51 protein-coding genes and 3 tRNA genes (2 of these 54 running past the window's edge) are annotated in these 56523 nt (G+C 68.8%); 29 read left to right on the top strand and 25 right to left on the bottom strand.

The genetic code is table 11. The annotated features are described in order from the left end of the window. The 5 genes from ACKUB9_RS17080 to ACKUB9_RS17100 all read left to right on the top strand — a co-directional run. Positions 1-348 carry the 3' end of a CoA transferase subunit A gene (locus ACKUB9_RS17080; RefSeq protein ID WP_407524556.1) on the top strand. Its footprint begins 390 nt before the window's first position, so 348 of the gene's 738 nt are visible here — the last part of the coding sequence; its start codon lies off the left edge, out of view; the stop codon is at positions 346-348. 14 nt (positions 349-362) lie between these two features. Next, positions 363-1028, top strand: coding sequence for a 3-oxoacid CoA-transferase subunit B (locus ACKUB9_RS17085; protein ID WP_407524554.1), 666 nt, complete (start codon positions 363-365; stop codon positions 1026-1028). 203 nt (positions 1029-1231) lie between these two features. Then, positions 1232-2491, top strand: a complete 1260-nt coding sequence (locus ACKUB9_RS17090) for an MFS transporter (RefSeq protein WP_407524653.1) — start codon at positions 1232-1234, stop codon at positions 2489-2491. Between the two features lie 504 nt (positions 2492-2995). Beyond that, on the top strand, positions 2996-3982 hold the full coding sequence (locus tag ACKUB9_RS17095) for a TRAP transporter substrate-binding protein (RefSeq protein ID WP_407524552.1): 987 nt from the start codon (positions 2996-2998) through the stop codon (positions 3980-3982). Between the two features lie 82 nt (positions 3983-4064). Beyond that, positions 4065-6032: a methyl-accepting chemotaxis protein gene (locus tag ACKUB9_RS17100; protein ID WP_410825845.1), complete on the top strand. Its 1968-nt coding sequence runs from the start codon at positions 4065-4067 to the stop codon at positions 6030-6032. A 4-nt stretch (positions 6033-6036) separates the two neighbouring features. On the opposite strand, the gene ACKUB9_RS17105 is transcribed toward ACKUB9_RS17100, so the two are convergent. From ACKUB9_RS17105 to ACKUB9_RS17115, 3 genes are all read right to left on the bottom strand, one after another. Then, the gene (locus ACKUB9_RS17105) at positions 6037-7752 is read right to left on the bottom strand and encodes an ABC transporter permease (protein WP_407524548.1); all 1716 of its coding nucleotides are present in this window, start codon (positions 7750-7752) and stop codon (positions 6037-6039) included. A 37-nt stretch (positions 7753-7789) separates the two neighbouring features. Further along, a complete protein-coding gene (locus tag ACKUB9_RS17110; protein ID WP_407524546.1) occupies positions 7790-8830 on the bottom strand; it encodes a Fe(3+) ABC transporter substrate-binding protein in 1041 nt (346 codons plus the stop codon). Between the two features lie 78 nt (positions 8831-8908). Beyond that, positions 8909-10054 carry an ABC transporter ATP-binding protein gene (locus ACKUB9_RS17115; protein WP_407524544.1) on the bottom strand — a complete coding sequence of 382 codons (1146 nt, stop codon included), beginning with the start codon at positions 10052-10054 and terminating at the stop codon, positions 8909-8911. 169 nt (positions 10055-10223) lie between these two features. Here ACKUB9_RS17115 and ACKUB9_RS17120 point away from each other — a divergent pair, with 169 nt between their 5' ends. Beyond that, a complete protein-coding gene (locus tag ACKUB9_RS17120) occupies positions 10224-10646 on the top strand; it encodes a hypothetical protein (protein WP_407524542.1) in 423 nt (140 codons plus the stop codon). A 119-nt stretch (positions 10647-10765) separates the two neighbouring features. On the opposite strand, the gene ACKUB9_RS17125 is transcribed toward ACKUB9_RS17120, so the two are convergent. Next, on the bottom strand, positions 10766-11341 hold the full coding sequence (locus tag ACKUB9_RS17125; RefSeq protein WP_407524540.1) for a PilZ domain-containing protein: 576 nt from the start codon (positions 11339-11341) through the stop codon (positions 10766-10768). A gap of 276 nt (positions 11342-11617) precedes the next feature. On the opposite strand from ACKUB9_RS17125, the gene ACKUB9_RS17130 reads away from it, so the two are divergent. The 4 genes from ACKUB9_RS17130 to ACKUB9_RS17145 all read left to right on the top strand — a co-directional run bounded on the left by ACKUB9_RS17130 (position 11618) and on the right by ACKUB9_RS17145 (position 15084). Next, positions 11618-13336: an ArnT family glycosyltransferase gene (locus ACKUB9_RS17130; RefSeq protein ID WP_407524538.1), complete on the top strand. Its 1719-nt coding sequence runs from the start codon at positions 11618-11620 to the stop codon at positions 13334-13336. Further along, positions 13333-14085 (top strand): glycosyltransferase family 2 protein, encoded by a 753-nt coding sequence (locus ACKUB9_RS17135; protein WP_407524536.1) that lies wholly within the window; start codon positions 13333-13335, stop codon positions 14083-14085. Before ACKUB9_RS17130 ends, ACKUB9_RS17135 begins: the two co-directional genes overlap by 4 nt. A gap of 6 nt (positions 14086-14091) precedes the next feature. Beyond that, the gene (locus ACKUB9_RS17140) at positions 14092-14424 is read left to right on the top strand and encodes a lipid-A-disaccharide synthase N-terminal domain-containing protein (protein ID WP_407524534.1); all 333 of its coding nucleotides are present in this window, start codon (positions 14092-14094) and stop codon (positions 14422-14424) included. A 63-nt stretch (positions 14425-14487) separates the two neighbouring features. After that, on the top strand, positions 14488-15084 hold the full coding sequence (locus ACKUB9_RS17145) for a pyridoxamine 5'-phosphate oxidase family protein (RefSeq protein ID WP_407524532.1): 597 nt from the start codon (positions 14488-14490) through the stop codon (positions 15082-15084). A 24-nt stretch (positions 15085-15108) separates the two neighbouring features. Here the strand turns inward: ACKUB9_RS17145 and metC are convergent, their stop codons facing one another. Beyond that, positions 15109-16296 carry a cystathionine beta-lyase gene (gene metC, locus ACKUB9_RS17150; protein ID WP_407524530.1) on the bottom strand — a complete coding sequence of 396 codons (1188 nt, stop codon included), beginning with the start codon at positions 16294-16296 and terminating at the stop codon, positions 15109-15111. A 214-nt stretch (positions 16297-16510) separates the two neighbouring features. Between metC and ACKUB9_RS17155 the strand changes: the two genes are divergently transcribed. From ACKUB9_RS17155 to ACKUB9_RS17170, 4 genes are all read left to right on the top strand, one after another. Beyond that, positions 16511-17530 carry an amino acid ABC transporter substrate-binding protein gene (locus tag ACKUB9_RS17155; protein ID WP_407524528.1) on the top strand — a complete coding sequence of 340 codons (1020 nt, stop codon included), beginning with the start codon at positions 16511-16513 and terminating at the stop codon, positions 17528-17530. 304 nt (positions 17531-17834) lie between these two features. Beyond that, a complete protein-coding gene (locus ACKUB9_RS17160; protein ID WP_407524526.1) occupies positions 17835-19046 on the top strand; it encodes an amino acid ABC transporter permease in 1212 nt (403 codons plus the stop codon). A 7-nt stretch (positions 19047-19053) separates the two neighbouring features. Further along, on the top strand, positions 19054-20211 hold the full coding sequence (locus tag ACKUB9_RS17165; protein ID WP_407524524.1) for an amino acid ABC transporter permease: 1158 nt from the start codon (positions 19054-19056) through the stop codon (positions 20209-20211). Between the two features lie 7 nt (positions 20212-20218). Next, on the top strand, positions 20219-21028 hold the full coding sequence (locus ACKUB9_RS17170) for an amino acid ABC transporter ATP-binding protein (protein WP_407524522.1): 810 nt from the start codon (positions 20219-20221) through the stop codon (positions 21026-21028). A gap of 31 nt (positions 21029-21059) precedes the next feature. Here the strand turns inward: ACKUB9_RS17170 and sseA are convergent, their stop codons facing one another. Then, positions 21060-21908, bottom strand: a complete 849-nt coding sequence (sseA, locus tag ACKUB9_RS17175) for a 3-mercaptopyruvate sulfurtransferase (RefSeq protein ID WP_407524520.1) — start codon at positions 21906-21908, stop codon at positions 21060-21062. A gap of 430 nt (positions 21909-22338) precedes the next feature. Between sseA and ACKUB9_RS17180 the strand changes: the two genes are divergently transcribed. Next, a complete protein-coding gene (locus tag ACKUB9_RS17180) occupies positions 22339-22554 on the top strand; it encodes a hypothetical protein (RefSeq protein ID WP_407524518.1) in 216 nt (71 codons plus the stop codon). Positions 22555-22700: 146 nt separating this feature from the next. Here ACKUB9_RS17180 and ACKUB9_RS17185 read toward each other — a convergent pair whose 3' ends face one another. From ACKUB9_RS17185 to ACKUB9_RS17195, 3 genes are all read right to left on the bottom strand, one after another. Continuing rightward, positions 22701-22913 (bottom strand): hypothetical protein, encoded by a 213-nt coding sequence (locus ACKUB9_RS17185; protein ID WP_407524516.1) that lies wholly within the window; start codon positions 22911-22913, stop codon positions 22701-22703. 138 nt (positions 22914-23051) lie between these two features. Next, complete coding sequence (locus ACKUB9_RS17190; protein WP_238241361.1) at positions 23052-23228, bottom strand: DUF1328 domain-containing protein; 177 nt, start codon at positions 23226-23228, stop codon at positions 23052-23054. A gap of 179 nt (positions 23229-23407) precedes the next feature. Beyond that, positions 23408-23483: transfer RNA gene (locus ACKUB9_RS17195), tRNA-Asn, on the bottom strand. A gap of 243 nt (positions 23484-23726) precedes the next feature. On the opposite strand from ACKUB9_RS17195, the gene ACKUB9_RS17200 reads away from it, so the two are divergent. The 5 genes from ACKUB9_RS17200 (at position 23727) to ACKUB9_RS17220 (ending at position 30018) form a co-directional block, all read left to right on the top strand. Beyond that, a tRNA-Cys gene (locus ACKUB9_RS17200) sits at positions 23727-23800 on the top strand. Between the two features lie 165 nt (positions 23801-23965). Next, entirely contained in the window at positions 23966-24622 is a 657-nt protein-coding gene (locus ACKUB9_RS17205; RefSeq protein ID WP_407524514.1) for a protein-L-isoaspartate O-methyltransferase family protein, read from the top strand. 376 nt (positions 24623-24998) lie between these two features. Next, entirely contained in the window at positions 24999-26390 is a 1392-nt protein-coding gene (locus ACKUB9_RS17210; RefSeq protein ID WP_407524512.1) for a TolC family outer membrane protein, read from the top strand. A gap of 170 nt (positions 26391-26560) precedes the next feature. Then, entirely contained in the window at positions 26561-27151 is a 591-nt protein-coding gene (locus ACKUB9_RS34465; RefSeq protein ID WP_490390951.1) for a PopZ family protein, read from the top strand. A 155-nt stretch (positions 27152-27306) separates the two neighbouring features. Then, positions 27307-30018 (top strand): valine--tRNA ligase, encoded by a 2712-nt coding sequence (locus ACKUB9_RS17220; RefSeq protein ID WP_407524508.1) that lies wholly within the window; start codon positions 27307-27309, stop codon positions 30016-30018. 21 nt (positions 30019-30039) lie between these two features. On the opposite strand, the gene ACKUB9_RS17225 is transcribed toward ACKUB9_RS17220, so the two are convergent. After that, a complete protein-coding gene (locus ACKUB9_RS17225; RefSeq protein ID WP_407524506.1) occupies positions 30040-31146 on the bottom strand; it encodes a hypothetical protein in 1107 nt (368 codons plus the stop codon). Between the two features lie 101 nt (positions 31147-31247). On the opposite strand from ACKUB9_RS17225, the gene ACKUB9_RS17230 reads away from it, so the two are divergent. Then, positions 31248-31323, top strand: a tRNA-Lys gene (locus ACKUB9_RS17230). Between the two features lie 235 nt (positions 31324-31558). On the opposite strand, the gene ACKUB9_RS34470 is transcribed toward ACKUB9_RS17230, so the two are convergent. Further along, positions 31559-31834 carry a hypothetical protein gene (locus tag ACKUB9_RS34470; RefSeq protein WP_490390952.1) on the bottom strand — a complete coding sequence of 92 codons (276 nt, stop codon included), beginning with the start codon at positions 31832-31834 and terminating at the stop codon, positions 31559-31561. Between the two features lie 567 nt (positions 31835-32401). Between ACKUB9_RS34470 and ACKUB9_RS17235 the strand changes: the two genes are divergently transcribed. Together ACKUB9_RS17235 and ACKUB9_RS17240 are read left to right on the top strand one after the other, a co-directional pair. Further along, a complete protein-coding gene (locus ACKUB9_RS17235) occupies positions 32402-33757 on the top strand; it encodes an HD domain-containing protein (RefSeq protein ID WP_407524504.1) in 1356 nt (451 codons plus the stop codon). A 78-nt stretch (positions 33758-33835) separates the two neighbouring features. Next, positions 33836-35491, top strand: coding sequence for a hypothetical protein (locus ACKUB9_RS17240; RefSeq protein ID WP_407524502.1), 1656 nt, complete (start codon positions 33836-33838; stop codon positions 35489-35491). 146 nt (positions 35492-35637) lie between these two features. Here ACKUB9_RS17240 and ACKUB9_RS17245 read toward each other — a convergent pair whose 3' ends face one another. The 7 genes from ACKUB9_RS17245 to ACKUB9_RS17275 are packed head-to-tail and all read right to left on the bottom strand — an operon-like array spanning position 35638 to position 41833. Next, positions 35638-36441, bottom strand: coding sequence for an alpha/beta fold hydrolase (locus tag ACKUB9_RS17245; protein WP_407524500.1), 804 nt, complete (start codon positions 36439-36441; stop codon positions 35638-35640). A 21-nt stretch (positions 36442-36462) separates the two neighbouring features. Then, positions 36463-37251, bottom strand: a complete 789-nt coding sequence (locus ACKUB9_RS17250) for an alpha/beta fold hydrolase (RefSeq protein ID WP_407524498.1) — start codon at positions 37249-37251, stop codon at positions 36463-36465. A 37-nt stretch (positions 37252-37288) separates the two neighbouring features. Beyond that, the gene (locus ACKUB9_RS17255) at positions 37289-38005 is read right to left on the bottom strand and encodes an ABC transporter ATP-binding protein (protein WP_407524495.1); all 717 of its coding nucleotides are present in this window, start codon (positions 38003-38005) and stop codon (positions 37289-37291) included. Next, a complete protein-coding gene (locus ACKUB9_RS17260) occupies positions 37995-38735 on the bottom strand; it encodes an ABC transporter ATP-binding protein (RefSeq protein WP_407524493.1) in 741 nt (246 codons plus the stop codon). The genes ACKUB9_RS17255 and ACKUB9_RS17260 overlap by 11 nt, the downstream gene beginning before the upstream one ends. Beyond that, a complete protein-coding gene (locus ACKUB9_RS17265) occupies positions 38732-39712 on the bottom strand; it encodes a branched-chain amino acid ABC transporter permease (protein ID WP_407524491.1) in 981 nt (326 codons plus the stop codon). The genes ACKUB9_RS17260 and ACKUB9_RS17265 overlap by 4 nt, the downstream gene beginning before the upstream one ends. Then, positions 39709-40569, bottom strand: coding sequence for a branched-chain amino acid ABC transporter permease (locus ACKUB9_RS17270; RefSeq protein ID WP_407524489.1), 861 nt, complete (start codon positions 40567-40569; stop codon positions 39709-39711). Before ACKUB9_RS17270 ends, ACKUB9_RS17265 begins: the two co-directional genes overlap by 4 nt. A 22-nt stretch (positions 40570-40591) precedes the next feature. After that, a complete protein-coding gene (locus ACKUB9_RS17275) occupies positions 40592-41833 on the bottom strand; it encodes an ABC transporter substrate-binding protein (protein WP_407524487.1) in 1242 nt (413 codons plus the stop codon). A 277-nt stretch (positions 41834-42110) separates the two neighbouring features. On the opposite strand from ACKUB9_RS17275, the gene ACKUB9_RS17280 reads away from it, so the two are divergent. Both ACKUB9_RS17280 and ACKUB9_RS17285 read left to right on the top strand, forming a co-directional pair. After that, entirely contained in the window at positions 42111-42746 is a 636-nt protein-coding gene (locus ACKUB9_RS17280) for a GntR family transcriptional regulator (RefSeq protein WP_407524485.1), read from the top strand. A 25-nt stretch (positions 42747-42771) separates the two neighbouring features. Beyond that, complete coding sequence (locus tag ACKUB9_RS17285; protein ID WP_407524483.1) at positions 42772-44298, top strand: aldehyde dehydrogenase; 1527 nt, start codon at positions 42772-42774, stop codon at positions 44296-44298. 190 nt (positions 44299-44488) lie between these two features. On the opposite strand, the gene rnk is transcribed toward ACKUB9_RS17285, so the two are convergent. Next, on the bottom strand, positions 44489-44911 hold the full coding sequence (gene rnk, locus ACKUB9_RS17290; RefSeq protein ID WP_407524481.1) for a nucleoside diphosphate kinase regulator: 423 nt from the start codon (positions 44909-44911) through the stop codon (positions 44489-44491). Between the two features lie 817 nt (positions 44912-45728). Between rnk and ACKUB9_RS17295 the strand changes: the two genes are divergently transcribed. Beyond that, on the top strand, positions 45729-46619 hold the full coding sequence (locus ACKUB9_RS17295; protein WP_407524479.1) for a VOC family protein: 891 nt from the start codon (positions 45729-45731) through the stop codon (positions 46617-46619). 277 nt (positions 46620-46896) lie between these two features. Here the strand turns inward: ACKUB9_RS17295 and ACKUB9_RS17300 are convergent, their stop codons facing one another. From ACKUB9_RS17300 to ACKUB9_RS17315, 4 genes are all read right to left on the bottom strand, one after another. Beyond that, complete coding sequence (locus tag ACKUB9_RS17300) at positions 46897-47817, bottom strand: LysR substrate-binding domain-containing protein (protein ID WP_407524651.1); 921 nt, start codon at positions 47815-47817, stop codon at positions 46897-46899. A 220-nt stretch (positions 47818-48037) separates the two neighbouring features. Continuing rightward, on the bottom strand, positions 48038-49360 hold the full coding sequence (locus ACKUB9_RS17305; protein WP_407524477.1) for an MFS transporter: 1323 nt from the start codon (positions 49358-49360) through the stop codon (positions 48038-48040). Positions 49361-49489: 129 nt separating this feature from the next. Next, entirely contained in the window at positions 49490-50398 is a 909-nt protein-coding gene (locus ACKUB9_RS17310; protein ID WP_407524649.1) for a hydroxymethylglutaryl-CoA lyase, read from the bottom strand. 11 nt (positions 50399-50409) lie between these two features. Next, entirely contained in the window at positions 50410-51600 is a 1191-nt protein-coding gene (locus ACKUB9_RS17315; RefSeq protein ID WP_407524475.1) for a CaiB/BaiF CoA transferase family protein, read from the bottom strand. 517 nt (positions 51601-52117) lie between these two features. Between ACKUB9_RS17315 and ACKUB9_RS17320 the strand changes: the two genes are divergently transcribed. Genes ACKUB9_RS17320 through ACKUB9_RS17330 form a run of 3 tightly spaced genes read left to right on the top strand, consistent with a single transcriptional unit; the run spans position 52118 to position 54749 of the window. Continuing rightward, a complete protein-coding gene (locus tag ACKUB9_RS17320; RefSeq protein ID WP_407524473.1) occupies positions 52118-52843 on the top strand; it encodes an NUDIX hydrolase in 726 nt (241 codons plus the stop codon). A 16-nt stretch (positions 52844-52859) separates the two neighbouring features. Beyond that, on the top strand, positions 52860-53843 hold the full coding sequence (locus ACKUB9_RS17325; protein WP_407524471.1) for an SPFH domain-containing protein: 984 nt from the start codon (positions 52860-52862) through the stop codon (positions 53841-53843). Between the two features lie 12 nt (positions 53844-53855). Next, entirely contained in the window at positions 53856-54749 is an 894-nt protein-coding gene (locus ACKUB9_RS17330; RefSeq protein WP_407524469.1) for an NAD(+)/NADH kinase, read from the top strand. Between the two features lie 387 nt (positions 54750-55136). On the opposite strand, the gene ACKUB9_RS17335 is transcribed toward ACKUB9_RS17330, so the two are convergent. Together ACKUB9_RS17335 and ACKUB9_RS17340 are read right to left on the bottom strand one after the other, a co-directional pair. After that, positions 55137-55832, bottom strand: a complete 696-nt coding sequence (locus ACKUB9_RS17335) for a hypothetical protein (RefSeq protein WP_407524467.1) — start codon at positions 55830-55832, stop codon at positions 55137-55139. Between the two features lie 7 nt (positions 55833-55839). After that, positions 55840-56523, bottom strand: partial view of a TRAP transporter substrate-binding protein gene (locus tag ACKUB9_RS17340; RefSeq protein WP_407524465.1) — the 3' portion only. 330 nt of this gene lie beyond the right edge of the window; the window shows 684 of its 1014 coding nt (coding positions 331-1014); the start codon falls outside the window, past its right edge — the gene reads right to left on this strand; its stop codon occupies positions 55840-55842.

Here is a 56523-nt window from a genome sequence, read left to right on the forward strand (position 1 = left end):
GGTAAGGAGGTGCGGGAGTTCGACGGCGAGCAGTACGTCATGGAGCGCGGCCTGTTCGCCGACATCTCGCTCGTGCACGCCTGGAAGGGGGATACCGAGGGCAACCTCGTCTACCGGAAGACCGCGCGCAACTTCAACCCGATGATGGCCTCGGCCTCGCGCATGACCGTGGCGCAGGTGGAGCACCTCGTGCAGCCGGGCGAGATCGACCCCGACCACATCATCACGCCGGGCATCTTCGTGAAGCGGATGATCCACGTCCAGAACCCGAACAAGCGCATCGAGCAGCGCACCACCCGCACGCGCGCCGGCGCGGAAGCCGCCGGGGCCGGCGGCGGCGCGATCTAGAGGGAGACGACCACATGGCCTGGACCCGCGACCAGATGGCGGCGCGCGCCGCGCGCGAATTGCAGGACGGCTTCTACGTCAACCTCGGCATCGGCATTCCGACGCTGGTGTCGAACTTCATCCCCGACGGCATGTCGGTGCAGCTCCAGTCGGAGAACGGCATGCTCGGCATGGGGCCGTTCCCGTACGAGGGCGAGGAGGATCCCGACCTCATCAACGCCGGCAAGCAGACCATCACGGAACTGCCGACCACGAGCTACTTCTCGTCGGCGGATTCGTTCGGGATGATCCGCGGCGGGCACATCGACCTGTCGATCCTCGGCGCCATGCAGGTGGCCCAGAACGGCGACCTCGCCAACTGGATGATCCCCGGCAAGATGGTGAAGGGGATGGGCGGCGCCATGGACCTCGTGGCGGGCGTCAAGAAGGTCGTGGTGGTGATGGAGCACGTGGCCAAGGCCAAGGACGGCACCGAGAGCCCCAAGCTCCTCAAGGCCTGCGACCTGCCGCTCACCGGCACCCAGGTGGTCGACATGGTGATCACCGATCTGGGCGTGTTCACCATCGACAAGAAGGGCGACGGCGGCATGAGCCTGATCGAGCTCGCCGACGGCGTCACCGAGGAGGAGGTCCGCGCCAAGACCGAGGCCCCGTACCGGGTGGCGCTCAGGAACACCTGACCGTCGCCGCGACGATCCCCTCTCCGACCCCGCCGGAGAGGGGACCCCGAGGGCTTCCCGGGAAGCCGGTCCGGGTTGCAGCCCGCCCGCTACCGGGACCTCCACCCCGCTGCTAGACGCGATCCTCCCGCGTGCCCGCATCCGGCGTCGAAGACCGGCACGGGCCGCCCTTCGAGGATGCGCCACCCGTGAACGCCCACAGCTTGCCGGCCGAACGTCCGGGAACGCCGGCCGAGCAGCCGGGAACGCCGGCCGACGGCCTGGATTCTCCCGCCGCGTGGCGGCGCCTCGTCGTCGCCGTGCTGCTCACCACCATCGGCGGCGTCGGCATGTGGTCGGTGGTGGTGGTGCTGCCCGCCGTGCAGGCGGAGTTCGGCCTCGACCGCGCGGCGGCCTCGCTGCCCTACACCCTGACGATGGTCGGCTTCGCCCTGGGCGGCGTGGTGCTGGGGCGCCTCGCGGACCGGTTCGGTATCGTGGCGCCGCTCGTCGTCGGGGCCTTTTGCCTCGCGGCCGGCTACGGGGCGACCGCGCTCGCCGGGGGCCTGTGGAGCTTCACCCTGGCGCACGGGCTGCTGATCGGCGCGCTGGGGAGCGCCGCGGCCTTCGGGCCGCTCATGGCCGACATCTCGCTGTGGTTCGAGCGCCGCCGCGGCATCGCGGTGTCGCTGTGCGCCTCGGGCAACTACGTCGCCGGCACGATCTGGCCGCCTTTGGTCCAGTACGCCATCGAGGCCTACGGCTGGCGCGCCACGCAGGCCGGGCTCGGTCTCTTCTGCCTCGTCACCATGCTGCCGCTGGCGCTGCTGATGCGCCGCCGGCCGCCGCGGGCGGGCAGCACCGCGGCGGCGGCGGGGCCGCGCGGCGTCACCGCGGTCGGTCTGTCGCCCGGGGCGCTGCAGGGGCTGCTCGCCCTCTCGGGGCTGGCCTGCTGCGTCGCCATGGCGATGCCCCAGGTGCACATCGTCGCCTATTGCGGCGACCTCGGCTACGGCGTCGCCCGCGGGGCCGAGATGCTGTCCCTGATGCTCGGCTTCGGCATCATCAGCCGCGTCGCCTCGGGCTTCCTCGCCGACCGCATCGGCGGCGTCGCGACGCTGCTGCTCGGCGCCGTGCTGCAGGGCGTGGCGCTCGCCCTCTACCTCGTCTTCGACGGGCTCACCTCGCTCTACGTGATCTCGGCCCTGTTCGGCCTGTTCCAGGGCGGCATCGTGCCGGCCTACGCGATCATCGTGCGCGAATTGTTTCCGCCCGGCGAGGCGGGGGCGCGGGTCGGCATCGTCATCATGTCGACCCTGTTCGGCATGGCGCTGGGCGGCTGGCTCTCGGGCGTGATCTTCGACGCCACCGGCACCTACGCGGCGGCCTTCGCGCACGGGCTGCTGTGGAACCTGTGCACCGTCTCGATCGCGCTCTGGCTGCTGCAGCGGCAGATGGCGCGGGGGCGGCTCGCCACGGCATGACGGAGACGCTTCGCCGAGGGATCGGGCGGCGACCATCGTTGCCGGCCGCGGCGGATGCGCATCGGGGGTGCAGCGCCTCAGCGTGATGCGAGCGACGTTCCGGTGACGTGCGATGCGTCCTTCTCCCGTGCGGGAATAGAGCCCGGGATCCGCCCAGACGGCGCCTTCGATCCCTCTCCTGCCGTAAGGAACAACGAAGCCCGTGCCGCGGCGACGAGGACCGGAGCCTGCGCCATCGAGCAGAAGGGGTGTCGCGTGAGCATCTCGTCGCGGCACCCCTCCCGGAGCACTGCGTCGGGGCCGGATGTCGTTGAGATGGCCCGGAAAACTGCCTTCCAGCTTTCCACAATAATTTGCATCACCTAGCGTTAAGCAACGCTAGAAGCACTTTATCAACAATACGAATGACTATCAGAGAAGCCTCTCACCCACGTGGGAGAAAATTAATAGCCAATCACTCATCGTGGCGCTGCCATCCCTCATCCGATTTCTTGAGGCACGCCAATGATCTCGCGCCGATCCGTTCTCGCCACGCTGGCCGCCTCTACGGCAGCATTCTCCCTCCCCAGCGTCGCCCGCGCGGCGACCCGCAAGTTGCGGCTCGGGCACAACAACTCCACGGCCTCGATCACCCACGCCCACGCCGCCGCCTTCGCGACGGCGGCGGCGAGCCTCTCGGACGGGCGGCTCGCCATCGAGATCTATCCGAGTTCGCAGCTCGGCAACGAGCAGCAGATGCTCAAGGCCGTCGCCGACGGCTCCCTCGACCTCACGCTCGCGCCCGCCGGCGTCACCAGTGACTACAGCAACGAGACGATCCTGCTCGAACTGCCGTTCCTGTTCCCGAATGCCGCCGCCGCCCGCGCCGCACTCGCCGGATCGCTCGGGCAGCACTGCTCCGACCTCCTGAAGCCGAAGGGCATCGTCAACCTGGCCTGGGGCGAGATCGGCCTGCGCAACTTCACCGCCAACAAGCCCATCCGCACCGTCGCCGACATCCAGCGCCTCAAGCTGCGGGTGCCGTTGTCCCCGCCGATCCTGAAGACCTTCCAGGCCCTCGGCGCCGCCGCCGAGACCCTGCCCTGGCCGCAATTGCGGGAAGCCCTGCGCACCGGGCGCTTCGAGGCGCAGGAGAACCCGATCGGGCAGATCATCGCCGGCGAGATGTACACCGTGCAGTCGCACGTTTCGCTCACCGGGCACGTCTACACCTCCTCGCTGCTCGCGCTCTCGGGCGACGTGGCGGAGGAACTGAGCCCCGCCGACCTCGACGTGCTGCGCAAGGCCGCCGCCATCGGCACGAAGGCGTCCCAGGACTATTCGGACACCACCGACCTCAAGGGTCTGGCGAAGTTGCGCGAGAGCGGGATGACGGTGGTCGAGGATGTCGACCGGGCCGGCTTCCAGGCCGCGGTGGCCTCCGTCCAGGGGACGCTTTCCGGGATCTTCGGCGGCGACGCCATGCGCCAGATCCGCAGCCTCGTCGGCTGACGCACCGGTTCCGCGCGGCCCCGGCCCGCACGGCCGGGGCGTCCTGCACCTGTCTCGCGAGATCGCCTGCTCGGCGACGGAGATGATGATGGTCCGATTCCGGTCCCTGCGCTCGCGCATCATGGCGGGCTTCCTCGCGGTTCTCGGCCTCGCCCTCGGGGGCTTCGCCGCCACGCTCCTCATCGCGAACGGCTTCCGGACCGCGCAGGCCGACCTCACCGAGGCGGTCGCGCGCAGCCACCGGGCCGAGGCCGCCGACGCGCTGACCCGCGACGGGCAACTCGCCCTCAACACCTACCTGCGCACCGGCCTCGCCAAGGACAGGGACGGTATGGTCGAGAGCCTGCGCCGCCTCGCGGACGAGATCCGCGGTGCAGGCTCCGCGGAGACGGCCGACGCGCTGACCAAGCACGCCACCGCGGCCGTCGAGGCGATCTCCCGGACCTTCGACCTCGGCAATGCCCTCGAACAATCCGTGGCGATGCTGGCCAACCCGGCGAACGCGATCGGCGAGAGCGCCTCGCGGGCGACGGATCCGGGCCTGATCGCGACCGCGCTGCAGGTCCAGGGCTCGATCGGGCAGGTCATTGGGTTCACGGCGCGCGGCGTCGGCACCGGCAGCGCGCGGCCGCTCGCGGGCTTCGCCGACGAGGCGCGCCGCCTGCGCGAGGCGGGTGCTGCCATCGAGGCCAACCCGGCCGCCACCAACCGCCTGCGCAAGCTCTCCGGCGCGCTCGCCGAGAGCCTCAAGGCGACGTCCGATGCCGTGAGCCAGTACCAGGCGGCGCTCGACGCCCGCGCGGGCGCCATCAAGGCCCTCGATGCCATGATGGGGCAGATCTCGCAGGCCGCCAGGCAGGCGGCGAAGACCGCCGACGCGCATTTCGTGACCGCACTCGCCAGCACCGAGGCGGCCTCGACCCGCCTGCTCTACGCGCTGCTCGCCAGCGCGGCCGGCACGACGCTCGTCGGCCTCGTTCTGGCCTGGCTGCTCGGCGGCTCGATCGTGCGGCCGATCCTCGGCCTCAAGGACACGATCGACGACCTCGCGCGCGGCAACCTCGCGGTGGAGGTCCACGGAACCGAGGGACGCGACGAACTCGGGCTGATCGCCCGCGCGGTGGCGGTGCTCAAGGAGGGTGCGATCGAGCGGGTGCGCCTGGAGGAGGCACAGCGGGCCGAGCAGTCGGTCCGCCAGCGCCGGGCCGACCTCGTGGACCAGCTCGTGCGCGACTTCGAACACAGGATGTCCCGTTCGCTCTCCGTCGTCACGGCGGCCGCGGAGGAACTCGACGTCACGGCCCGCGCCATGACCGGCGTCGCGGCGGGCACCAACCAGCAGGCGGTCGCGTCGAGCGCGGCGGCCGAGCAGACCTCCGCCAACGTCCAGACGGTGGCGGCGGCGGCCGAGGAGATGGTCGTGTCCCTGCGGGAGATCGAGCGCCAGGTGATCCGGTCGAACGAGGTGGCGGGTGCCGCGGCCCGCGAGGCGGAGGCCACCGATGCGGCGATGGCGAGCCTCACCCAGGCCGCCGCGAAGATCGACGATGCGGTGACGCTGATCAACGCGATCGCGGCGCAGACCAACCTTCTGGCGCTGAACGCCACCATCGAGGCGGCGCGCGCCGGCGAGGCGGGACGGGGCTTCGCGGTCGTCGCCGCCGAGGTCAAGAACCTCGCCGGTCAGACCGCCAAGGCCACGGACGAGATCGGCGGCCACATCGCGGCGATCCAGACGGCCTCCGCCAAGGCCTGCGGGGCGATCGCGCAGATCGGACGGACGATCGTCGCCGTCAACGAGATCACCGGCACCATTGCCGCCACGGTCACGGAGCAGACCGCGGCCACCAACGAGATCGCCCGCAACGCCTCGGAGGCCGCGCGCGGCACGCAGGACGTCTCGGCCAACATCGCCTACGTGCTCTCCTCCTCGCGCGACACCGGCAACGCGGCCGAGCAGGTCCTGGCGGCAGCCGGCGAGCTGTCCGCGCAGTCCTTCACGGTCAAGCAGGACGTCGACGGCTTCCTCGATGCGATCCGCGCCGCATGACCCCTCACGCCTTCGGGGTGGACATCCGCAGCAGCACCGCGACGGGCGCGAGACCCACCGCCACGATCAGCAGGGCCGCCACCGCCCCGTCCTCGTAGGTGCCCCGCGCCGCCTCGCCGTAGAGGTGGGTCGCCAGCGTCTCGACGTTGAGCGGGCGCAACAGGAGCGTGGCGGGGAGTTCCTTGACGCAGTCGACGAAGACCAGGAGGGCGCCGCCCAGCACCGCCGGCCACGTCAGCGGCAGGTGGATCTGCGCCAGGGTCGCGGCCGCGCCGCGGCCGAGCACCCGCCCGGCATCGCCGAGCGAGCGCGGCACCCGGGCGAGCCCCGCCTCGCTGCTGCCCACCGTGACGGCGAGGAAGCGCACCACGTAGGCGTAGACCAGGGCGACGCCGGTGCCGAGGCCGACGAGGCCGAGCCCGGCGCCGGTGAGCGCGCGGCTCACCCCGTCGAGAGCGGCGTCGAACCCGGCCAGCGGCGGCATCAGGCCGATCGCCAGGATCGCTCCCGGCATGGCGTAGCCGAGGGTGGCGCAGCGCACGAGCGCGATCCGCCACGTGCCGGGTCCGGCAAAAAGCCGCGGCCCCGCCGCCACGACGAGGCCGAGCGCGGTGGCGAGCAGCGTGGCGATCCCCGAATACAGGAGGGTGTGGAACGCCTCCCTGAGGATGGTCGGCGAGACCCCGGCGAAGCGCACCCGCTGCAGCGCCTCGACGGCGAGGTAGGCGGCGGGCGCCAGGAACCCGACCGCCACCGGCAGGATGCCGAGCCCGAGCGCCAGCAGGGCAGGGGCTCCGGTCAGCGGCTCGCGGCTCATGCGCCGCGGGCGCTGGGCCGCGCCCGCATAGCCCCGGCGCCGCCGCGCCGCCCGCTCGACCGCCATCAGGGCGAGCACGAAGACCAGCATGACGAGCGCGATGGCGGCCGCGCCGGGCAGGTCCGAGCGGTTGACCCAGGTGGCGTAGATCGAGACCGTGAGGGTGCGCACGCCGAGGAATTCGGCCGCCCCGATGTCGTTGAGCGCCTCCAGCAGCGCGAGGCTCGCACCGAGCGCGATGGCCGGCCGCGCGAGCGGCAGGGCCACCCGGCGGAAGACCGCGGCCGGCGCGAGGCCGAGGCTGCGGCCCGCCTCGACGAGGTTGGCCGACTGCATCAGGAACAGCGCGCGCGTCGGCAGGTAGACGTAGGGGTAGAGCACGAAGCCGAGCAGCAGGATGCAGCCCGGAAGCGAGCGCACGTCCGGCAGCAGCAGGTCGCGCGGATGCGCGACGCCGAAGAGCGCCCGGATCGCGCTCTGGACCGGCCCCACCGGGTGGAGCAGGTCGAGATAGGCGTAGGCCACGATGTAGGTCGGCACCGCCAGCGGCAGCAGCAGCGCCCAGTCGAGCAGGCGCCGGCCCGGGAACTCGTAGGCCGCCACCAGCCACGCGGCGCCCGTGCCGATGGCCACCACCAGCACGCCGACGCCCGCGAGCAGCAGCCCCGTGTCGAGGATGGCCTGGGGCAGGACGTAGGCGAGGAGGTGCGGCCACAGCCCGCTCGATCCCTGCAGCGCCTCGAGCCCGAGGGCGGCCAGCGGCGCGAGCACGAGGAGCGCCACCGCGCCGGCCGCGAGCGCCCAGGGCAACGGCCCGCGCCAGAGCCCCGGCGTCCGAGACAGGAGCGGCAGGGCCGGCGCCGCGTAGGAGAGAGGCCGGGGCGGGGCGTGGTCGGTGAGCATGCCGCGTGAGACGAGGGGACGGGGCGGGGGCGCCGGCCTACTTGTCGAAGCCGACGCGGTCGACGAGCAGGCTCGCGGCCTTGCGGTTGCGGGCGATCTCGACGAGCGAGAGGTCGTCCACCTTGAGGGTGCCGAGCTGCGCGAGCAGCGGATCGACCGGGACCCCGGCCTTCACCGGGTACTCGTAATCCGCCTTGGCGTAGAGCGCCTGCGCGTCGTCCGAGACGAGGTACTCGAGCAGCTTGACCGCGTTGTCGCGGTTGGGGGCGTTCTTGGCCACCACGGCGCCCGAGATGTTGACGTGCGTGCCCCCGCCCTTGAAGGTCGGCAGCACCACCTTGATCCCGTCGCCCCACTTCTTCTGGTCGGGGCCGCCGCGCCCGCTGCGCATCAGGCCGACGTAGTAGGAGTTGGCGATGCCGATCTCGCAGAGATCCGCCACGATGTCGCGCGCGACGTCGCGGTCGCCGCCCCCGGGCTTGCGGGCGAGGTTCGCCTTGATGCCGCGCAGCCACGCCTCGGTCTTCTCCTCGCCGTTCTTGGCCAGGAAGGCCGCGATGAGCGCGGTGTTGTAGGGGTGCTGGCCGGCGCGGATGCAGACCTGGCCCTTGTACTTCGGATCGGCCAGATCCTCGTAGGTGAAGCCCTCCAGCCCCTTGGTCTCGGGATCGGCGTAGAGCACCCGGGCGCGGGTCGAGAGCGAGAACCAGCGGCCGTCCTTGTCGCGCAACGCGGCCGGGACCGCCGCCTCCAGGACGGGCGAGCGCACCGGCTGGGCCAGGTCCTTGTCGACGAGTTCGATCAGATTGCCGATGTCGACCGTCATCATCACGTCGGCGGCGGAGCGGGCGCCCTCGGCGGCCACGCGCTCGGCGAGCCCCTTGTCGACGAAGACGGTGTTGACGGCGACGCCGGTCTTGGCCGTGAAGGCATCGAGGAGCGGGCGGATCAGGCCGGGCTCGCGGGTGGTGTAGAGGTTCACCTCCCCGGCCTGCTGCGCGAGGGCCGGGCCGGCAAGGGCGGCCCCGATGAGCGACGCGAGGCCGAGGAGCGGCCGGAAACGGACTGTGCGGGACAAGGTTCGCATCTCCGAGGATGACACACCCGTAGAGATACAGATCCGAGGCGAAATCAAGCGGTATAGATTGGAGTTGTTTTAATGTGCGGAGTGCCGCGCCGCGAGGTGCGGTTCAGTTTGTAATTCTTCCAGAGAATTGCCGTCGTCTTCCTCCGGCAGCACCAGCACCGCCTGCTCCAGCAGCGTCAGGCCGACGGCGTCGCCCGGACCGTAGGGCTCGGTGCCGGCGATCCGCGCCCGCAGGGGCTCATCGAGGCCCGGCACCCGCAGGAGCAGCAGGGTGGCCGAGCCCACGAACACGCGCCGCATCACCTGCGCAGAGCGGCCCCGGCCCGAACCGAGGGCAGGGGGGCCGACGCCCACCGCCTCGGGCCGCAGGCAGACTCGGACGGCCGCACCCTCGGCGAAGCCGGCGGCCGAAACCGGGCCGAGCGGCGTCTCGGCCCGCCCTCGGGCGACCCGGGCCGGGATCTCCACCGCATCCGCCAGGAAGCGGGCCGCGAACAGGCTCGCGGGCTGGCGGTAGAGCGCCTCGCCGGTCCCGACCTGCACGAGGCGGCCCCGGCGCATGAGGGCGATGCGGTTGGCCACCGCGAGCGCCTCCTCGGGATCGTGGGTGACGAGGAGCGCGGTGGTGCCGGTGCGACGCAGCAGCGCCACCGTGTCCTCGCGCACGCGGTCGCGCATGCGCCGGTCGAGGTTGGAGAAGGGCTCGTCGAGCAGGAGGAGGCGCGGCCCCGGCGCCAGCGCCCGCACCAGCGCCACCCGCTGCTGCTCGCCCCCCGAGAGGGTCTGCGGGTAGCTGTCGGCGCGCGCGCTCAGGCCGACCTGATCGAGGAGGGACCCGGCCGCCTCGCGCGCGGCGGGGGGCCGGCCGGCGAGGCCGAAGCGGATGTTCTCGGCCACCGTGAGGTGGGGGAAGAGGGCGTAGTCCTGGAACATCAGGCCGACCCCGCGGGCCTCGGGCGGCACCGCAACCCCGGGGCCCGCCACGAGGTGCCCGTCGAGGAGGACGCGCCCTCGTGTCGGCCGTTCGAGCCCCGCGACGATGCGCAGGAGGGTGCTCTTGCCGCAGCCGGAATCGCCGAGCAGCGCCATCACCTCGCCGGGCCGCACCTCCAGCGACACGCCGTCGAGGGCCGTCACCCGGCCGAACCGGCAGGCCACCTCCTCCACCGCCAGGGCCGGGTCGGTGGGCCGCACCCGCGAAGCCTGCTCCGTCATCGCTCACTCCAGCGGCCGTGACGCGGCCGCGCTCCGTTCTGGCACAGACCGGCATTCCGCGCCGCCCACATGCTCAAGGGCGCGTTAAGCGGATTCGTCGAAAGCTCCGCATCGCCGCGGCGGGCTGTAAGCGCCGGCCGGGTCCCGAGCAACGTCAAGGGTGTCGCGTATGCGTAGCGTGTCGAGCGAGACGAGCAACGTCGTGCCGTTCCGGCGGCCCAGGGTCCCGCAGGGCTCGTCCGGCGCCGGTGCGGCCCACCCGGAGGATCTCGCCGCCCCGAGCCCGGCGCTGGCCCGCTCCCGCCGCGACCAGCGCAGCCTGATGGACCTCGTCTACGAGACCGGCCACCTGCCCGTGGCGGCGGGCGACCGCGAGACCAAGCTCGTCGCCGCGCGCCTGCAGGTCTACGGCTTCCTCGTCATCGAGGAGGTGGGGGCGGACGGCCGCCTGCGCCGCCTGCGCTCCTCGGAGGCGGTGCGCGCCTCCTGCGAGCGGGCCTGGCGCCTCTCGCGCTCCACCTACGGCGTGAGCCTCGCGGTCTCGATCCCGCGCGCCGACGAGTTCCTGTTCGAGCCGGCCTCCTCGGCCTGACGCCCGCACGCCGCGGCGATGCGGCGGAGATTTCCCATCGTGCGTCCGGACCGGGCGCCCGCTCGCGACCGCGCGCTCCCTATCGGATCGGCGCGCCCGAGCCCTGCCCGTGCCAACCCTCAGAGCACGATCGCCTCGGTCACCTCGTGCGGATCGAGCGGGACATGGAAGGCCGCCCCGACACCGCCGGCGAAGCAGCGCATGACCCGTGCCGGCCGGCTGCCGAGGATGATCGTGGCCCCGACCCGAAGCGGCACACCGAGCAGGAGGCCGGCGCCCGAGGCCGAGACGTTGAGGAGCCGCCCCACGATGAGGTGGCCGTCCTCCAGCGTGACCGGAACCTCCGTCCGCAGCGGGGCCACCCTGGGATGCACCCGCACCGCCTCGAGGCCGGGCCGCTGCTGCTCGGCGAGGAAGAGAAGCTTCTTCGCCACGGTCCGCGGAGCCAGCCGGCGGTTCAGAACACGGACCGCGAAGTCCTGATCCTCGGTGCGCGTGACCTTCGTTTCGATCGTGCCGATGTGGCGGATGCTGCAGATGAGATCCTCGTCGACGAACGGCACGATCGCGGAGCGCAGGCGAATGCCCTCCGTCGAGAGATCGATCGTGACGGCGTAGAAATCCGGACGCGACCGGCTCCAGCACAGGGCCGGAAGGATCACTTGGTGCCGCTGCGTTGCGCGCCGTTCGCTCATCGGAGACCTGTTCCACCGTAGGATTCTATGCAGCGCCAGATCCTGCGGCCCTCCTTAACGGAAGGCGCGAATTGCACGCATCGTGGTCCTCCTCCCGACTTGTGGTCGGGCGCCCATCGGTGCGGCGTGCCGTGAGGGGCCGGCTCGCCCGCGCGGACGATCCCGGCCGGCCGCGCCGCCGGCAAAATTGACAATCCGGACCGGATCACCGACAGGAGCGCGCGTCGCGGCGGCCGGGCAGGGTGGCGCCGCGGGGCCGCCGGTTCGGAGCAACGCATGACGAGCCTTGCCGCCGGGGAGCGCCCCGGCCGCGCCGCCCCTGCGGGCGCCTTCGCCGACCGGCTGCTGTCGCTCGGCGCGCGCAGCCACGCCGCCGCCTGCGGCCTCCTGCTGCTGCTCTGCCTGATCGGATTCCTGCCGGGCTTCGTCTCGCTGCAGCCGATGGACCGGGACGAGCCGCGCTTCGCGCAGGCCTCCAAGCAGATGCTGGAGACGGGCGACCTCGTCGACATCCGCTTCCAGGGGGAGGCCCGGCACAAGAAGCCGGTGGGGATCTACTGGGCGCAGAGCGCCGTGGTGGGTGCCGCCGAGCGGCTGGGCGTGCCGCAGGCCCGCACCACCATCGCGCTCTACCGCCTCCCCTCGCTCGCCGGCGCCGTCGCGACCGTGCTCCTGAGCTACTGGGCGGCGCTCGCCTTCCTGCCGCGCCGCGGTGCCGTGCTGGCCGCCGCCCTGGTCGGCGCCTGCGTCATGCTCTCGGCCGAGGCGCGTCTCGCCAAGACCGACGCGCTCCTCACCGCCACCGCCGTTGCCGCGATGGGCGCGCTCGCCCGGGCGTGGCTCGGCGACCGGACCGCCCGGCTGCCGCTCTCCACCGTGCTGGTCTTCTGGTTCGCCGTGGCGCTCGGCATCCTGATCAAGGGGCCGATGGTGCCGCTGTTCGCCGGCCTCGCCGCGCTGGCGCTCGCGCTCGCGGCCCGGTCGGGCGCGTGGCTGGTCCGCCTGCGCCCGGGCTTGGGCCTCGTGATCGTGCTGGCGCTCGCCGGCCCCTGGTTCGCCGCCATCACCTGGAAGGCGGGCTCGGCCTTCTACGGCGAGGCCGTGGGCCACGACATGCTGGGCAAGGTCGGCACCGCCCAGACGCAGCACTGGGCGCCGCCCGGCACCTACTTCCTCGTGACCTTCGCCACCTTCTGGCCGGCCGCCGCCTTCGCGGCGATGGCGGCTCCCTTCGCCTGGAGCCATCGCCGGGAGGAGGCGGTCGCCTTCCTGATCGCCTGGGTGGTGCCGTGCTGGCTCGTCTTCGAGGCGGTGCCCACGAAGCTGCCGCACTACGTGCTGCCCTTGTGCCCGGCGCTGGCGATCCTCGCCGTGCTGGCGGTCGGGCGCGGGGCGGTGCACCGCGACAGGCCGGGCGCGCGCCTCGTCGCGCTCCTGCTGCCGCTGGTGCCGCTCGGGCTGACGATCGGGCTCGGCGTCGCCGCGTGGCGCCTCGACGGCGCGCTGCCGCTCGCGGGCCTGTCGCTGCTCGTGGCCGCGACCCTGGTGGCGGCCGTGGGCTGGCGCCTGTTCGCGGACGGGTTTTCGGAGCAGGCGCTCGCGGTCGCGGTGCTGGCGGGGGCGCTGCTCGGGCCGGCGGTGTTCGGGCTCACCCAGCCGGCGCTCGCCTCGCTCAAGGTCTCGCCGCGGCTCGCGGCCCTGCGGGGTGCCATGCCCTGCGCGCCCTCCGCCGTCGCCACCCTCGGCTACCGGGAGCCGAGCCTCGTCTTCCTCACCGGGACGGACCTCGCGATGCTCGATTCCGGTGCCGAGGCGGCCGCGTTCCTGGCGGCGGGCGGCTGCCGCCTCGCCTACGTGGAGGACCGTTTCGCCGGGCCCTTCGCGGAGGCCGCCGCCGCAAGCGGCCTGCAGCCGCGGAGTCTCGGGCGGGTGACGGGCTTCAACATCAATGGCGGCAAGCCGGTCGGCCTCACCGCCTACGCGGTGGCACCGTGAGCGGAGCGGACGGGCAGGAGGAGCTGCGGCTCAGCGTCGTGGTGCCGGTGCGCAACGAGGCGGGCAACATCGGGCCGCTCGTGGCCGAGATCGCGGCGGCCTGCGCCGCCCTCGCGCCCTTCGAGATCCTCTACGTGGACGACGGCTCCACGGACGCCACTCCGGCGGCGCTCGCGGCCGCGCGCCGCGATCATCCGAACCTGCGCGTCCTGCGCCACCGCGCGAGCTGCGGCCAGAGCGCGGCGGTGCGCTCCGGCGTGCGCGCCGCCCGTGCGCCCCTCGTCGCCACCCTGGACGGCGACGGGCAGAACGACCCGGCCTTCATCCCCCGCCTCGTCGCGGCCCTCGACGCGGCCGGTCCGGGCGCGGGCCTCGCGCAGGGCCAGCGGGTCGGGCGCAAGGACGGGCGGCTGAAGACCCTGCAGTCGCGCATCGCCAACGGGGTGCGCCGCCGCGTCCTGCGCGACGCGACGCGCGACACGGGCTGCGGCCTGAAGGTGTTTCGCCGCGCGGCCTATCTCGGCCTGCCGTACTTCGACGCCCTGCACCGCTTCATGCCGGCGCTCGTGGCCCGCGAGGGCTTCGCGGTGGTCCATGTCGACGTGGTCGACCGGCCGCGCCTGAGCGGGCACTCGAATTACGGCCTGTTCGACCGGCTCTGGGTCGGGCTCCTCGATCTGGGGGGCGTCTGGTGGCTGATCCGCCGCCGCAGGCGGATCCCCGAACTCGTGCCGGCCGACGGAGGCTAGAATCCGATGGTCGCCGACATCATGCACGGGCTCGGCCTCTACCTGTGGTCGTTGTTTTCCGGACCTGTCGACCTCGTGGTGCTGGTGGGTCTCCTGGGACAGGCGCTGTTCACCGCCCGCTTCCTCGTGCAGTGGATCGCCAGCGAGCGGGCCGGGCGCAGCGTGATCCCGCTCTCGTTCTGGTTCTTCTCGCTCGGCGGCTCGGCGGTGCTGCTGGCCTACGCGCTCTACCGGCGCGACCCGGTCTTCATCCTCGGCCAGAGCCTCGGCACGGTGATCTACCTGCGCAACCTCGCGCTGATCTTCCGCGAGAAGCGCCGGGCGCGGGCGAAGCCGTGAGCGCGGGGCTTGTGCGGTCGGCCCGATCGCGCTTGGCTTGGCAGGTTCCATCGAGTGCGCCGCATGACCGAGCAGCCCCCGTTCTACGACGACCTCGCCGCCTGCCTCGATGAGGCGTGGCGGCGGCTGTGCGAGGGAGCGACGCGCCGGCGCGGGGCTTTCCACACGCCGGTGCTGGCGACGGTCGGGCTCGACGGCGCGCCGCGCCTGCGCACCGTGGTGCTGCGGGGCGCCGATCCCGCCACCCGGTCCTTGCGCTTCCACACCGACCACCGCAGCGACAAGGCCGCCGAGATCGTCCGGACCCCGCGCGTGGCGCTCCACGCCTACGAGGCCGACGCCAAGATCCAGGTGCGGATCGAGGGGCGGGCGGTCCTTCACGCGCAGGACGCGGTGACGGCGGCCGCCTGGGAGGCGGCGCTGCCGATGAGCCGGATCTGCTACGGTGTTCTGCCCGGCCCCGGCACGCCGATCCCGGCGGGCGACGCCTACGCGCTCCCGGCCGACGAGGAGAAGGCGGCCCGCGACCGCGAGAACTTCCGCGTCGTTCTCGTGACGGTCGAGCGGCTGGACTTCCTCTACCTCGCCTTCGAGGGCCACCGGCGGGCGCGCTTCGCCTGGGAGGGCGGGACGGTGACCGGCACGTGGCTGGTGCCGTGAGGTGCGATCGGCCGCGAGGCGGGACTACATCGCCGCGCGCAGCCGCGCGAACCCCGCGTCGAGGTCGCGCTTGAGGTCGTCGAGATCCTCGAGCCCGATATGGAAGCGCAGGCCCGGGCCGCCGGGCGCCCAGGCGGTGGCGGAGCGGTAGGCGCGGCAGTCGAACGGGATGACGAGGCTCTCGAAGCCGCCCCAGGAAAAGCCCATCCCGAAGAGGTCGAGCCCGTCGAGCATCGCGGCCACCGCCGCCTCCGGGCAGGGCTTCAGGATGACCGAAAACAGGCCCGAGGCGCCGGTGAAGTCGCGCGCCCAGATGGCGTGGCCCGGATCCTCCGGCAGGGCCGGGTGCAGCACGCGCAGCACCTCCGGCCGCTGCTGCAGCCACTGCGCCATCGCCAGCGCCTGCCGCCCGTGCTCGGCGAGGCGCAGCGGCAGCGTGCGCAGGCCCCGCAGCGCCAGGAAGACGTCCTCCGGCCCCGCGCACATGGCGAAGAGCGCGAAGGTCCGCTGGAGGGCCGGCCAGTAGCGCGCATTGGCCGAGGTGAGGCCGAGCAGCAGGTCCGAGCCGCCCGAGAGGTACTTGGTGCCCGCCTCGATCGCGATGTCGACGCCGCGCTCATGGGGCGGGAAGAGCAGGGGAGTGGCCCAGGTATTGTCCATCAGCACGCAGGCCCCGCGTGCATGCGCCACCTCGGCGATGGCCGGGATGTCCTGCATCTCGAAGCTCTGCGAGCCCGGCGCCTCGGTGAGCACCGCGGCGGTGTTGGGGCGCATCAGCTCCGCAATGCCCGCCCCGATCGTCGGATCGTAGTAGGTGGTCTCGACGCCGAACCGGGCGAGGAAGCCGTCGCAGAAGGCCCGGGTCGGCCGGTAGGCGGAATCCGTGACCAGCAGGTGGTCGCCGGCCTTGAGGCAGGCCAGCAGTCCCACCGTGACGGCCGCGAGGCCCGAGGGGGTCAGCACCGTGCCGGACGCCCCGGCGAGATCCGTCCAGGCCTGTTCCAGCGCCCGCGTGGTCGGCGTCCCGGCCGTGCCGTAGGTGTATTCGGAGCGCCGGTGCTGGAGCGCGTCGTAGCTCTCGTAAAGCACCGTCGAGCCGCGGTAGATCGGGGTGTTGACGAAGCCGTGCTGGCGCGAGGGGTCGCGGCCGGCATGGACGAGGCGGGTGCGCTCGCCGAGACGGCGCGGGTCGCGGGGGGGCGTGATGCTCATCGGACCTCGGGATCGACGGGAGGCCGGACCACACCCCGCCGGAGCCCTGCGCGTCAAGCCGCCTCACGTCCCCGCGCCGCCGGGCCAACCCCTTGACCGGACAGCGGTCATCGCCTGGAATGCCGCTTGCTTAGGCAGGAGCATCCCGCAGGCACGGAGCGAACCGGCCGCGGGTCGACAACCGGCCATGGGTCGACAGGAGCTTGGGACTCGGATGAAGACGATCGTTGCGGCGCTCACGCTCGCCCTGGGCGCCAGTGTTCTGCCGGGGAGCGCCCAGGCGCAGGCCACGCTGGCAGGGATCAAGCAGAAGGGTTTTCTCACCTGCGGCTCCAACCCGGGCCTCGCGGGCTTCGGCGTGCCGGACGCGCAGGGGCGCTGGACCGGGCTCGACGTCGATTTCTGCCGGGCGCTGGCGGCGGCCATCTTCAACGACACCACGAAGATCCGATTCATCCCGCTCTCGGCGAAGGATCGCTTCACGGCCCTCCAGTCGGGCGAGGTCGACCTGCTGTCGCGCAACACCACGTGGTCGATGTCGCGCGACACCACGCTCGGTCTCGACTTCCCGGCGGTCAATTTCTACGACGGCCAGGGCTTCATGGTGAAGAAGAAGCTCGGCGTGACCTCGGCCAAGCAGCTCGACGGCGCCTCGATCTGCACCCAGCAGGGCACCACCACGGAACTCAACCTCGCGGATTACTTCCGCGCCAACAAGTTGAAGTACGAGGTGGTGGCCTTCGCCACCGCCGACGAGACCTTCAAGGCCTACGATTCCGGCCGCTGCGACGCCTTCACCACCGACGCCTCCGGCCTCTATTCGGAGCGCCTGCGCGCGTCCAATCCCGACGACAACATCGTGCTCCCGGAGATCATCTCCAAGGAGCCGCTCGCGCCGGCGGTGCGCCACGGCGATTCGCAATGGGCCGACATCGTGCGCTGGACCCACTACGCCATGCTCAACGCCGAGGAGGCGGGGATCACCCAGGCCAACGTCGACCAGATGAAGGGCTCCGACAATCCGGACGTGCGCCGCATCCTGGGCACCGAGGGCAAGTTCGGCGAGGGGATCGGCCTCACCAACGACTGGGCCTACCGGATCGTCAAGCTCGTCGGCAATTACGGCGAGAGCTTCGAGCGCAACGTCGGCCAGGGCTCGCCGCTCAAGATCCAGCGCGGCGTCAACGCCCTTTGGTCGAAGGGCGGCCTGCAATACGGCCCGCCGATCCGCTGAGGCGGCGGAGGGTTTCGGGTCGAGCGCGGGATCCCTTCTCCCGTGCGGGAGAAGGGCAGGGATGAGGGTCCCGGGAGGGAGCCGCAGTGAAGCTAAAACGACGGTGAGGGGAGCGGAACAGGTCAGCTTCGAACACTGATCGGCGTGCTGGCAGCGGCAGCCTCGTGTCCGCTTGCGGCTCCCTCCCGGGACCCTCACCCCTGCCCCTCTCCCGCACGGGAGAGGGGATGCTACCCGCGCTCGACTTCCATCATCCGTCCCACGTCCGCGCCCATCGAGCGCTCCCGTCAGGACCCGAACCGCCTTGTCGAACAGCCCATCGGTCGCCCCGCCCTCCCGGCCGCCCCGGGTCTCGCCGCTCTACGACCCGCGGGTGCGTGGCTGGGCCGCCCAGGCCCTGCTCGTGCTGGCGGTCGGGCTGCTGGTCTGGACCGCCGTCGACAACGCCGCCGAGAACCTGCGCAACGCCCGCATCGCCTCGGGCTTCGGCTTCCTGTCGAACACCGCCGGCTTCGACGTCAGCCAGGCGCTCGTGCCCTTCGCGGCGGCGAGTTCGACCTACGGGCAGGCCTTCGTGGTGGGCCTCCTCAACACGCTGGTCGTCGCCGCCATCGGCATCGTGCTGGCGACCCTGCTCGGCTTCCTGATCGGCGTGGCGCGGCTGTCGCCCAACTGGATGCTGGCCAGGCTGGCGGGCGTCTACGTCGAGGTGATCCGCAACATCCCGCTGCTGCTCCAGCTCCTGTTCTGGTACGTGGCGGTGCTCTCGGCGCTGCCCGGCGCGCGCGAGTCCCTGAGCCTCCCGGGATCGGTCTTCCTCAACCAGCGCGGCCTCTACGTGCCCAAGCCGATCCTGGCCCCGGATGCCTGGGCGCTGCCGCTCGCGCTCGGCCTCGGGATCGCCGCGGCGCTCGCCTACCGGGTGCGCGCCCGCCGCCGTCAGGCCCGCACCGGCCGACAGGCGCCGGTGTGGCTCGCCGGCCTCGCCCTGGCGCTCGGCCTGCCGCTCGCCACCTGGGGCGGGCTGGCGCTCGTCGGCGCCGCTCCGGTCACGGTCGAAGTGCCGGTGAAGGGCACCTTCAACCTGCGCGGCGGGCTGCAGCTCTATCCCGAGTTCGTCGCGCTGGTGCTGGGTCTCTCCCTCTACACCGCGGCCTTCATCGCCGAGGTGGTGCGGGCGGGCATCCAGGCGGTGTCCCGCGGCCAGACCGAGGCCGCCCGCGCGCTCGGCCTCCAGCCGGGACCGACCCTGCGCCTCGTGGTGATCCCGCAGGCCATGCGGGTGATCGTGCCGCCGCTCACCAGCCAGTACCTCAACCTCACCAAGAACTCGTCGCTGGCGGTGGCGATCGGCTACCCGGACCTCGTGCAGGTCTTCATGGGCACCGTGCTGAACCAGACGGGGCAGGCGGTGGAGGTGGTGGCGATCACGATGGCGGTCTACCTCTCCATCAGCCTCGTCACCGCCCTCGTGATGAACATCTACAACCGGCGCGTCGCGCTGGTGGAGCTGTGAGGGCGCGATGACCGCCGGACCCCGGACCCTGCCGCTCAGCTTCATCCGCCGCGAGCCCGTGCCGCCGGCCCCGGCACCCGTGCTGGTGAGCGGTCCGCTCGCCTGGGCGCGGGCCAACCTCTTCTCGGGTCCCGGCAACACCCTGCTGACGCTGCTCGCGCTCGCCATCGTGGTGCTGGTGGTGCCGCCGCTCGCCCGCTTCCTCGTCCTCGACGCGGTGTTCACGGGGACGAACCGCGACGCCTGCCGGCCCGAGGTGGTGGGCCGCCCGGTCGGGGCCTGCTGGGCCTTCGTGGCCCAGAAGATCAACTACTTCGTGTACGGCTCCTACCCGATCGAGGAGCGCTGGCGGGCCAACCTCTTCTTCGGCCTCGCGGCGGTCGGGATCGGCTGGCTCCTGTGGCTCGACGCGCCGCGGCGGGGCCTCGCCGCCCTGTACGTCTTCGTGATCTTCCCCCTCGCGGGCTACGCGCTGCTCGCGGGCGTGCCGATGCTCGGCCTGTCGAAGGTGCCGACCTCGCTGTGGGGCGGGATGCTGGTCACGCTCGTGGTCTCGCTCGTCGGCATCGTGGCCTCGCTGCCGCTCGGGATCCTGCTGGCGCTGGGGCGGCGCTCGGAGCTGCCGCTGGTCCGGCTCGTCTGCGTGATCTTCATCGAGTTCTGGCGCGGCGTGCCGCTGATCACCGTCCTGTTCATGGCCAACGTGATGCTGCCGCTCTTCCTGCCCGGCGACGTCACGGTGGATCGCCTGATGCGCCCGCTCGTCGGCATCGCGCTGTTCTCGGCCGCCTACATGGCCGAGATCGTCCGCGGCGGGCTCCAGGCGATCCCGCGCGGCCAGACCGAGGGCGCGGCCTCGCTGGGCCTCGGCTACTGGCAGAGCATGCGCCTGATCGTGCTGCCCCAGGCCCTGCGCATCGTCATCCCGGGCATCGTCAACAGCTTCATCGCCCTATTCAAGGACACCACGCTGGTGTCGATCGTCGGGATCTTCGACTTCATCCGCACGATCGAATCGGCCCGCGTCGACCCGAACTGGGCCGCGCCCACCGTGGTCACGACGGGTTACGCCTTCGCGGCCCTGTTCTATTTCGTTTTCTGCTTCGGCATGTCGCGCTACGCGCTCTACGTGGAGCGCCGGCTGGCTGCCGGCCAACGACGGTGATCCCCGCATGACCGCGTCACACCTGCCCGAGACCGACCCGGACCTCGCGCCCGCCGACACCTCCGCGGCCCGCCTCGCCGAGGCCCCCACGGCGGTGACGCTGGAGCGCGTCAACAAGTGGTACGGCGCCTTCCACGTCCTGCGCGACGTCGACCTCACCGTGCGCCGCGGCGAGCGCATCGTCATCTGCGGCCCCTCGGGCTCCGGCAAGTCGACGCTGATCCGCTGCATCAACCGCCTGGAGGAGCACCAGGCCGGGCGCATCGTGGTGGACGGGATCGAACTCACCAACGACTTGAAGCGGATCGACGAGATCCGGCGCGAGGTCGGCATGGTCTTCCAGCACTTCAACCTCTTCCCGCACCTCACGGTGCTGGAGAACTGCACGCTGGCGCCGATCTGGGTGAAGAAGACGCCGAAGGCCGAGGCCGAGGCCCTGGCGATGCGCTACCTCACCCGGGTCAAGATCCCCGACCAAGCCCACAAGTATCCGGGCCAGCTCTCGGGCGGGCAGCAGCAGCGCGTCGCCATCGCCCGCTCGCTGTGCATGAGCCCCAAGATCATGCTGTTCGACGAGCCGACCTCGGCCCTCGACCCCGAGATGGTCAAGGAGGTGCTCGACACGATGGTGGGCCTCGCCGACGAGGGCATGACCATGCTGGTGGTCACCCACGAGATGGGCTTCGCCCGTCAGGTCGCCGACCGGGTGATCTTCATGGACGAGGGGCAGATCGTAGAGATGAACACGCCGGACGCCTTCTTCCGCGCCCCCCGGCACGAGCGCACCAAGCTGTTCCTGAGCCAGATCCTGCACTGACGGCCGGCGGCCACGTGAGCGCCGCCGCGCCTCAGCGCCCGCGTCCGGTCTCCACCGGCAGATCCTCGCGCGCGCCCCATTCCGACCAGGACCCGTCGTAGAGCGCCCGCGGCTCGCGCCCCATTGTCTCGAGCGCGAGCGACACGATGGCGGCGGTGACGCCCGAGCCGCAGGTGGTGACGACCGGGCGGTCGAGGTCGAGTCCGGCCTCCCGGAAGATCGCCGTGAGGGCGGCCGGGTCCTTGAGCTGCCCGCGCTCCTGCAGGGCGCCGTAATGCACGTTGAGCGAACCCGGGATGTGGCCGGGGCGCACGCCCGGGCGGGGCTCCGGCTCCTCGCCGGCGAAGCGCGCCGCCGAGCGGGCATCGACCACCTGGGCGGCGCCCGCCAGCGCCCGCTTGATATCCCCGACATCCGCCACGGCCGAATGATCGAGCCGGGCGGTGAAGTGGCGCCGGTCGCGGGGCCGCGGGTCGCCCTCCTCGACCGGGTGCCCGCCCGCCACCCAGGCCGGGAAGCCGCCCGCGAGGATCGCCACGTCGCGCGCGCCGAAGACCCGGAGCATCCAGCGCACGCGCGGCGCGGAAAACAGGCCCATGCCGTCGTAGACCACCACCGTCATGCCGTCGCCGATGCCGAGCGCGCGCATGCGCGAGGCAAATGCCTCCGGCGACGGCAGCATGTGGGGCAGGGGGCTGTCCTCGTCGCGCACGGCGTCGATGTCGACGCGCACCGCGCCCGGGATGTGGCCGGCGCGGTACTCCGCCGCCGCATCGCGGTTCATGGCCGGCAGGTACCAGGAGCCGTCCACCACGACGATGTCGGGGGCGGCGAGCCGCTGCGCCAGCCAGTCCGTCGTCACGAAGGGTCCTGTCGCCATGCCGTCCACCTCGATCCGGGCGCCCGAATGCCAACGGCCGCGCCTTGGTCTGCCCAACCTATAAACACCATTCGGTGAGGAGGCCACGGATCCGCGCCGGACGGGTGGCTGCGGCGGCGTGCGCCGGGTACACCGGGCCGGAAGCCGACGGCGTCGGAATCAGGCGCGCAGGGGGGACGATGGCGGAGGGGATCGTGGGATGCGGCACCGGGCCCGGTTTGGCACGGCTCCTGCAAGGCCCGTCTCACTGCAACCGCCGTGTTCACTCTCCCTTGCACGGCCGGGCGCGGTCGACGGGCCAGGCAGTGAGACTCCGAGGGCTGCCTGGCCCGCCCGACGCGCGCCGCAGGAGGGGCTGCTGGCCTCGCCGGAGCCGCGCCACGCCGGGGTGGCGGCCCGGATCGGTCGGACCGGTGCCAGGGAGGTCGTGATGAACGCCACGGCTCGCTTCGAGAGCCCCCTGCGGCCCGACACGGTGGAGATTCTCTCGCGCGGCTACATCGCCTCGGCGATCTGGTGCGCCGACCTGCGGGCCGCCACCCCGCGCACCGCCACGCTGCACCGCCTCGTGCCGCGGCCGTCGCGCCGGATGCCGGCCGGCGGGCGGAGCACCGTCCTGGCCTTCGGGCGGGCGGTCCAGGCCTGAGAGTGCGTCATACGAAATCCGATCGATCGCATCGCCAAAGTGAACCTTGACGATGCGGATTTCGGCTTCGCTTAGGCGCGCGGAGCCTCGGCTCCGCCGCGCGGGCTGCCTGATACGAGATCCGAACTGATCGTCCGGATTGCGTATCAGACCCGCCGGCCGCGGTCGCGGGGCGGGGCGCCGCAGCGCCACTCGATGACGCGGTATTCGGGGTGACTGCCGATCCAGCGCGCGAGCTGCGGCTGCGCGATCCGCAGGCAGAGGCGCGGCTCCTCGACATCGAGGAGGAGGCGGCGCAGCTCGCAGGTGTCGGGCGATGCGGCAAGGCAGGCCGTGAAGTAGAGGAAGAAACCGGTCATCGGGAATCCGCCGGAAGGACCGCCGGCCCGCGCCGGCGGCATCCAGCGCAACGCACCGGGCCTGCCTTCGGATGCAGCGGGTCCCTGCGACGAAAAAGGGCGGCCGAAGCCGCCCTTTTCGTCATTGATGCCGACCCGTCAGAGTCGCGGCGAGCGCCCGCGCATCAGGCCGAACACGGCCGAGACCGCGAACAGCACGATGGCGACGAAGAAGACGATCTTGGCCGCTTCCATCGCGGTGCCGGCGATGCCGCCGAAGCCGAGCAGGGCCGCGACCAGAGCGACGACCAGGAACGTGATAGCCCAACCGATCATGGTGATCTCCCGTCAATCATGACGCTGGCGCCTGCTGGACCAATCGCGATCCGAAGCGTCGCAGCAACTTGCACGAAGAACCCGGACGAGGGCGATGTAGTTCCGCGGGAATCGTTCGACGCGCCCGGGACGATGCGCCGGGCGGAGCTTCGGCCGGTGATGCGGGAGGTCGGGCCGGATGGCTCCCCGAGCAGGACTCGAACCTGCGACAAGGCGATTAACAGTCGCCTGCTCTACCAACTGAGCTATCGGGGAACGGCCCGGGACGCATACTCCAAGCGCCCGGCGCGGTGCAAGGGTGTTGGCGGCGCCCTGGAGCATTTTCCGACGAAGCGGAGACCGGTTCGTCGCAGAATGTGCGGCAAGTCAAGGATCTAGAGCAGTGCGATCGTCCGGCCGCGCATTCCGGTTGCCTCCGCCGCCGCCGCTCTGTTAAAGAGCCCTCGTCCCGGGCCGGCCGCCCGCCCCGGGGATGCGGCGCCCCCGGCGCCGCGGAACGGCCTCGTGGCGGAGTGGTTACGCAGAGGACTGCAAATCCTTGCACCCCGGTTCGATTCCGGGCGAGGCCTCCACCGTTTTTCCCGATCCTTCCGAAGGCGAACCGGCCCGTGCCGGCGCCGGTGAGCGTCCCCGGCGCGAGGGCTGCGCGGGGTCGGGCGAACCTTGCCTTTTCGACGGCGATCCACCACAACCGCGACGCCCGGCGGCCCGGCCGCCTCACGCCTCCAGAGACCTCCATGCTCGATTACGCGCAAGCGCGCCGCCTCATGGTCGATTGCCAGTTGCGGACCTTCGACGTGACCGACATCGCGGTGCTCGACGCCTTCGACGCCGTCCCGCGCGAGCGCTTCGTGCCGGAGGGCCGGGAGGCCTTCGCCTACATTGACCAGCCGCTCGCGCTCGGCACCGAGGAGGGCGAGACCCGCTACACGCCCGCCCCGATGGTGCTCGCCCGGCTGATCCAGGCCCTCGCCCTCCGCCCGGGCGAGCGCGCCCTCGACGTGGCGACGGGGCTCGGCTACGCGGCCGCGCTCCTCGACCGGCTCGGCGCCCGGGTGACGGCTCTCGAATCGCTGCCCGGCCTCGCCGGCCAGGCGCGCGAGCGCCTCGCCGGCCGGGAGATCGTCGTCGAGACGGGTCCGCTTCCCGCGGGCGCTCCCCAGCAGGGCCCCTTCGACGCGATCCTGATCAACGGGCGCATCGAGACGCGGCCGCAGACGCTGCTCGACCAGCTGGCCGATGGCGGGCGCCTCGCCTGCGTGCAGGGCCAGGGCCGCACCGGCAAGGCCACCCTCTGGGTGCGCGCCGGGAACGCCTTCGGGTCCCGCCCGCTCTTCGACGCCACCCTCCCGGCCCTGGGCGCCTTCGCGGCCGAGACCGGCTTCACCTTCTGAGCCAGCCGACCTGGCCGCGGCCGGGTCGAATCGCCGGCGCCGGCAGCCCCGCCGCAGCCCATGCGGGGGCCATCGCGCGCGACCTCGGTTCGCCGCGCTACCAACAGACTCAACGTATTTCCGCGTGAACAGCGGGGATAAATCGGTGTCGGTCCGGGCCGCGACTGTGCGTGTTCGGGGCGGCGTCTCGAACAGGCCTCCGGGACTGTCGCCTTTTTGCGCCACCGCCCGCCAAAGTCGGCTCCTGCCGGCTGCCGCCGATGCCTCCGGGCGCGCCGTCAGCTAAGGTTTGACGCGAGGTGGGCTCAGCCGAATGGGTTCGGGACCGTCGCGTGCCGGAACCGATTGCGACAGGCCGCACTCAAGGTGGTTAGGCGTGACTGAAACACGACATCGAGCGCAACGCGGCCTCTGGCTCCGTACCGTTGCGGTCGCGGCCCTCATCCTGGCGGGGGAGGGCGCGCGGGCGGAGACGCTGGACAGCGCGCTCGGGCGCGCATACGCGGGCAATCCGACTCTCAACACGCAGCGCGCCACGCAGCGCGCCACGGACGAGAACGTGGCGATCGCGGTGGGCGGGTACCGCCCGCGCGTCAGCGGCTCGGCCTCGATCGGCGTGCAGAACACCGACGGAACGCAGGCGGGGCAGCGCATCCGGCAGACGATCCTGCCGGGCTCGGCCGGGCTGACCGTCACCCAGACCCTGTTCAACGGCTTCCAGACCGACAGCCAGACCCGGCTCGCCGAATCGCAGGTGCTGGGTGGGCGCGAGACCCTGCGCAACGTCGAGATGTCGGTGCTGTTCTCGGCCGCGCAGGCCTACATGAACGTGCTGGCCGACACCGCGACCCTGGAACTGAACCGCAACAACGTCGAGGTGCTGGAGGAGCAGCTCCGCCAGACCCGCGACCGCTTCAACGTCGGCGAGGTCACCCGCACCGACGTCGCACAGGCCGAGGCCCGGCTCGCGGGTGCCCGCTCGCAGGTCAGCCTCGCCGAATCGACTCTGCGCACCAGCATCGCCACCTACCGGCAGATCGTCGGCGTCGAGCCGCGCCAGCTCGCCCCGGGCCGTCCCCTCGACCGCTACGTTCCGGGCAACCTCACGGCCGCCATCGACATCGGCCTGCGCGAGCATCCCAACATCGTCTCGGCCCTGCACGACGTCGATGCGGCCGAGGCCAGCGTGCGCGTGGCCGAGGCGGCGCTCTACCCGACCGTGAGCCTGAACGGCTCCGTGCAGAAGCTGTTCGACCAGCAGTTCGGCAACTCCGAACTGTTCTCGGGCGCCGTCACCGGCCAGCTGAGCGTGCCGCTCTACCAGGGCGGCGCGGAGTACGCGCAGATCCGTCGGTCCAAGGAGCAGGTCGGCGCGGCGCGGATCCAAGTCGAGATCGTGCGCGATCAGGTGCGCGCCTCGATCGTCACGGCCTGGGGCAACCTCGACGCCGCGAAGGCGCGCGTCATCGCCCAGCAAGCGCAGGTGCAGGCCAACGAGGTGGCGCTCAACGGCGTGCGCGAGGAGGCCCGCGTCGGCCAGCGCACCACCCTGGACGTCCTGAACGCCCAGCAGGAACTGCTCAACGCCCGCGTGAACCTCATCGCGGCCCAGCGCGACCGGGTGGTCAGCTCCTATCAGGTCGTGCAGACCATCGGCCGGCTCACCACGGCCTTCGTGGGAATCCGGGTCGCGCAGTACAGCTCCAAGCAGCATTTCGATCAGGTCAAGGACCTCTGGTACGGCGTGCGCACCCCCGACGGGCGCTGAGCATGGCGAGCGCGCCACACCCGGCGATACTCCTGTTGGCGGCGGGTGGGCCGGCTTTGTGCGGCGGACCGGACGTGGAATACTGCTGATGGGCGCGGTCGCGCCTTCCCCCTGACCCGAGCGTTTCGAAGTCGATGAGCGCAGCGAGCCCCAAGCCGCAGGAACCTTCGATGGAGGAGATCCTCGCCTCCATCCGCCGCATCATCGCCGACGACCAGAAGGAAGCCGAGCCCGCGCCCGTCGCGAGCGCGCCCCCACCGCCGGTGCGGGAGGTGCCCAAGCCCGAGCCGGTGAAGGCTGCGCCGGCACCCGAGCCGGATTTCGAGGAGGACGACGTCCTCGATCTCGCCGAGGTGGCCGAGCCGGTGCGCAAGGCGCCGCTCGACCTCGACATGCCGGAGATCGGCTTCCGGGACGACGAGCCGATCGACTTCGACGCGATCGAGATCGAGCCGGAACCGGAGCCCGTGAAGGCGGCGGCCCCGCTGCCCCCGCCTGCACCGCCCCCCCCGCCGCCGCAGCCCGCCCCGGCGGCCCCGGCCCCCGAGAGCCGCCTCCTGTCGCGGGAATCGGACGCGAGCGTCAGCCAGGCCTTCACGCTGCTCGCCAACACGGTCCTGTCGAACAACGCCCGCACCCTGGAGGATCTCGTCCAAGAGATGCTGCGGCCGATGCTGAAGGCGTGGCTCGACGACAACCTGCCGGTGATGGTCGAGCGGCTGGTGCGGGCGGAGATCGAGCGCGTCGCCCGCGGGCGCTGAGAGTTGACGGCAGGGCCGCCGTCCGGTTGAAAGCGCGAACGAGGGGGCCGGCCGCCCGCGCGGCTCACGGCCCCTTTTCCTGTTTCGCGGTTTCGCCGGCGCGCACGCCCCCGCCGAGAGGTGAGGGGACGGCGTCCGGCGCGGATGATTCCGTCATGATGGACAAGACCTTCGATCCTGCCGCCGTCGAGGCGCGCATCGCCGCCGAGTGGGAGGAGGCCCAGGCCTTCCGGGCCGGCCGGCCCGATCGCGCAGACGCCGCCCCCTTCAGCATCATGATCCCGCCGCCGAACGTGACGGGCTCGCTGCACATGGGCCACGCGCTCAACAACACCCTGCAGGACGTGCTCGTCCGCTTCGAGCGCCTGCGGGGCAAGGACGTGCTCTGGCAGCCCGGGACGGACCACGCCGGCATCGCCACCCAGATGGTGGTGGAGCGCCGCCTCGCCGAGCGCCAGGAGCCCGACCGCCGGATGCTCGGGCGCAGCGAGTTCGTGCGCCGCGTCTGGGAGTGGAAGGCGGAATCGGGCGGCACCATCGTCAACCAGCTGAAGCGGCTCGGCGCCTCCTGCGACTGGTCGCGGGAACGCTTCACCATGGACGAGGGCCTCTCGAAGGCCGTCGTGAAGGTGTTCGTGGACCTGCACGCGCAGGGGCTGATCTACCGCGACAAGCGCCTCGTGAACTGGGATCCGAAGTTCCAGACCGCGATCTCGGACCTCGAAGTCCAGCAGGTCGAGGTGAAGGGCCATCTCTGGCACTTCGCCTACCCGGTGGTGGACGAGGCGGGCGGCGAGACGGGCGAGACCATCACGGTGGCGACGACCCGGCCCGAGACCATGCTGGGCGACACCGCGGTGGCGGTCCACCCGGAGGACGAGCGCTACCGGGCGCTCGTCGGCAAGCGGGTGCGCCTGCCGCTGGTCGGGCGCCTGATCCCGATCGTGGCGGACGAGTATTCCGATCCCGAGAAGGGCACCGGGGCGGTCAAGATCACGCCCGCGCACGACTTCAACGACTTCGAGGTCGGACGGCGGCACGGCCTGCCGCTCGTCAACGTCCTGGACGACGAGGCGCGCCTCTGCCTGGAGGGCAACGCGGCGTTCCTCGACGGCGCGGCGCCCGATCCCGCGACCCTGGCGCTGCACGGCCTCGACCGCTTCGAGGCGCGCAAGCGCGTCGTGGCGATGATGGAGGAGGCGGGGCGCCTCGCCACCATCGAGCCCAACACCCACGCGGTGCCGCACGGCGACCGCTCGGGCGTCGTCATCGAGCCCTACCTCACCGACCAGTGGTACGTGGACGTGAAGCCGCTCGCCGAGCGGGCAATGCAGGCGGTGCGCGACGGGCGCACCCGCTTCGTGCCGGAGACCTACGAAAAAACCTACTTCCAGTGGCTGGAGAACATCGAGCCCTGGTGCATCTCGCGCCAGCTCTGGTGGGGCCACCAGATCCCGGCGTGGTACGACCCGGACGGGCGCGTCTTCGTGGCGGCGACCGAGGAGGAGGCGCTGGAGAAGGCGAGCGCCCATCACGGCCGCCCGGTGAGCCTGCGCCGGGACGAGGACGTGCTGGACACGTGGTTCTCCTCCGGCCTGTGGCCGTTCTCGACGCTGGGCTGGCCGGAGCAGACGCCGGAACTCGCCCGCTACTACCCGACGAGCGCCCTCGTCACGGGCTTCGACATCATCTTCTTCTGGGTCGCCCGGATGATGATGCTGGGGCTCCACGCGATGGATGAGGTGCCCTTCCGGACCGTCTACATCCACGCCCTCGTCCGGGACGAGAAGGGCGCCAAGATGTCGAAGTCGAAGGGCAACGTGGTCGATCCGCTCGACCTCGTCGACCGCTACGGCGCCGACGCGCTGCGCTTCACGCTCGCCGCCATGGCGGCGCAGGGCCGCGACATCAAGCTCTCGGTCCAGCGCGTCGAGGGCTACCGCAACTTCGCGACCAAGCTGTGGAACGCCGCGCGCTTCGCCGAGATGAACGGCTGCCGGATCGACCCCGACTTCCGGCCCGACGCCGTGCGCGAGACGCTGAACGCCTGGGCGATCGGCGAGGCCGCCCGCGCGGCGGGCGAGGTGACGGCGGCGCTCGACGCCTACCGCTTCAACGACGCCGCCAACGCCGCCTACCGCTTCGTCTGGAACGTCTTCTGCGACTGGTACCTCGAACTCGCCAAGCCCGTGCTGCAGGGCGAGGAGGGGCCGGCCCGGGAGGAGACCCGCCGCACGGTCTCGTTCCTGATCGACCAGATCTGCGCGCTCCTCCACCCGTTCATGCCGTTCCTCACCGAGGAGCTGTGGGCCACCAAGGGCCGGGAGGCGGGTCTCTCGCGCGGGCTCCTGGCGCTGTCGCGCTGGCCCGACCTCGGCGCCCTGCGGCGGCCCGAGGCCGAGGCGGAGATCGGCTGGGTGGTCGACCTCGTCTCGGAGATCCGCTCGGCGCGCTCGGAGACGAACGTGCCGGCGGGCGCGCAGATCCCGCTGGTGCTGGTCTCGCCGAGCGAGGCCGTGCGGGCGCGCCTGGAGCGCTGGGGCGAGACCGTGCGGCGCTTGGGGCGTCTCTCGGAGATCGGCGAGGCACAGGCGAGCCCGGCCAAATCGGTGCAGCTCCTCGTGCGCGGCGAGGTCGCGGCGCTGCCCCTCGAAGGTGTGGTGGACCTTGCCGCCGAGGTGGCGCGGCTGCGCAAGGAGGAGGGCCGGCTCACCGGCGAGATCGCCAAGACCGACGCCAAGCTCGCCAACGCGGACTTCCTGGCCCGCGCCCCCGAGGAGGTGGTGGAGGAGCAGCGCGAGCGCCGCGACGCCGCCGCCGAGCGCCTCGCCAAGGTGCGCGAGGCGCTCGCCCGCCTGGAGGGCTGACTGAGGCCAGGCCCGGCCGCCTCAGCGGCCGGCGGCCTGCGGGTGCGCCAGCACCCGGTAGAACCCGTCCGGATCGTCGGCGCCGGACGCCTCGGCGCGTGCGAGCGCCGCGACCACCCTGGCGGCGATCGGCAGCCGGTAGTGCAGCGGATCCCAGTAATTGGCATCCCGCGTCGTGACGCCGGAGGGGATCCGGAAATCCACTACGGTGGCGCCGCGGCTGCGGCCGATCGCGGCGGCGCGGGCCTTGCAGGCCGCCTCCCGCTCCGCCCCGGGGCTGCCGGGCGGCGCCTGCGCCCCGACATGCACCGGCATGAAGGCGACGAGCCTGCGGGCCTCCGGCGGCAGCGCGGCGAGCAGCGCATCGAGCCAGTCGAGGGCGGGCAGGGGGCCGGGGCCGACCGAGGGGTCCTCGCGTTCCCAGGTACGGATATGGGTGGCCGCGCGGGCCGCGTCGTAGCTCGCCTCGGGCGGGGTGAAGACCTCGTAACCGTCGTGGCGGATGCGCTCTGGCATCCGGCCGAGCCGATGCAGCAGCACGCGGCCGGCGATCTGCAGGCTCTGAAGGTTCCACTGGTGCAGGAGGCCGCGCCACGCGGCGTCGGACCGGTAGAGCCAGGCCGGGAAGGCCCGGAAGGTCAGGCGCTTGGCGTCGGCCTTTGCGTCGCACCAGTTCGCGTCGAGCCCGAACACCACGCCCCTGACCTGCACCGTGTCCAGGAAGAGCCGGGCGAGCTGCACCTGCTCCCAGGGCGTCGCGGCGTTCATGGCGAGGTTGGCGAAGCGCCCGCCCAGCGCCGCGTCGAGGGACTCGGGATCGAGCAGGCGCGCGGTGGAGGTGCCGAACACCGCCGCGTCGAAGGCGCCGCTGCGGACTACCTGCGGGTACATGAAGCGCTGGTTGAGATCCATGATCGGCCCCGGCGGCCGACCGGGCGCCGCGCGCAGGCCGTAGGGGTCCATCGCGGCGATGAAGCCGAGGATCGCGAGCCCCGCCGCCGCCGCGACGGCGAGGACCGTGCCGACGAACCGGCGCCACGCGCCGGCCGAGCCGGCGACGACGGGTGCTGCAGGATCCGCACCGGCCGGCCGTACGGCCCGCCGGGCGCCGGGCGCGAGGCTGTTCACATGCCCTGGTTCCGCGGTTGACCCCACGGCGTCAACCCCCTATGCCGACGCCTGCTCCGCGAGGGGAACGCCGGCCATGGCCGCGCGGGCCGCCCGGATGCGAGCGCGTAGCTCAGCTGGTAGAGCAACGGACTTTTAATCTGTAGGTCCTGGGTTCGAGCCCCAGCGCGCTCACCATCTCACCTAGGCTCAGACGCGGTGGCATAACGCTATACAACTTCAGGCTTTTTGACGTTCGCCGAAGCCTCGCGAAGGGTCGCACTGCACGGTGCTGCTGGAGAGGATCTGACGCTCCTGTAGCCGAACCCCCACCCTTCTTCCGGCGTGTGACATACTCGGCGATGGTCCGCTTCGTAGTCTCGTCGAGGTGCAGCGTGTCGAAGACCGGAGCCAGCATATGGCTGTTCGACTCTTAGCTCTGCCAGGTATGCGGTTTGACCCGCGTCTCCTGGAAGTACCGCTTGGTGGCCTCCACGACTCGATGACGCGGGAGGTCGCTACGGAGCTTCCCAGCGTACTCTTCTAGAAGTCGTTGAGAATATGCTTGAGCTTCTGCCTTCCTTATTGTCTTCGCTGACAGTCTGATGTGCACCCCGTTTGCCCGAAAACGCACCCACCACACATCACGACGTTTGTAGACCGACGCCAACGCCGCGCTCCCCTTGAACCCGCTAGGAGAGCGTTGCACGGATCCGAAATCCGGCAACCATTATCGCGTCCGAGCCAACATTATGTCTAGATTGATCAGCTAAGTTCACACATTCTGCTGACTAAGATACTTGAGGCACAGCGTCGTCAAAAAAGCGAGCAAATAAGGCAAATTCTGCTCATCTATGTCAGAGCAAAAATATTCACCGCAGCCGTCCTTGTGAAACTCAAACATAGATAAATGGTGTAAATTGGGCCGCTCACCGAGCTTTCTCATGGCCTAATAAATGATGACTACATTCATCTCGCACTTCTAAATCTTAGTTATTGTTATGCAACGTATTTATCGTTGAAGTTTTCTCATAGAAACATATCATCATTTACAATCATATTTAAAAATACACAGTAAGTGCTTGAGAAAGACAATGTCTCTGAGTTTATGAACAGGTAGGATTATTAAGGCACGAGGAGGAACATCAGCCAAAATTCATTCAGTTGCACAATAGTCACATTGCGAGCGAAATTTGCGCGGGCGAATCCCAAGTCTTTACTCACGCAGAACATTTATTAAAACTACCCCTTCCGTCAGAGAACGCCAATTCACTCCATGCCAATAAAAATCAGCAATGCAGAGCGTCACGCTGAGCAGGCGACAACACTCACAGCATTTCCAATCAATTTAAATGATGTAAAGCGTGTAGTGACGGAGATTTTATCACTTTTCGGTAGGAGTAATATATTCGCTGAGTATACAGTTCATGACATCCGGCACATAGATGATATGCTATCACAGCTAGATTGGCTAGTGCCTGAGAATACGAAACAAATTCTGGCACCAGCCGACTGGTTGCTGATCGTAATGTCGATTTATTTTCATGACATGGGGCTCATCGTCACCGAAGAAGAATACAACAATCGCACCAAATCAGATTTTTTTCAATTCTGTGAGACCCACTTGTTCTCAGGAACAGATGGCGCAGACTATAAATCAAAAGTTGCTACCCTTGATCCCGATAAACGAGAGAGATTTCTCTATCAAGAATTTGTCCGAGCAAATCATGGTAAGAGAGTTCGAGAATGGATTGAAGGCAGAGATCATCCGCATTTCGGTGTCGCATCGGCGCAAGTTGCTGAAATTGATCGATTATTGGGAAGGTTGGTTCCGGAATTTCGACGGGACTTAGCGCTTGTCTGCGAAAGCCATAGTCTCGATGACATCGACAATACGAACAAATACCCACTTTCTCAGCCCTACGGAAATAGCGACGATGAAAGCGCCAATGTACAATACTGTGCAGCGATACTTCGAACCGTCGACCTTCTCCAAATAACCCAGAGCCGTACTCCAACCACATTGTTCCGTCTGATCAGTCCTACCGATCCGATCAGCCAATCCGAATGGTCTAAGCAAAACGCTGTTCGACGGGTTCGCTATAAATCAGAGATTGATCGTGATGGAAATATAGCTGAATCTGTTCAAGCTCAAACTGTAGAGGTATACGCAAACTTTCATGACGAAGATAGTTTTTTTGGTCTAACATCATACTTAAAGTACGCAGAATCACAACTCAACTCGACCTATACTGCTATACAAAATTCTAGTAAGAAAAACTCTAAGAAGTTCGAATTCCCTTGGCGGGATATTGATACGAAGAACGTTAAAGTGGAGGGATTTTTAACCACTCCTTTTACGTTTGTTATCGACCAAGAGAAAATCTTAAATCTATTAACTGGCCATACGTTGTACAATGACAGCAATGTTGTTGTTCGCGAGTTGACGCAGAATGCTATAGATGCTGTTCGCCTACAAGCGTCGATTGATCGTAGAGACTCAGCCTCAACCGGAACGGTCAAGATTGTTTGGAATAGCAACAAATCGGAACTTAGCATAATCGATAATGGAACTGGAATGACCCAGGCGATTATCGAGAATCATCTCTTGAAGGTTGGATCGTCTCGATAACAAGATCCAAAATTCAAGGAAGGCCACCCGAATTTCAATCCGATCAGCCGCTTTGGTATAGGCGTGTTGTCATCATTCATGGTGGCCGACACTGTGGAAATCGTAACTGTCTCCCCCGATGAAGATGAAGCACGTAAAATATCTCTGCGTTCAGTTCATGGCGTGTTCCTCATCAAGTTGCTTGACAAAGCTACAGACCCTGAAGCACGGGCGCTCGGCCCACACGGGACATCATTTAAGCTAACATTCCGCAGAAGTGCAAAACCAATTGATGTGCTCGCTACGGTGAAACAATGGGTTAGATTCCCCAGGTGTAAAGTTTCTGTTATCATCGACGATCAGCCTGTTGAAAATGTTGGCTTTAAATCTCCTAAAGAGGCTCTTGAGGCTTACATAGAAAACTCAACAACCCAAATATTTGATAAGGACAAGGTAAAAATTGTTGAGAAATCGATCAATGGCGTATCGCTTGCTTTTGCGCTTCAGCATAGTTCACACTTTCGGGACTGGAGCTTTCTTCCCGCACCTGAAAATACACGACGTAATAGGCGACTACAGCTTGAGAATTCTCCGGTCGCCACATGTGTTGAGGGCATAGCAGTCGAATTTGATACCCCGGGGTATGTGGGCGGCACTATCCTATCTATTGCAAACATCGTCGGGCATGACGCTCCTCGAACCAACGTGGCTCGATCGCTCGTGGAAGCGACCACGGAGAAGGAGAATGCTATCAGACATGTATACCGAATGTTATTTGAAAGCGTCGCTGAAGAGTCGATACGACTCCGCAATGAGGAAGGCTTCTCATTAACATGGTCAGTAGAGCAGATCCCATTTCTGCTTGGCCCAATAGCTGCAAGCGCACGAATTCCCATACAATATCGGATTGCTCATCAGGATGCCTTCAGCGCGGTTCCTATGTTCGTTGTTGAAACAGAGGAGGGACGCTCCGCAAAATCACTGGCGGATCTGAAGGCATTGGACGAATTTTGGAGCGTAGATTCGCAACTCATGAGGTCGGTCGAAAACTTTGTTCGCGAAGCTCGGTCCGAAGTCACGGCAAAAGCTCTCCTTGTAACTAGCCAAGGAACATCAGCAGCAATTCCAAACGGTGCACTTCTTGCAAACAGCCATCGCGCCGATCTTGTTCAAGCTGCATTTCAATCGGATTTTGAGCCGGTTGAAATAGTCGGCAATTTATCTGATCGGCGTCTTGATATGAAATGGCAAGTTGCGAGAGATCGTTGGATTTATCAGGATGCTATTGTCGGTGAGCTATATGACTCAGGATTGCATGACATTTTAAGATACTTCCAGGAGCACGAGCGCGATAGGAAGCAAAATGTGATGAGTGCAAAAAGCATTGTTAAATCGATAAATCTCGACGAATATGCAGCAGTTAGGGCTGATTACAAGTTGTATTTGCTGCCCGGAACTCCATTGGCGCATTTAATTGAAAATCCGGCCGCTACGTCAATCATTGATAAGCTTTTCGAGCAGTTTGTATACATGAATTCGCTACCTTACATCTCACGTGGTTTCTCAGCACCGGATTTCAACGCCGGAGAAGCTGTAGAGCGGTACTATCGTACATTAGCTTCGCAGCCAATTGTGCGTTATCTGCCGAATATAGAGCCTTTGCGGAACTCAATTACTCAAATGGCCGGTCGGCTGCGTATCTTTGATCCGCTGTCTTGGTCACAGCGAGATGATATTATCAATCGATTCGCCTGAACAGAAAATAAGTTGCTCACTCGTTTGGGACTTCACGTCTACGATCAATACTTCGAGATAACGAGCAATTACTCTCACCGCGGAGGCACATAGCCTCCGCGGACAGGGTTTATAGATAACCGGACAATACTTGCGTGCCCGTATTTCTAGTATATTGTTTGCTTTAATAACCATTCATTCAAGAGAATCATGAACCGGCGCGGCTGCTCCATCAAGAAAAAATGACTGCATCCTTCGAACATCACTGTCGTGGAGTTGGCAATGCCATCTGACATCCATTGCGTGCAGGTCGGAGAGCAGATTGGATCGTTGCTCCCGGCCAGGATGAGCGTGGGGCATGAGATCTCGCCGAGTCGCGCCAGCGTGTCATGGTCAAGGCAGGCGTGGTTCTGGCGCACGTAACAGGCTGGCAGCCGCGTCTCTCCGCCGATCAGGGCCTCGATCCTGGCGATCTGCTCCGGCTCGCGGTTGAAGAATTCGCTCCCTACGAAATTTTGAACCGAATGGTGGGCGTGGTCGGCCCAACTGCCTCGCCATTCCAAGACCTGACGCATGTTGGTCAGGACGCGTATCCCGAGGGGATCAAGCTTGGCGAAGGATGCGCAGAGCACGAGCGAAGCGACGAGATCGGGCCGCTCCAGCGCGATGATCTGAGCGATCGCTCCCCCCATCGAGCGGCCGATCACGTGGGCTCTGCCGACCCCCAAATGCTCCATCAAGGAGATGGTGTCGCGCGCGAGATCCGTGGTCGAGATCGGCTCGTCGACCTGGGTGCTGCCCCCCGCACCGCGATTGTCGAAGGCGATCACCCGATGTCGCTCGCGCAGGGCGGCGATCTGCGGCCTCCATGCGCTGAGGTCGCCCGCGAGCCCGTGGATCAGCACGACGGGCGGGCCCTGACCCTCGTCGACATAGTTGAGCGCGTAGCGTCCGACGGTTGCGATCGGCATGGGCGGCGGCTCTCTCCGGTTTCAGAAACGGCGCAGGCCGAGGAATCCGGCGATGGCCGCGAGGAACGCCTCGGGATCCTGTGCCATCGGGGCATGGCCGATGCCGGGCAGTTCGATCAGCGTGGCGCCCGGGATCGCGGCGGCCAGGTCCTGCGCCATCGCGGGCGGGGTCGCCGCGTCGAGTTCGCCGACCACCACGAGCGTCGGATTCGCGATGCGGCCGATATTCGCGCCCAGATCGAACCCCGCCAGCGCCTCGCAGGCCTGCGCGAAGACGTCGGGATGCGTCTTCACGAGACCGACGCGCCGTTCGGCGAGGATGTCCGGGTTGGCGGCCCTGAAGGTCTCGGGGAAGAGGCGCTTCATGGCGATGTCGACGACGCCCTCCATACCGTGGCCGCGCACGCGTTCGGCCATGGCACGAAAGGTGGCGCGACCTTCCTCGGGGAAACCGATGCCGGTTCCGGCGAGGACCAGCCGGTCGAACCGGGCCCCGTGGCGGATGGCCAGAGTGCTGGCCACGAAGGCGCCGAGACCGTTGCCCAGGACATCGGCCTGCGTGCCGAGTTCGAGCGCGTCGAACAGGCCTGCGAGGCGGTCGGCGATGCCGTCGATGGTTGAGCCTGCGGAGGATGAGCCGCCGAAGCCCGGGAGATCGGGCACGATGACGCGGCGATCGCGGGCGAGCACGGGCAGGACGGCATTGAAGACCGAGCGGTCGGCCAGCAGCGAGTGCAGGAGGATCAGCGGCTTGCCGCTGCCGTGCTCGGCGACGTCGAGGATGGCGTTGTCGATCTTGATCTGTGTCATTACGTCCCCGCTGTCACGTGTCGTTGTGCCCGACTACTCAGAATACGCCGAGATGCTGGTTCAGGAGGTCGGGATCGTTCTGGATCGAGGCGAGGTCGCCGGCATGGGCCGTCCTGCCGTTGTTGAAGATCACCACGTCGTCGGCGATCTCCATGACGAGCTTCAGGTTCTGCTCCACCAGGATGACCGCGAGGCCGGAATCGCGGATCTGCTTGAGAACGTCAGCGACCTCGGCAACGATCTGAGGCGCGAGGCCTTCCGTCGGCTCGTCGAGCAGGATCAGCCGCGGGTTGGTCATCAGCGCCCGGCCGATCGCCAGCATCTGCTGCTCGCCGCCCGACAGGGACCCGGCGAACTGGCGCTGGCGCTCCTGCAGCCGCGGAAAGGCCGAATAGACCCGAGCAAGCGTCCAGCCGGCGGCCTCGCCCCGCACGGGCCGCGCGGCGACGGTCAGGTTCTCCAGCACCGTCAGCGACGGGAAGATGCGCCGCCCCTGCGGGACGAGGCCGAGGCCCCGGCGGGAGATGGCCTCCGGCCCCAACGCTGCGAGGCTCTCGCCGAAGAGTTCGACGCGTCTGCCGTGGGAACTCACGAGACCGGCAATGGCGCCGATCGCGGTCGACTTGCCCGCGCCATTGCGGCCGAGCAGCGCCAGAACGCGACCCGCGCGGGCGTGCAGCGAGACGTCGTGAAGCACGTGGCTCTCGCCGTAGAAGGCGTTCAGACCCTCGCAGACCAGCGCGTCAATGGCCAAGATAGACCTCCCGCGTCTTGGGATCGGCGACGACCTCGGCGCGCGACCCCTCGACGACGACCTGCCCGCGCTGCATCAGCGTGATCCGGTCCGCGAGCGCGAGCGCAACGTCCATGTCGTGCTCGATCATCACGATGGTGACGCTGCGCGGGATGGCTTCCAGCACGCGCTGAACCTGGGTCCGCTCGGCCGCCGACAGGCCCGCCAGCGGCTCGTCCAGCAGCAGCAGGCGCGGCTCCTGGGCCAGCGCCATGGCGATCTCCAGCCGGCGACGCTCGCCGTAGCTCGTCTCGGAGACGACGCGCTGCGCCAGATGGCCGAGCCCGACCTGATCGAGCGCCTGCTCGGACCGGGCCCAGAGGTCGCGCCGCGCCGCCAGAGGGCGGAAGGGGTCGAACCGATCTCGCGACAGCCCCGTCAGTGCCATGACCACGTTGTGGGCGAGGGTGTTCTTCGGGAAGAGCGTGATGATCTGATAGGTGCGGGCGAGACCGCGCTGCGCTCGCTGGTTCGGCCGTGCGCGGGTGACGTCGCTGCCGAAGAGGCGGATCGTGCCCTTGGACACCGGAATGTCGCCGGTGATGAGGTTGAACAGCGTCGTCTTGCCGGCGCCGTTCGGACCGAGCAGGAGCCGGCGCTCCCCGACCGCGACCGTGAGGGTGACGTCCTTGACGGCGGGAAGTCCGCCGAAGAAGCGCTGCACGCCGACGATGTCGAGAGCTGCGGTCACGGGTTCTGCTCCACGGTTCGCGCGGCTGCCGGAGCCGGGCCGCGCCGGGAGGGCACGAGCCGGCGGACCCAGCGCGCGATCCCGGGCACCAGCCCCTCCGGCATGAAGAGCACGATGAGCACGAAGACGAGGCCGAGCAGCATCACCCAGCGCGTGACGTAGACGCTCGCAACGTTCTTCAGGATCATCACCAGCACCGCGCCGACGACCGGACCGGTCAGCGTTCCCGCTCCGCCCGCGATCACCATCAGCAGCGTCTCGGCGGAGGTGGTCAGGTGCAGCGCCTGCGGGCTGACGAACTGGTGGTAATAGGCGTACAGCAGGCCCGCGACCCCGCCCCAGAAGCCGGCATAGACGAAGCTCAGCCACTGGATCACCGAGACGTTGTAGCCCAGCGCCCGCATGCGGCGCGGCTGGTCGCGCGTGCCGGCGAGGCTGTGGCCGAAGGGCGAGCGCGTGAAGCAGGCGATGGCGACGAATGAGACCGCGAACACCGCCAGTACGAGGTAGAAGAAGCTCGTCGCGTGGGCGAGGTCGATCGCGAAGGGCTGGGGCCGCCTGAGGCCGCCGAGCCCATTGTCGCCGCCGGTGAAGGAGACCCAGCGGAAGGCGAGCCCCCACAGGATCTGCCCCAGCGCCAGCGTGATCATCAGGAAGCCGAGACCGGTCGCGCGCAGCGCGAGATAGCCGAAGAGCATGGCGAGCAGCAGGGTGCCGCCGAGCGCGATCGCCGCGCCCGCCAGATGGCTGAAGCCGGCGTGCGCGGTGGCGTAGATCGCCAGATAGGCGGCGGTGCCGAGATAGGCGGCGTGACCGAGCGAGGTGAGCCCGCCAAAGCCGACGAGCAGATTGAGACTCATCGCCAGGATCGCGGCGATCAGGATCTGACTCGTCAGGTTGACGTAGTAGTCGGAACCGATGACCTGCGGCAGCAGTGCGAGGACGGCGAGCGCGAGCAGCAGGAGCGAGCGGCTCATGCGAGCCTCCTGCCGAGCAGGCCGGACGGGCGCAGGGTCAGAACGAGCACCATCGGCAGGAAGAGGATGACGTAGGCGAGGTCCGGCAGCAGCGCTTGGCCGTAGCTGTAGATGAACCCGATGATGAGCGCGCCGATGAAGGCACCGGTCAGGCTCCCGGCCCCGCCGAGGATGACCACGACCAGCGCCAGCGGCAGCATGTCGGAGTCGAGGCCCGGATAGACCGAGAGGATCGGCCCCGCGAGCACGCCCCCCGCCCCGGCCAGCACCGAGCCGAGGCAGAAGACCGTCGTGAACAGCAGCGAGGTGCGGATGCCCATGGCGCGGGCCATGTCCATGTCGTCGACGCCGGCGCGGATCATCGCGCCGAGCCGGCTGCGTTCGAGGAGGAGCCAGAGCGCGACCGCGAGCGCGACCGCGACGGCGACGACGAAGAGGCGGTATTTGGGGAAGATCACGCTGCCGACCCGGACCACGCCCTCGAAGCCGGGCGGCATCGGCACCGGCCGAGGATCGCCGGACCAGAGCCAGAGGCAGCCGTCGGCGATCATGAAGGCGAGGCCGAGCGTGACCAGCACCTGTGCCAGCGACTTCCCGGAGAGACGCCGCAGGATGAGCCGCTCGATCACCCCGCCGAGCACGCCAACCACGGCCGCGCCGGCCAGGACCGCGAGCCAGAAGCTGAAACCGGCGTCGAGCGTGGCGAGGCCGACATAGGCGCCGAGCATGAAGTAGGCGCCGTGGGCCAGGTTGGCGACGCGCATCAGGCCGAAGATCAGCGAGAAGCCCGCCGCCAGGATGAAGAGGAGTGAGCCGAACGCCAGCCCGTTCAGGCCCTGGATGATCCAGAAGTTCATGGCTCGCGTCCTCGGTGCAGGCTCAGCGGGCGATCGGCTCGGGATTGCCGCGCGAATAGACCGCGCTCTTCAGAAAAACGTCGGGTTTCCAGGTCCAGAACTGACTCACCGCCGGATAGGTCTTCAGCACGACGTTCCGGAGCCGGCCGTCCTTCTGTTCGACCTTCCGGATGGTGATGTCCATCAGCGGCTGGCCGTACTCGTCGATCTTCACCGGACCGTAGGGGCTCTCTGTGATCTTGACTTCTCGCAGCGCCTTGATCAACGCATCCTTGTCGTCGACCTTGCCTTTGAGCTGCTCGACTGCGTTGGCGAGGAACTCGCAGGCCATGTAGGCACCGACGGTGTAGTAGCCCGGATCGGCCTTGTACTTGGCCCGGATGGCCTCGACGAACTTGGCATTGGCGGGCGTCTGGATCGCGGCGCTGTACCAGCCGGCCGAGATCACGCCGACCGCCTCCGAGCCCATGCTCTTGAGCACGCCCTCGTCGACCGTGGTCATCGCGCCGATGACGGGCTTGGTGCTGCCGTAGTTCTTGTACTGGCCGAGAAACTTGATGCCGTTGCCGCCCGCGAAGGCCGCGAAGACAGCATCGACGCCCGGATCGAGCTGGGTGACGTAGGAGCCGTAATCCGCAGTGTTCAGCGGCGGCCAGAGCTTCTGCACGATCTTGCCGCCGTTCTCTTCGAAGACGCGCTGGAAGCCGGCCGCGATCTCGTGCCCGAACGCGAAGTCGTCGGCGATGATGGCGATCTTCTTGTAGCCGAGTTCCTTGGCGGCATACTCGGCCAGCGGATGGTGCGCTTGCGCGGAGGTGCCGACCGCGCGCACGAACCACGGGTTCGGCTTGCGCTGGGTCAGATCCTCGGCCGCGGCCGAGGGCGAGATGATCGGGATCTTGGCTTGGCGGATGTAGTCGTCGATGGCGAGCGCCTCGAAGGCGGCCAGCGGCCCGATCAGCGCGTCGACCTTGTCGCGCTCGACCAGTTCCTGCGCCTTCGTCTTGGTCAGAGCCGGCTGGCCCGCGGTGTCGGCCGTGATGACCTCGACCTTGCGGCCGCCGATCGAGCCGCCGCGCTGGTCAATGCACAGCTGCAGCCCTTCCTCCATCTGGCGGCCGCCGGCCGCGAGAGCGCCGGAGCGGACGGTCATGAAGCCGACCTTGATGGGCCCCTCCTTGGCCGGTCCCTGAGCCTGCGACGAGCCTGCCGCGAGCGCTGCCGACGAGGCGGCGACCAACGCGGCGATGAGACGCTTCAGCATACCAGGCTCCTCCCGTATTTTCCTGGCGTGATACTTCACCTATCATCGCCGGCTACGACGATGAATGACAGCTATATCTGCACCCTGTCAAGCGAGTGCGCTCGATTAGCAGTCTGATCTCCGAAAATCCGCTTGTTTCGAGGCATATAGAGCCTGGAGAATGCGTTTTCGTGCGAATGGAGCCATCGTCCATGATCAACCAGCGTACCGTTTTTCTGATTGACGTGATATCTCAGGACAGCCATAAGCGGCCCGAAGCATGCAGCGGTGGCAGGCGATGCGACGCACCGAGATCCACAAGAAGATGCGCCAGGAGATCCTGACCTGCGCCATTCCGCCCGGGGCGGAACTGCGGGAGCAGGAACTCGCGGCCAAATTCGAGGTCAGCAAGTCGCCGGTCCGCGAGGCGCTGCAGGATCTCGTGCGCGACGGGCTGGTGATGGTGATGCCGCGCCAGGGATATCGCGTCTCGCCGGTCTCGATGGCGGATGCCCACGACATGTTCGCGCTGCGCCAAGTTCTCGAACTCGCCGCCGTGGCGGAGGCCGCGAGATCCGCGAGCGTCGCCATGCTGGCCGGTCTCGATCGGTTCCGCTGCTACTCCCAACAGGATTGGCCGGACTTCGTCTCATACAACCGCGATTTCCACTGCGAACTCGTCCGCTGTTCCGGCAATGCACGCATGAGCCGCATGGCCTGCGACCTGATCGAGGAAATGGACCGGCTCGTCCGGCTGAGCGTCAGCGCCGTGCGCGGCCGCGACCCGCAGAAGCTTGTCGAGGAGCACGCGCGCATCATCGACGCGGTGCAGGAGAAGAATTCGAAGACGGCGGTGGCGCTGCTGAGAACCCATGTGGCCGCAGCCGAGCGCCGTTTCATGTCCGCACTCGAATGGTCGGCCGTCCAGGCCTGAGCCACGCAACGATCAGGAGGACGCCATGACGACCCACAGCCATCCGCTCGCGGGGATCGAGACCCACGGCCTGTTCATCGACGGGCGCGAGATGCCGGCGACCTCGCCAGCGCTGCTCGACGTGCGCAACCCCGCCAACGGCCAGATCATCGCGCGCATCGCCCATGCCGACGCCGGCGACGTCGATCGGGCGGTGAAGAGCGCGCGCGCCGCGTTCAAGAGCGCCGAATGGGGCAAGATGGACGTCCGCACGCGGGCGCGCCTGGTCAACAAGCTCGCCGATGCGTTCGAGGCGCATCTCGACGAACTCTACCACCTCGAAACGACGAACAACGGTCGGCCGCTCAACGAGACGCGCGCCCAATTGCGCCGCCTGCCCGACTTCTTCCGCTACAACGCAGGTCTCGCGCTGTCGCGCCGCGACGCGGTGATCCCGGTCGAGGGCAACTACCTCAATTACACGCTGCGCACGCCGATCGGCGTCGTCGGCAATTGCACGCCCTTCAATCACCCGCTCATGATCATGTGCAAGAGCCTGGCGCCGGTCTTCGCCTCGGGCTGCACCACGGTGGTCAAGCCGTCGGAATACACCCCGCTCACGACACTCGCCCTGGCGCGGATCTTCTCCGAGGCCGGCCTGCCGGACGGCGTCTTCAACGTCGTCACCGGCCTCGGCCCGTCGACGGGCAAGGCGCTCTGCGAACATCCGGACCTCAACAAGCTCGTCCTGACCGGCGGCACCGAGGCCGGCCAGATCGCGGGCGCACAGGCAGGGCGGAACTTCGCTCACCAGACGCTCGAGCTCGGCGGCAAGACACCGGTGCTGGTCTTCCCGGATTTCGACCTCGATCGGGCCGTCAACTACGCCGCCTTCGGCGCCTTCATCGGCGCGGGGCAAACCTGCGTCTGCGGCAGCCGCCACATCGTCCACGAGTCGATCTACGCCGAGTTCGTCGAGAGGCTCGCGGCGAAGGCCAAGGCGATCCGCATCGGCGATCCGATGCGGCCCGACACGCAACTCGGCCCGGTCATCTCAGAGAAGCAGCGCAATCGCGTGCTGACCTACGTGAAGTACGGGATCGAGGACGGCGCGCGGCTGGTCGCCGGCGGAGAGATCCCGGCCGATCTCGGCGACAGCGGCGGCTACTTCGTGCAGCCGACGGTCTTCGCCGACGTCACTGCGAGAATGCGCATCTTCCAGGAGGAAGTCTTCGGTCCCTTCACGTCGGTGACATCCTTCTCGACCGAGGCCGAGGCGATCGCGCTTGCCAATGATTCTCCCTTCGGACTGGCCGCGGCGATCCGCACCAACGACATCGCTCGCGCCCACCGCGTCGCAGCCGCGATCGAATGCGGCATCGTCTGGATCAACGACCACCACCGGCTCGACCCCGCCTCGCCCTGGGGTGGTGTGAAGCTCTCGGGCATCGGCCGCGAATTCGGGCCGGAATCATTCGACGACCATTTCGACACCAAGAGCATCATGCTCAACACCGGCGACCAGCCCTTCGACTGGTACACAGAGACGATGGGCCAGCCGCGCCTGAATTGAGGAATCAGCAATGCAGCCGACCTGATGTCGTGGTCGCGTTCTTCCGCCAGCCGGGCGGTCACGTCCGCACGCGGGCGCGCGGCCAAGTCGCGGCCAAGTCGCGACCACGACTGTCCGCAGCGCAGGCAGGTCCATCATCGGGATCTCCTCATGGACGGACGGTTGGCGGGCACGGGATCCCGCGTTCGGTTCAGGCGTAGGCCGGCGCGCGGACGTCGAGCACGGTCAGGCGCTTGGCCTCGCCGGTGCGCGTCTCCCAGGCAATGGACTGTCCCTTGCTCAAGCCGATCAGGGCCGCGCCGACCGGCGTGAGAACCGATATCCTGCCCAGGCCAATGTCGGCTTCGCCCGGGTAGACGAGGCTCACCCTTTGAACTTTGCCCGTCGAGTCGTCCCGGAACTCGACCTCGCAGCCCATCCGTGCGAACCCGGTCGCGGCCTTCCCTGGCCGCACGATCTGCGCCCGATCGAGTTCGTCCGCGAGGTAGCCGGCCACCTCCGGCATGCGGTCCATGGCGGCGGAGGCTAACCTGCCCAAGCGGTCATGGTCCTCTGCCGTGACCTTGATCTTCGGCAGGGCCGCGCCGCCGGCGCCCTTCTTCGTCGTGTCCATCGTCTGAATTCCTCGTTCAGGCCGCGTGTGGGCCAGGGTCGTCGTCCTCGCTCGCTGGCGCGGGAGGCCGGTCGCCCTTTCGCCGCAGTGGAACGACCTTCCGGTCGCCGGCGTCGTTGGTGGCTGGTTCCGGAGCGGGGGACGGCTCGGGCCTGTCGTCGATCATGGATGCCTCCTGCGCGACCTGAGGCCATGACGCACGCGGCATGGCGTCGTGGTCGCGCGAACGCTGGCCCGGCGGCATCGACCACCGCCGGCCTGCGTCACATGGATCGGGAATGGGTGTCGTCGCGCCTCTCGGCGACCTTCGGGGGCTTCGCGGAAGCGGCCCCGGCTACCCCGAGCGGGACGGGCGCGGGTGCGCCGTCGGCTCGGGGCTACTTGCCCGCGATCAGGTTACCTGCCCGGAGCAGGCCACGGTGGAGTGGCGCGTGAATTGACATGACCTAGCGAGGATTGGGCAATCGGCCGCGGTTGTCAAACCCGCCCGCTCCCCGACCGAGGCGCCTCGACCCGGCTTCACACCGCGAGGCGCGGTTCCGACTTTCGGAGCGTCACGTCGAAGCGCCATCACGCTGCTGGGGCTGGGCACGCTGACTTGAGCAAGGCGGCACGCCCTTCGTGGTCGAGGGCTGCCTCGCCGCCGCGGCGGCGATTGCGGTGTTGGTCTTCGCCCGCTGGTGAACGCGCCGGCACCCCAGCCGCTCCGGTCTTCCGCTGGCCCCCGCGCGTGCCTCGCCGGCCACGGGATCGTCCGATCGGACGACCTGACCTCCGGAGCGCTATGCTGCGGCCCTGACGGTCCCGGAGGACAACGATGCCCCACCAACCATCACGCCGAGCCGGCGACGGGCCGGACACCGTCCTCGCCCAGGCGCCCTATCGGGTCGGCGCGGTAACCCTCGTCGCGCGCGACCTCGACGCGCTCGCACGCTTCTACCAAGACGTGATCGGGCTTGCTCGCGTCTCACAGCAGGCCGACACCGTGCGGCTCGGCGCGGGCGGCAGGGTGCTCCTCGTGCTCAGGCACGACCCGGCAGCCCGCCCATGGACGCGGCGGGAAGCCGGCCTGTTCCACACGGCCTTCCTGCTGCCGGGCCGGGGGGACCTCGGCGCCTGGCTCCTGCACGCGGAGAAGCACGGCGTCGTGCTCACGGGTGCCGCCGACCACCTCGTGAGCGAGGCAGTCTACCTCGACGATCCGGAGGGCAACGGCATCGAGATCTACGTCGATCGCCCGGACGACGCGTGGGTATGGGCATCGGACGGGACGGTCGTGATGCGCAACGAACGGCTCGACCGTGCAGGCATCATCGCTGCGGCCACCCGCCCCTGGGATGGGATGCCGGCGGGCGGGTGCATCGGGCACGTCCATCTCCAGGTCGGGGAGCTCGACGCGGCGGAGCGCTTCTACGCGGGCCTTCTCGGCTTCGCGGTGACGTGCCGCTACCCGAGCGCCGTGTTCCTCGGGGCCGGCGGCTACCATCACCAGTTGGCCGGCAACATCTGGAACAGCCCCGGCGCCGAGGTGCGCGACGGCGGAACGACCGGCCTCGCCGAGGTGGAGCTGCACGCGGAGGCTGGGACCCTGGACGCCGTGCGGACCCGCTGCCGGGATGGCGGCCTGCTCCTCGTGGAGGACGGGGAGGCGCTTCTCGTCCGGGACCCATGGGGAACGCGACTGCGTCTCACGTCCATGCCCGGGTGACGGCGGTTCGGACCCGATGCCGAGGGACGACACAGCAGCGGCGGCCCACGCCGCCGCCCAGCGCTCCGCGCTCGCCAAGTCCGCTGGCCTCAGACCCCGACGGCCGAAGCACGCAGTGCATGACTGATTCCGCAGGTTCCGCGCCCCGACCCCCGGTTCCGAAACGCGCCATGTCCCGACTTCCGGTCAGGGACAGGAGGATGGCCGCTCGCCCAGGCAGCAGACCCTCGGCCCACCATGACGTCGACGACCTGCTCGACGCAGTGACCGGTGCCTCTCACGATGCGGCCATGCGCAGATGCCTCAAGAGCAGAGCCGCAGATGGCGACAAGCCCCCCGGCCGGACCACGAGGCTGAGACAGCGCCATGCCCAAGGGTCCGTCAGCGGTACGGCCGTCAGTTGCATCGGCGGCCCGAGCAGGGTGAACACACGCTCCGGTACGGTGCCGAGCCCCATTCCCGCCTGGGCCATACGGCAGATCGCGTCGAAGCTCGGCACGTGGATGCGCAATCGCAGGGGACGGCCGAGACGCTGCGCCTCGCTTCGCAGGGCCGCGTAGATCGAACTGGCCGCGTGGAGGCCGACGTGGTCATAGTCGAGGGTGTCGGCGAGGGTGATCCCGCTTCGCCCCGCGAGGGGGTGGCCGGCCGGCATCACGATCACGAGACGATCGCTCCGATACGGGTACGTCGCCAGCCCCCGGGTATCCGTGTTTCCCGCGCAGATGCCGAGATCGGCCGCTCCCTCTTCGACGCCGGTAACGACGCTGCCGCTCGGTCGCTCCTCCAGGTCGATGCGGATGGCCTCCTGGGCCGCCAGGAAGGACTGAAGATCCTCGGGCAGGAACTCGACGATGGCCGAGAGGTTGGCGAGCATCCGCACGAAGCCGCGCACGCCGCGGGCATGCTCGGCGAGTTCCACTGCGATCTGCTCGGCGCTCGCCAGCATGCGACGGGTGTGATGCAGCAGGGTTTCGCCGGCCGGTGTCGGTCGCATGCCCTTCGGCTCGCGTGTCAGCAGCGTGCAACCGAGGGCATGCTCCAGTTCGACCAACCGCTTGCTGACGGCCGATGGGGCGATCGCCGCGCGTCGCGCGGCCCCACTCAACGTGCCCTCGTCGCAGATCGCCGCGAAGAGCCGGAGTGTCTTGAGATCGAGACGGCTCAACGTGGCCGCTGCGGGCAGCTCTCCAGGAATGGTCTCGCCTCCCCGATACGCGCGTGCCGGCCGATGATACACGGGCGAGAGCACGCTCCTCGCTGATCCTTCCCCGGGCGTGATGCGCGAACATCCCGCCGGCTCAAGGGCCGCGGCGCGGCCCATCGCCCGGTCCCGGTCGTCCGGCGGCCGGGCATAGCCCGCGGCGGGTTCGGCTCCGTCCGGCCCCGAAGGGGCGTCCGGAGCCGGAGGCCGAGCCTCAGGACCGCCGATCGCTGCGGCGCAGGCTCTCCGGCATCGCGAAGAGCAGGATCGCCGCGGCGATGAGGCAGACGACGCCGATCCCGTAGAGGGCCGGCGTCGTCGAGCCGGTCCAGTCCTTGATCCAGCCGATCATCACGGGACTGACGATGCCTCCGAACTGACCCAGGGTGTTGATGAGCGCGATGCCGCCGGCCGCGCCGACGCCGGTGGCAAGCTTCGCCGGCAGCGTCCAGAAGGTCGGGATCGAGGCCACGATCCCCGAACCCAGCAGGGCGAGCGCGAGCATCAGCGGCACAATTTGCCTGTCGAACAGGCCGGCCGCGAAGAAGCCGAGCGCCGCGGTGATCGCCAGACCGGCGACGAACTTGGGTCGCTCGCCGGAGGCGTCGGAGAGGCGCCCGACCACCACCATGCAGATCGCGCCGCAGATGTAGGGGATCGCCGTCAGGACGCCGATGGTTGCCGCGCTGCCGCCGCTCGCGGTCTTGATCAGGTCGGGTCCCCAGAAGTTGAGTCCGTAGGACCCGATCTGCAGCAGGAAGTAGACGAAGCCGATCAGCAGGAAGCCGGGCTGTCGGATCGCCCCCCAGAGCGAGTGATCCGCAAGGTCGCGGTTGTGGTGCGCGATCCGCGAGGAGAGCAGCGCCTTCTCCGCCGCGGTGAGCCAGGTCGCGTCGGCGATCCGGTCGTCGAGGCGCATGAGCACCAGCGCGCCGAGCAGGAGGCAGGGCAGGCCGCCGGCCAGAAAGAGCCACTGCCAGCCGGCCAGGCCCGCTACGCCGTTGAGGCCGCCGAGAATGAGGCCCGCCACCGGCGCCCCGAGGATGCCCGCGAAGGCCGAGGCCACGAACATGAACGAGGTGATGCGGCCGCGATGCGAGGCCGGGAACCACAGGGTGAGATAGTACAGGATGCCGGGCGCGAAGCCCGCCTCCATCGCGCCGATCAGGAAGCGAAGGACGTAGAAGTGCCACTCCGTCTGGATGCCGATCATCAGGGCGGTCGCGATCCCCCAGGAGATCATGATGCGGGCGATCCAGCGCCGCGCCCCGACCCGGTAGAGCATCAGGTTCGAGGGCACCTCGAAGGCCACGTAGCCGATCACGAACATGCTGGCGCCGAGACCGTACGCGACGTTGCTGAAGCCGAGGTCGCTCTGCAGCTGAAACTTGGCGAAGCTGATGTTGATGCGGTCGAAGAACGCGAACAGGTAGCAGATCATGATGATCGGCATCAGCCGCCACGCGACCTTGCGCACGACGGCGGTCTCGGTCAGTTCGCTGACGTCGGCGAGCTTGCCGGGAATGGCGATGGTCATGGTTTCCTCCGTATGTGGTGGTGGTGCGCGGCGCCGCGCGGCGGATCGCTGGCGATCCCCGGGATGGGCGGCGACACGGATGGGGAGTGGTCGCGGGGCCGCCTTCGGGCGGGCGGCTCGCCGCGGCGATCAGGCGACCTTCGGGACCGGGTGAAGGTCGCAGGGCCGGCCGGCCCTGGCGACTTGGCCGGGCACGTCGTGGCCGACGAGCTGCGGCAGCGAGCGGGACAGGGCGATCAGCGCCCCGAGATCGAGGCCGATCGCGATCCCCATCTCGTCGGCCATGCTGGCGAGATCCTCGGTGCAGATGTTGCCCGTGGCGCCCGGCGCGAAGGGGCAGCCGCCAAGGCCGCCGAGGGCGGCGTCGAAGCGGCGCGCGCCCGCCTGATAGGCCGCGAGAACGTTGGCCAAGCCGACACCGCGGGTGTTGTGGAAGTGCAGCGTCAGCCGCGACGCGGGCAGGATCGCGAGCGTGCGCCGGACGAGGCGCTCCACCTGCCGCGGGTTGGCCATGCCGGTCGTGTCGGCCAGGGTAACGCCCTCGATGCTGAGGTCGAGGTACCGCTCCACCTGCGCGATCACCTTGTCGGCCGCCTGGCCGCCCTCGAAGGGGCAGCCGAACGCGGTGGCGACCGTGGCGTTCGTGGAGACCCGGGCGCCCCGCACCGTCTCCATGATGCGGGCGAATCCCTCGATCGAGGCCGCCGGGCTCATCCCCATGTTGGCCCGGTTGTGGGTCTCGCTCACGGACGCGACGAGGTTGATCTCGTCGGCGCCGGCGGCGAGGGCCCGCTCGGCGCCCTTCGGGTTCGGCACGAGCGCCACGCAGACGGTGCCCGGGCGGCGCCGGATGCCGGCGAAGACCTCGGCCGCGTCGCGCAAGGCCGGAACCGCCCTCGGCGACACGAAGGAGGAGACCTCGATGCGGGAAAATCCTGCCGCCGACAGCGCGTCGACGAGGGCGATCTTGTCCGCCGTCGCGACGAAGGCGGCCTCGCTCTGGAGGCCGTCGCGCGGCGCGACCTCCTGGATCAGCATGGCGTCGGCGGTCACTGGACGGCTCCGTCGCGGCGCAGGCGGGTCACGACGTCGGGATCGAAGCCGAGATCGGCCAGCACCGCGTCGGTGTGGGCGCCCAGCGTCGGTCCGGACCAGCGCACCTGTCCGGGCGTCTCCGAGAGCTTCGGCACGATGCCGGGCATCCTCACCCGGGTGCCGTCCGGCAGCTCGGCCGGCACGATCATCTCGCGGGCCTGATAGTGCGGGTCGGCCACGATGTCGGCCACCGAGTAGATGCGACCGGCCGGCACCTCGGCGGCGTCGAGGACCGCGAGGGCTTCCCCGATCGAGCGCGAGCGGGACCAGTCGGCGATCACCGCGTCGAGCATCGCGGCGTGCTGCGTACGCCCGTCGTTCGAGCGCAACCGCGGATCTTCGGCGAGGTCGAACCGGCCGATGGCCGCCATCAGGCGGCGGAAGATCGGATCGCTGTTGCCCGCGATGACCACGTAGCCGCCATCCCGGGTCGGGTAGGTGTTGGAGGGCGTGATCCCCGGCAGCGCACCGCCCGAGCGGGTGCGGACCTCGCCGAAGAGGTCGTACTCGGGCACGAGGCTCTCCATGACGTTGAACACGCTCTCGACGAGCGAGACATCGACGACTTGGCCGCGGCCGCCGGCCCGCACGTGGAGGAGCGCCATCAGCGCGCCGATGACCCCGTGGAGCGAGGCCAGGGTGTCGCCGATGCTGACGCCGACGCGCGCGGGCGGGCTGTCCGGGCTGCCGGTGGTGAAGCGGATGCCGCCCATCGCCTCGCCGATGGCGCCGAAGCCCGGCCGGTCGCGATAGGGGCCGGTCTGGCCGTAGCCGGAGATGCGCACCATGGTCAGGTTGGGGTTGAGCGCCGTGAGCACGTCCCAGCCCAGCCCGAGTTTCTCAAGCCCGCCCGGTCTGAAATTCTCGACGACGACGTCGGCGCTTTCGGCGAGCCGCTTGACCACGGCGAGGCCGTCGGGGGACTTCAGGTTGACGGCGATCGACTTCTTGTTGCGCGACTGCAGGTACCACCAGAGCGAGGTGCCCTCGTGCATCTTGCGCCACTTGCGGAGAGGATCGCCGTCGTTCGGAGGTTCGACCTTGATCACCTCGGCGCCAAATTCAGCCATGATCTTGGTGGCGAACGGCGCCGCGATAAGCTGGCCGAGTTCGAGCACTCGGATGCCGCTGAGTGGGCCCGACATAGGGTATTTCCTCCAAGAATGTTGGAGTTCTCGATACTATGCTTTGGACCATTGGGTCCAAACTCGATTGGCCAACGGCCGTTCGCCAACGGAGAATGCGCGCGTGAACCGAGCAGGTGTCACCGATGGGACTGAGCCGGTGTCACTCGGCTGCGCATGATGGACAGTCGAAGACGGTAGGTCACCAGCACCTGACCGCCACGCGCGGTCATGCAGCCTTCATCTCGGAGCCGGTCGGCGGCGCCGGCTCGCATACAGATTGTCTACAATACGGAGTGCACCTCTGACGCGGCTTTCGCCTCCCACGTCGCGAGAGGCCGCTCAGGGTCAGGGATGTGCGCTCGGCTTGTTCGCCTTTGCGCCGATCGTGTCCTTGAATGAGTCAAGGGGCGGCATGACCCTGATCAGGCTCAACCGATCGTGTTGCGGGCGCCAAGACGACCTACGGCCCGGGAAGGGGTTGCCTTAGACGCAAATTGCGCATATCTAATGTGCATATCGCGTTTAAGGTCGCGCCATGACCGAAGCTGAGTTTCTGGCCCAGTACGATCCAGCGGACTACGAGCGCCCCGCCATCACCGTCGACCTCGTCCTGCTCGGCCTGCGCGACGGCAGGCTTGCGGCCCTGCTCCGGCGCCGCGAGCAGCATCCCGACCTCGGCCGATGGGCACTGCCGGGCGGCTTCGTCCGCCTGGACGAAGATCTCGACGCGGCTGCCGCGCGCGTGCTGCGCGAGAAGGCCGGGCTGCCCGGGGCGCATCTCGAGCAACTCTATACCTTCGGCGCTGTCGCCCGCGATCCGCGCATGCGGATCATCACGGTGGCCTACCTCGCGCTCCTGAACGAACGGGCCCTGGCCGAAGCGCTGGAGCACGCCCCGGACCTCCTGCCGGCCGGGATCACGCTGCCTCCGTCCGAGAAGCCGGACGGTGCGGTCTCCGTCCTCTCCCCGAAGGCTGAGCCTCTCGGGCTTGCCTTCGACCACGGCGACATCCTGGCGCTGGCCGTCCGGCGGCTGCGGGGAAAGCTCGACTATTCCGAGGTGGGTTTCGCGCTCCTGCCGGAGCAGTTCACCCTGCGCCAGCTGCAGGACGTCCATGAGGCGATCCTCGGCACGACGCTGAACAAGTCCGCCTTCCGCCGCCGCATGCGCGACACGGGCTGGCTGGCGCCGACCGGCCAGCGCGAGGGGGGGACCTCCTTCCGCCCCGCCGAACTCTTCCGCTTCGCACGGTCGCTCTGATCACCAGGAGGACATGATGGCCACGATCCGCCGGTACGGCTTCGTCTCGCAGCTGAGGAGCGAGGCGAGCAGCCACGTCATCGGCTACCGCAAGGGCCATGTCCGCCGCAGCGGCCGCGGCTTGGCCTTCTGGTTCCGCCCCGAGGCGGCCAGCATCGCCGAAGTGCCGATGGACGACCGCGAGATGACGCTGTTCGTCCGCGGGCGCAGCCAGGACTTCCAGAGCGTCGCCGTCCAGGGCACGGTCGGCTGGCACGTGACGGATCCGGTCCGCTCGGCCAGCCGCATCGACTTCTCGATCGACCTGCGCACCGGCAGGCACCAGGGCGAGCCGGTCGAGAAGATCGAGGCACGTCTCGCCGGCATCGCCAGCCAAGCGATCCTGCAGCACCTGGGGCGTGCGCCCGTCCGCGCGTTGCTCGATGCCGGTCCCGCGGCCTTGCGCGGCGAGGTCGTCGCCGTGCTGGCCAACGACGTCTCGCTGGCCGAGATCGGCATCACCGTCGTGTCGGTTCGCCTCACCAACCTGGCCCCGAGCAGCGAGCTGGAGCGCGCGTTGCAGACGCCGACCTTCGAGGCGCTCCAGCAGAAGGCGGACGAGGCGACCTTCGCGCGCCGGGCGCTCGCCGTCGAGAAGGAGCGCGCCATCGCCGAGAATGAACTCGCCACGCGCACCGAGCTGGCGCGCCGCGAGAAGGGGCTGATCGCCGAGGAGACGCAGAACGCGCGCGACCGCGCCGAAGGCCTCGCCGCCGCACGGCAGGTCGAGGCCGCCGCGGAAGCGGAGCGGATCCGCCTGGTCGAAGGCGCACGGGCGGACGCGGAGCAGCGGCGCGTGGCAGCCTACCGCGACCTGGCGCCCGCGACCCTGCTCGGGCTGGCGGCGCACGAGCTCGCGGGCAAGCTGGAGACGATCGAGCACCTGAACGTGACGCCGGATCTGCTTGCCGCGGTGCTGGGTGAATTCCGCAGGCAGCCAATCCTGGCCGGGCCGCGCTGAGGGGGACAGGGAGTGGCGATCACCAATACCCGAGCGGTGCTCGTCGTGCGGGAGACCGACTACGAATCGCTGCTCGCCCGCCATGCGACCCGCGGACAGGCACGCTTCTTCTTGGCGAGCCGCGGCCAGCGCTTCGAGGAGGTCGAAGCGCGGCACCACGAGTTCCACGCCGTGTTGGCGCGAGCGCGTGCCGCCGTCCCGGTGGAATGGCGGCACGCGCAGGTGAAGCGGGGCGATCTCGACCGCTTCCTGTTCGAGCCCGACGACGTGGTCGTCGCGGTGGGGCAGGACGGGCTGGTTGCCAATGTGGCCAAGTACCTGGGCAGGCAGCCGGTGATCGGCGTCAACCCGCTGCCTGCCTGCTACGACGGTGTCCTGGCTAGGCTCCCGGTCGAGCGCTTGGCCGCGCTCCTTCCAGCCAGCGCTGCCGGCGCGGCGCTCGTCGAGCGGCGCACGATGGTGCAGGCCGAGCGCGACGACGGGGCGCGATTGTTCGCACTGAACGAGATCTACGTCGGGCATCGCAGCCACCAATCCGCGCGGTACCGGATCGAGGCCGAGGGCGAGGCCGAGGAGCACGCCTCCAGCGGCGTGATCGTGGCGTCCGGCACCGGGGCGACCGGTTGGGCGCGCTCGATCGCCGAGGCGACGCATCTCGGCCTATCCCTGGCTCCGGAGGAGCGTGCCGTCGGCTACTGGGTCCGCGAGCCGTTTCCCAGCATCGCTACCGCGACCCGGCTGCGTGCAGGCAAGCTGACCGACGCGCCGCTGACCGTCACGTCGCGCATGCATGACGACGGCGTGATCTTCGCGGATGGGATCGAGCAGGACTTCCTGGCCTTCGACTGGGGGCGGCAGGTCCGGATCTCGACCGCCGAGCGCGTTCTACACCTCGTCCACGAGTAGAAACCCGCCTCTCCCGCCGAGACATGATCCGCCCCGCAAGCCTGACAATCAGATGCCACAGCCGCACAACTGCGGCATCCAGATTGCGCCGCTTCCAGACCTTTGCTCACGGCAGCCGGAATGGCTGCTCGACGCATGATTGCGGACCATTCGACGTCGGCAATTCCCATTGCAGCCTTCATCGATTCGCGAAAGGACGGCTTCTGGACCCGGCTTACACCATCGTGCCATCGGCTTCGCCGGACACGGAGGGGGGCGCTGGAGCGCCACCAGGGCCGCCCACCGGGACAGGAGCGCGTCCTCATCCTCGCTGCGGCCAGAGAGGAGCATCATGATAGGGGGACGTGCTCTGGCTTCGGTGGACTGACCGTTGTCTTCCACCTCCACTCACGCCGTGTGATCGGCGCATGGAAGGTCGTGGCAGGACAGGCTGTATGACAGCCGATAACGATCAGCCACGACCGACGCAGGATCGACGGAGAGCGACACGAGCGCCCGACGGGCCGCGGTCAGAGCGGCCTCGGTTGCAGCTTCATCATAGCCCGAGAGAAGAACCACCCAATCGGCGACTGCGTCACCTCCGCGGATGAGCTGCTCGGTCGTCGGCGCAATCGCGGGCGTGTCTGTCCTCAGCACATGGGCGCCGGTGAGCCCCGGGATGTCGGGCATGCCGGCCAGGACTGTCCGCAGGCCGTCCCAGGCAGCGCCACCCTCTTCCGCCTCCGGCGAGAAGCGCAGCGTCAGCATGTGTTGCGCGATGCCCCCGCCGAAGCTCTCCACCACGCGACACTGGCTCCGCACCATGTTGCGGTGATGCGGCATCATCTTCGTCGACCAGGGCGTCGGCGCGTTCAGCCGCTCAAGGTAGCTGGGCGACACGAGCGTTGCGGGGCTCTCAAGCTCGTAGAGGACGAAGAAGCCTTCTCCGCCATCCCGATCAGCCCAGCGCGACCCTCGCCGGAAGCCCGGGATGTTCATCCGCTCCGTAAAGTGCTCGTGCGAGTGCCAATCCTGGAACTCGTCGCGCATCGCCGGCTCGATCTGCCACCACATCGCCAGGGCGGCGGCTCCGCTGAGCGGCATGACGCTCTCACTTGCCGCGAAGGCGGGCGAGCTCGTCACCGACCCGCTTGAACAAGGGCTCGCCAACCTCCGAGGCGAATCGGCGCACGACGGGCTCGACTTTAGCGCGGAGACGCTCGAGTTCCGCGGGCGGCACCTCGTTGACCTGCATGGTCTTGCGCAGGCGCTCGACAGCATCCTGCTCGTGCGCACGGGTGATCCGGCGCTCCTCTGCCTTCGCCTCATCGGCGGCGGCTTGGATCGCCGTCTGATCGTCAGGCGACAAGGCATCCCACGTCTTCTTGCTCATGAGAAGCGGCATGCCAGTATACAGATGGCGAGTCAGCGACAGGTACTTCTGGACCTCCGCGAATTTCGCGCTTTCTATCACGGCCACCGGGTTATCCTGACCGTCGATGGCGCGCGTCTCCAGTGCGCCATACACTTCGCCGAAGGTCATCGGCACCGGATTTACGCCGAGCGCCTTGAAGGTTTCGATGTAGATCGGGGACGCGATGACGCGGAGCTTCAAACCTTCGAGATCCTCGGGTTTCACGATGGGTCGCTTGCTGTTCGTGATGTTGCGGAAACCGAGATCCCAGATCCCGAGGCCGACCACGCCGTGCTCGGACAGCTTTCCCAGCAGTTCACGCGCGACGGGCCCGTCGCTCAGCGCGAAGGCCTCGTCCCGGGTCTGAAACAGGAAGGGAAA

Origin of the sequence: Methylobacterium oryzisoli (assembly GCF_046557895.1) — a bacterium.
GTDB lineage: Bacteria > Pseudomonadota > Alphaproteobacteria > Rhizobiales > Beijerinckiaceae > Methylobacterium > Methylobacterium oryzisoli.

Coding starts and splice junctions, on each gene's coding strand:
- ACKUB9_RS17085 (WP_407524554.1), top strand. CDS start 363: ATGGCCTGGACCCGCGACCAGATGGCGGCGCGCGCCGCGCGCGAATTG.
- ACKUB9_RS17095 (WP_407524552.1), top strand. CDS start 2,996: ATGATCTCGCGCCGATCCGTTCTCGCCACGCTGGCCGCCTCTACGGCA.
- ACKUB9_RS17100 (WP_410825845.1), top strand. CDS start 4,065: ATGATGATGGTCCGATTCCGGTCCCTGCGCTCGCGCATCATGGCGGGC.
- ACKUB9_RS17105 (WP_407524548.1), bottom strand. CDS start 7,752: ATGCTCACCGACCACGCCCCGCCCCGGCCTCTCTCCTACGCGGCGCCG.
- ACKUB9_RS17115 (WP_407524544.1), bottom strand. CDS start 10,054: ATGACGGAGCAGGCTTCGCGGGTGCGGCCCACCGACCCGGCCCTGGCG.
- ACKUB9_RS17120 (WP_407524542.1), top strand. CDS start 10,224: ATGCGTAGCGTGTCGAGCGAGACGAGCAACGTCGTGCCGTTCCGGCGG.
- ACKUB9_RS17125 (WP_407524540.1), bottom strand. CDS start 11,341: ATGAGCGAACGGCGCGCAACGCAGCGGCACCAAGTGATCCTTCCGGCC.
- ACKUB9_RS17130 (WP_407524538.1), top strand. CDS start 11,618: ATGACGAGCCTTGCCGCCGGGGAGCGCCCCGGCCGCGCCGCCCCTGCG.
- ACKUB9_RS17140 (WP_407524534.1), top strand. CDS start 14,092: ATGGTCGCCGACATCATGCACGGGCTCGGCCTCTACCTGTGGTCGTTG.
- ACKUB9_RS17145 (WP_407524532.1), top strand. CDS start 14,488: ATGACCGAGCAGCCCCCGTTCTACGACGACCTCGCCGCCTGCCTCGAT.
- metC (WP_407524530.1), bottom strand. CDS start 16,296: ATGAGCATCACGCCCCCCCGCGACCCGCGCCGTCTCGGCGAGCGCACC.
- ACKUB9_RS17155 (WP_407524528.1), top strand. CDS start 16,511: ATGAAGACGATCGTTGCGGCGCTCACGCTCGCCCTGGGCGCCAGTGTT.
- ACKUB9_RS17165 (WP_407524524.1), top strand. CDS start 19,054: ATGACCGCCGGACCCCGGACCCTGCCGCTCAGCTTCATCCGCCGCGAG.
- ACKUB9_RS17170 (WP_407524522.1), top strand. CDS start 20,219: ATGACCGCGTCACACCTGCCCGAGACCGACCCGGACCTCGCGCCCGCC.
- sseA (WP_407524520.1), bottom strand. CDS start 21,908: ATGGCGACAGGACCCTTCGTGACGACGGACTGGCTGGCGCAGCGGCTC.
- ACKUB9_RS17180 (WP_407524518.1), top strand. CDS start 22,339: ATGAACGCCACGGCTCGCTTCGAGAGCCCCCTGCGGCCCGACACGGTG.
- ACKUB9_RS17185 (WP_407524516.1), bottom strand. CDS start 22,913: ATGACCGGTTTCTTCCTCTACTTCACGGCCTGCCTTGCCGCATCGCCC.
- ACKUB9_RS17190 (WP_238241361.1), bottom strand. CDS start 23,228: ATGATCGGTTGGGCTATCACGTTCCTGGTCGTCGCTCTGGTCGCGGCC.
- ACKUB9_RS17205 (WP_407524514.1), top strand. CDS start 23,966: ATGCTCGATTACGCGCAAGCGCGCCGCCTCATGGTCGATTGCCAGTTG.
- ACKUB9_RS34465 (WP_490390951.1), top strand. CDS start 26,561: ATGGAGGAGATCCTCGCCTCCATCCGCCGCATCATCGCCGACGACCAG.
- ACKUB9_RS17220 (WP_407524508.1), top strand. CDS start 27,307: ATGATGGACAAGACCTTCGATCCTGCCGCCGTCGAGGCGCGCATCGCC.
- ACKUB9_RS17235 (WP_407524504.1), top strand. CDS start 32,402: ATGCCAATAAAAATCAGCAATGCAGAGCGTCACGCTGAGCAGGCGACA.
- ACKUB9_RS17240 (WP_407524502.1), top strand. CDS start 33,836: ATGGTGGCCGACACTGTGGAAATCGTAACTGTCTCCCCCGATGAAGAT.
- ACKUB9_RS17245 (WP_407524500.1), bottom strand. CDS start 36,441: ATGCCGATCGCAACCGTCGGACGCTACGCGCTCAACTATGTCGACGAG.
- ACKUB9_RS17250 (WP_407524498.1), bottom strand. CDS start 37,251: ATGACACAGATCAAGATCGACAACGCCATCCTCGACGTCGCCGAGCAC.
- ACKUB9_RS17265 (WP_407524491.1), bottom strand. CDS start 39,712: ATGAGCCGCTCGCTCCTGCTGCTCGCGCTCGCCGTCCTCGCACTGCTG.
- ACKUB9_RS17270 (WP_407524489.1), bottom strand. CDS start 40,569: ATGAACTTCTGGATCATCCAGGGCCTGAACGGGCTGGCGTTCGGCTCA.
- ACKUB9_RS17275 (WP_407524487.1), bottom strand. CDS start 41,833: ATGCTGAAGCGTCTCATCGCCGCGTTGGTCGCCGCCTCGTCGGCAGCG.
- ACKUB9_RS17280 (WP_407524485.1), top strand. CDS start 42,111: ATGCGACGCACCGAGATCCACAAGAAGATGCGCCAGGAGATCCTGACC.
- ACKUB9_RS17285 (WP_407524483.1), top strand. CDS start 42,772: ATGACGACCCACAGCCATCCGCTCGCGGGGATCGAGACCCACGGCCTG.
- rnk (WP_407524481.1), bottom strand. CDS start 44,911: ATGGACACGACGAAGAAGGGCGCCGGCGGCGCGGCCCTGCCGAAGATC.
- ACKUB9_RS17295 (WP_407524479.1), top strand. CDS start 45,729: ATGCCCCACCAACCATCACGCCGAGCCGGCGACGGGCCGGACACCGTC.
- ACKUB9_RS17305 (WP_407524477.1), bottom strand. CDS start 49,360: ATGACCATCGCCATTCCCGGCAAGCTCGCCGACGTCAGCGAACTGACC.
- ACKUB9_RS17310 (WP_407524649.1), bottom strand. CDS start 50,398: ATGCTGATCCAGGAGGTCGCGCCGCGCGACGGCCTCCAGAGCGAGGCC.
- ACKUB9_RS17315 (WP_407524475.1), bottom strand. CDS start 51,600: ATGTCGGGCCCACTCAGCGGCATCCGAGTGCTCGAACTCGGCCAGCTT.
- ACKUB9_RS17320 (WP_407524473.1), top strand. CDS start 52,118: ATGACCGAAGCTGAGTTTCTGGCCCAGTACGATCCAGCGGACTACGAG.
- ACKUB9_RS17325 (WP_407524471.1), top strand. CDS start 52,860: ATGGCCACGATCCGCCGGTACGGCTTCGTCTCGCAGCTGAGGAGCGAG.
- ACKUB9_RS17335 (WP_407524467.1), bottom strand. CDS start 55,832: ATGCCGCTCAGCGGAGCCGCCGCCCTGGCGATGTGGTGGCAGATCGAG.